Genomic DNA, 57,671 nt, shown 5'->3' on the forward strand with positions numbered 1-57,671 from the left:
GCAGCGAAGTTTCCAAATTCACCGATTTTGCACTATCTGCCGCGCGTCCGAGAGTTGTACGATTCACCGTTTCCGGAGAAACATCTGCGACAAACCCATCATCGAGAATCTCCGTAACGGTCAAACAAACTCCATCCACTGCGACACTATCGCCGAGTTCTAAACCCTGCAAAATCACCGACATTGCAGACCCCGAAATTTTTACCTGTTCGGGATTGAGAACTGCTAAATGACCAACCGTTTGTACAAGTCCTGTAAACACAAAATTAAGTCCTTATTGACAATAAGATCCCGATCGTCCCCAATCTAATTCGCTGATGTAACGGGAGATTCAGAATTTTTTTGAATCCTATCTAGACATTCAAAGTCAGACGAATTACAGTCTAAAATCACAATAGAGAGTTTAGAGTGGTTTAGCGCTACTTTAATCTTTTCCTCAAGAAAATGATGAAATTTGGAAGTCCTCTTTTATTTTGTCAAATTCTGAAAGGGATGAATTAGGATCTGATCTAAGAACGCACCCGAATGCGATTTCTCGAACGCAATCCTGCTCCCGGAGCGCGATCGATTACGTCTCTTGAACGAAGTTCGTTTTAGACACTTCTCTATCCATTTCGTGATCTCTGGAGATCTAGAGGCTACACCATGATTGAAATGAAGGTTGCAGGCATTGCACTAGAAGCATCCACTCGAAGTCCGATCATTTTGTTAAAAGATGCAACCGATCGACGAGCGCTGCCAATCTATATTGGTCAAGACCAAGCAAAAGCAATTATTAGCGTTCTTGAAGGTCAGACCCATCCTCGTCCTCTGACTCACGACTTAATGGTCAATTTCTTAGAAGCCTGGGAAATAGAGGTCGAGAAAGTCATTATTCACTCATTGCAAGATAATACATTCTACGCGATTTTAGTGACGAAGCAGGGCGAAACCCGGCGCGAGATTGATTCTCGCCCCAGTGATGCGATCGCAATCGCTCTGAGAACGAATAGCCCAATTTGGGTGATGGAAGAAGTCGTGGCAGATGCCTCGATTCCAGTCGATCGAGACGCAGACGAAGCAGAACGTCGCGCCTTTAGAGAATTTATCTCGAATCTCAGCCCGGATGAATTGATCCAACGAGGACGGTTTAGTAGTGGAGAAGCGCAGTAGCTCGTGGACGATCGGCGATTCGGTAAAACTGGGCTTGCGTATTCGGTATTTTCGTTAGGAACAATGCGCTGTCTCTCTTCTGCGTCGGTGATGGAAGCAACCGTGCAAAAAGCGATCGAGCTTGGCATTAACCATATTGAAACTGCACGAGGCTATGGGAAAAGTGAAGAGTTTTTGGGAGCCGCATTGCAAGGTGCGCGCTCCCGCGTTTTTTTGACCACAAAGTTACCACCGAGTTTGGATGCTGATCAAACCGATCGCTGGATTGATGAGTCTTTAGAACGGCTGCAAGTTGATTTTGTCGATAGTTTAGCCATTCATGGGCTGAATACTTGGGAGCATTTGGAATGGGTGAAGGCAGACAATGGCTGCATGAAAGCCGTTCGAGATGCGATCGCTGACGGCAGAGTACGGCATGTCGGATTCTCGACGCATGGCAGTTTAGATGTGATTTTGGCAGCGATCGCGACGGATTTCTTTGAGTTTGTGAATTTGCATTACTCGTTCTTTTTTCAACGAAATGCACCTGCGATCGAGCTTGCTGCTCAAAAAGATTTAGGGATTTTTATCATTTCGCCTGCTGACAAAGCGGGCATGTTACACACACCGCCGCAGAAGTTGACTCAGTTGTGTGCGCCGATGTCACCGCTAGAGATGAACTATCGATTTTTGTTGAGCGATCGACGAATTACGACGTTAAGTGTGGGTGCTGCAAATCCGAATGAATTGAATTTAGACTATCGAACTGGAGCATTGAGTGCAGAAGAACAGCAAGTCTTTGAACGATTGCGCGAAATTCGCGCGCCGGAACAGTGCAGCCAGTGTTATGAATGTTTGCCTTGTCCAGAGGGCATCAATATTCCGGAAGTGCTGCGACTGAGAAATTTAGCAACGGCTTATGACATGCAGCAGTTTGGAGAGTACCGCTATCGGATGTTTGAGAATGCGGGGCATTGGTTTCCAGGGAATAAAGGCAATCGCTGTACAGATTGCGGAGACTGTCTGCCCAAATGCCCAGAGAAGTTAGAGATTCCGAGATTGTTGAGAGAGACACACGATCGCTTAAATGGAAAAGCTGGACGGCGATTGTGGCAGGAATAAGTAAATCTGTATAAACTCCATAGGAATTTTCTGTATCAGAAACTACTTTTACAATCTTTCTGATGAAATTATTACGGTAATCTGACAGTAGTTCAGACACCTCGTTCAGAAAACCTTCCTATGAAATCCTTACTTGTAAAGAATATTAGTCAGGCAAGACGACGAGTGCGATCGCAAAATTTCAGGACGATGGGAAGCTCAATCTATCAGCCTGAATTTTCTTACTCTCAAATCTTCTTATCTTGGATGGGGAGCTTCTTAGGAATTGCAACACTCGCTTATTTATCTGTACATACTCAATATCCTTTAATTGCGGCTCCGTTTGGTGCAACCGCTGTGCTTGCATTTGCTGTTCCGGATAGCCCGCTTGCCCAGCCCCGCAACCTGATTGGTGGTAATCTCATCGGCGCGATCGTCTGCATTACTTTGGTGGGTAGTGTTCTAGATATGTGGATATATGGCAGAATGAAAACGATGTGTTAGAGGGCTGAGTCGAGATGGTCCTAGAACCTGTTCAATGTCCCGATTGCCAGAGTGTGGATGTCGTTAAGCATGGTCGCAGTGCTGCTGGAAAACAACGGTATTGTTGCCGTAACTTAGAGTGTTCGAGACGATCATTTATCTTGAACTTTAGCTATCGAGGACGACTGCCTGAAGTCAAAGCGCAAATCAGCGACATGGCAATCAACGGCAGTGGTATTCGTGATACCGCCAGAGTGTTGAAGATTAGCCCAACGACTGTGATTGAAACGCTGAAAAAAAGTCAAGTCAACTTGAACAAGTAAACATAAGTCTGCTCGAACAGCACCAACCGGATAACACTGCAGTCATGGTCGTCAGAGTCGAGGCGGCGGAGATGGACGAGATGTGGAGTTTTGTCGAGTCAAAGCAGCATCAACGATGGTTGTGGCACGCGATTGACCATCAAACTGGAAAAGTCCTTGCCTATGTGCTAGCCACCCATGAAGACTCAGCTCTTAAGCAACTTCAGCAACTGTTAGCTCCTTTTTCGATTCAACGGTTTTACACCGATAGTTGGGGAGCTTACTTGCGATTGCTAGATGAGCAGCACCATACGGTTGGCAAAGCCAACACACAGCGCATTGAGCGGAAACATCTAACTTTGAGAACTCGGATCAAGCGGCTTGCCAGAAAGACGATCTGTTTTTCCAAGACTGAGAAGATGCATGATACTGTGATTGGATTATTCATCAATCGTCATGAGTTCGGGCGAGCAGTATAACGTTATGCCCACACATCTAGAACACTACCACTTTGGTGTATGCCTTCGGCACAGCGCCTTGGGTGATGGCACTTGCCGTTGCAACTGCAATTAAACTGATGCAGTTAACAAAAACGCTGCATCCTCCGGGAGGTGCTGTGGCGCTAGTTGGTGTGATGAGCGAGGCTTCATGGGATTTTTTGTTGACTCCCGTACTGACAGGCTCGATTGTCATTTTGCTCTGTACGATCGCATTCAATAATCTAGTTCCCGGAAGACCCTATCCTAAACACTGGCTTTGACCTTAGCTTTGTTGGGGCTTGAGAACTTTGGCTTTTCAAGTACAGTCGGAGTTCTCACCCCAAGCAATCCTCAACGCTGAAATCCTTTCGCTTTCTTCGCTGCTTTCTCCTTCGATTTTGTTTTACTAACCTCAGCTAGTGCTTCTTGAAATAGATTGTGCAAGTGAATCGGAACACTCGCTATATCAGGCAACGTTGGTTCTAAAGGTTTACGATGCATCTGAAGTAAGGGATCTAAATCTCGCTCCAAGTTAAACGGCAGTCCCGTGTAGTCCTGCAATACTTTCTCTAACTGAGTCGGATACTGTTCAGCAAATCGATGCCACACAAACGCATTGATTTCAGCATCATTGAGATATTTCTGAACCAAGGCTTCCGCCCCTTTCACACTTTTCCAATCTTCTGCTTTTAGTAGCGCCTCAAATTGTGTGTAAGTGGTGAGCAATATCTGCCCCCATCGTGGATGAGCTAGAACTGTTACTTCTTCAGCTTTTTTCAAATCAGGTGGCAGTTCGACGTGCGGGGCTGCCATCTTAGCAGCCGTTTTGTTTTGTAGCATTTTGGCAGCCGATTCTGCATCTAATCCCATTGCTTCTGCCATTTCAGCAAGTTCTTCATCACTCACGCCTGCTTCTTGCGCAAGTTCTGTGATGGACTTGTCTTTATCGAGTCCAACTTCATCGAGTCGTCGCTGTGTGAGAAACTCTTGAAACTCAGAAATTTTCTTGCTCAGATGGTAGCCCGACAAGGTTATCTGTTCACTTCCAAAAAAGTCGAGAAAGTCCTGGTGATAGCGTTCTACTGACTTCCAAGCTTCTTCTAGTAACTCAGGTGCATCGCCGTAAAGATCAGATTTATAGTTTTGGCGAAAATTTCCGATCGCGACTGCTAGCTTTGGCTTTCCGAGCTTTCCTAGCTGAGTAAACGGACTAAAAAACGTCCAGTACTCTTCCACAGGTGCAATGCGTGTTGTGAGCATTTCTCCGAGTTTGAGCCGCGACATTGCATTTTGCGTGTCTTCATCATTCGGCTTCACGATATATAGCTTAGTCGTGAGCCAATTCATTAATTTGAAACCATCCGGTAAGATTTCTTGAATTGCAAACAATCCTGAAAAGTTATGTTTCCAGTTCAAAACGAGTTGTCGATCGCTCGCTGACAATTCTGGCTCGCTTTCAACAAACAATTCCAAGGGTGATTTCGTGCCAATCTGCCCATGACTCAGAAAGATATCGACAACCGTTTCTCGGTGTTTGCTATCTCGTGCTTGAGATTGCTCTAAGCGATCGGCGACGAACTTTTCAAATGCAGTCGCTAACTCTCCTTCTGCGTCGTAAACAAAATCGGTCAGCGCTTGTTTGAGTTCTTTCGATCGCGCCAAAATTGCATCCACCATAAATTACCTCGATCGTCTTTGAACAGATTATCGTCTCGCTTGTAAATCCCGAAGCATCTTGCGATAGATCTTAAGCAAACAAATCGAGCGGCAAATGTCCGAATGTTTCGTTCACTCCGTCATCATAAGCAGACTGGCAAGAAATTAAAACGCCACGATGTTTGCCTACATAGGGTTCAATGTGCGATCGCCGTAAATTTGGATTGAACTTGATATAAACCTCACCTGCAATCTCTTGGATCTCTGGCATGTCGTAGCCGATTGCATTCACATACTGTGAAAGGGCTTGGAGTCCCTCTTGCGTGTTTCCTGCACAGACTCCAAAAATCTGATAGTCCGAAAGTTCTACAACTTGTGAAACCGCTTCTCGTAAGACAGAGTAATCGGTTGTTACAGTCTTCGGATCATTACAAATAAATTGCCGCAAAATAGTCTCAGCTTCCGATCGCGTCATAATTTTTATTTTAGTTCTACTCTCTTAGAATACCGTCTCTACGATTCAGCTAAATGCAGTTCGACTGATTCAGAATCGACTATCCCGCAACCAGAAATCGTACAGTTTTCAGGTTGAATTTTCGTGTCGTGCGATCGCGTTAAACTGAAATCATTCTGACGGGAAGTGCGATCGCAAAATGGATGTTACCTTATTGATCAAATCACTAGAATCGGGGCAGTATGAAGCCTCTGTACTTGAATTGCCTGCTTATCGAGTCGAAGCCGCATCGCGAGAATTAGCGATCGAAGCACTAAAAACGGCATTGCTTGATCACGTTAAGGATGCAGAAGCATTTACCTGGCAGCTTCCGATTTATAATTCTGACGAAAATCCAGCTTGGCTAAACTTTGCAGGCATCTTTAAGGACAATGCCGACTTTGCTGAGATTGTAGAAGAAATTCAGGCGGCGAGAGAGAGTTGGGGGGATGAAGAAATGGATGAATCGGAATATTCACGCTGAGTTATGTTTATTCTCGATACGGATCATGTTTCTTTGTGGTTGCGAGATCATCCCCTGGTGAAGGTAAAGGTTGCAGAATCAGCGCACAACGTTTCCTTGACAATTATTACAGTGCAAGAACTATTCAATGGCTGGGTTGGGCGGCTCAACACCACGACTGATGCAGCACTGATGATCGAGCGATACGAAAATCTTTGGCAAACCGTTGACTTTGTTCGTCAATTCCCAGTTTTGAAGTTTGATGCAGCAGCAGATGCTTGCTACGTTAAAGTCCTACGTGAAAATGCACCCCTACGCAAGAAGCGTCTGCGTCAGGATTTGAGAATTGCTGCGATCGCGCTTTCCCAAGATGCCACAGTCGTCACACGTAATCAGCGAGATTTCGGTCAAGTACCAGGATTAAGGATTGTTGATTGGTCACTTTAATGTGCAACTCTCACCGTATTTGTAAAACAGCGCATACATTCTGGTGCAAAGAAGTTATCCGAAAATATAATCTAAACTTCCGATCGCGTCATAGATTTCGTTTTAGCTCTGCAATCAACCGGAATACCGTTTAAATTAGTAGTACAAACTATCTAACTTCAAGATGACAACCGAACCTGTAGTTTCAACGGTCTTAGAAATGCGCGAGAAGTTACTGCAAGAATTACGCAGTACACTTCGTCCTGGGCAACGAGAGATTGCAGATTGGAGCGAAGGTCGGTTGGCAGTTTCCGCCGTGCCAGGAGCCGGAAAATCGACCGGAATGGCAGTTGCAGCAGCAATGACGATCGCAAAATATCAACTGCATAGTCGGCGGCAGTTAGTCGTTGTCACCTTTACGCGATCCGCCGCTGCAAATATTAAATCTAAAATTCGAGCGCATCTGAAAACGCTCAGTTTGCCCCAAGGCGGTTTCGTCGTACATACCTTACATGGATTAGCGTGGTCGATCGCTCGAAGTGCTCCTGAGCGATCGAACTTGAATCCAGACGCAGTGCTGATTACTCCAACACAAGGCAGTCGCCTGATCCGAACCAGTGTTGAGCAATGGATTGGTATGAATCCAACCTTGTATCAACGCTTGTTAGAGGGGCAGCAATTCGATGGAGAAGAGACAGAACGCTTGAGACGGCAATCTGTCTTGAGAACTGAAGTTCTGCCTGCATTAGCTGAAACCGTAATTCGAGAAGCTAAGAGTTCGGGATTGGCACCTGAGGATTTGAGAAATCAAGTGACCTCGGATGAGTATGACATTTTGGCGATCGCAGCAGGACTGTATGAGCAATATCAACTGCAATTACAGCAAAGAAATTTTATTGATTATGATGAAATGATTCTCGGCGCGTTGAGAGTCTTAGAGCATCCGAGTGTGCGATCGCGTTGGCAATCTCAAGTTTTTGCAGTGTTTGAAGATGAAGCTCAAGATTCTAGCCCGCTTCAGACTCAGTTACTAGAACTATTGGCGACTGATGCAGATTCCGATCAGCAGAATTTGATTCGAGTGGGTGATCCGAATCAAGCCATTAACTCAACCTTTACGCCTGCTGATCCGGTTTTCTTTCGAGAATTCTGTCAGGCTTGTTCTTTAGAAAATCGACTTGCGGAAATGAATCAAGCAGGTCGCAGCAGTCGCATTATTCTTGAAGCGGCTAACTATGTTTTGAAATGGGTAAATCGAACTTATGCCAAAGAAGAAACTGCACCATTTCGATCGCAGATGATTCACCCTGTTGCTGCGAATGACCCACAAGCAGATGCCAATCCCAATCCTGAAGGATTAGGCTTTGAGATTCACACGCCAGAAGATGTGCATCAAACTGTGGAATGGATTGGTAAGAGAGCGATCGCACTATTCAACCAGTTTCCACACCGCACTGCTGCTGTGTTAGTGAGAACGAACGACCAAGGGCGATTTGTGGCGAGAGAACTCACACGCTGGTTTGATGAAAAGCTTGCCATCTTTGAGGTGGGAATGCGCGATCGTCAGTCGCATATTCCGGCTGAAATGCTCTCACTTTTGCAATTTCTCGATCGACCGCATTCACCGGATAATCTCAAAGCAGCCTTATCAGTGTTTGTGCATCGTCGCATCATTCCCGCCCAAGATCTCAATGCGCTGATTGCTTTTCCTGAACAGTTTCTATATCCGGCTCCGCTTGATCCACCGCAATCTCCGCAAGTACAACAAGCTAGTCGGTTCTGTACTAGCTTGCTCCGAGCTAGATTAGAGCTACCGCTGTATCAACTCATTTCGTTTTTAGCTTATACGCTGAACTATGAGCAAACCGAATTAGCAACCGCAGATAAGCTTGCAGAACGCATCATGCAGCAAACGCGGGAGAATTCGCTGACTGCTATTTTAGAAGTACTCGCAGAGATTGTGACTTCGGAGCGATTTGAGCCAGTCGAAGCAGAAGATGACGATCGCTATGTTCGTGCCAGTCAGATTACTATCATCACAATGCACAAAGCAAAGGGGCTAGATTGGGACTATGTCTTTATGCCTTTTTTGCATGAGAATATGATTCCTGGATCGCTCTACATTCCTCCAGCAGCAAGGTTCTTGGGAGAGTATACTTTGCCGGAAGTTGCACGAGCACAAATTAGAGCGATCGTGCATCAAGAACCGATTCCTGATAATGATCAAGCTTGGGAACGTGCCGGATATCTGAAAACGGCTGAAGAGTTTCGACTGTTGTATGTTGCGATGACGCGAGCAAAACGATTGTTGTGGCTTTCCGCAGCAAAACAGGCTCCGTTTAGTTGGAGCAAGCCAGAAAATTTAGACGATCGCGCACTTTGCCCAGTCATTCCAGCTTTAAAACAGCAATTTCCGCTTTCAGTCATTGGAGAAGCGGAAGAGGACGATGTAGAGTTTTAGAGGATGTTTTACAAAGTAATCGTTGAGACACACTCACCCGCCCCGGAATGAATTCGGGGCTAGTTGAACAAAGTCCACTGAAGGGACTAACAGCCAACCAGAATGGGGTCTTCAGTCCCTTTAGTGGACTTCGCACCGTTAGCCCTGGGATTTCATTCCGGGGCGAGCTAGAACGGAGCAAGGAAACAGTTAATACTTTTAAAACACCCTCTTAGACACACAACTGCACTTCTAGCTTCAAAGTTGCTTTTTTGCCCAGTCGCGTAGCACAGTTAAAGCCTGAGCTAGCCCGATCGTATCGCTCTGCTCTAAAAACTCTAAAATTCGCTTTCCAGGTAACGTCGGAAATAATCGACTATTCGCCGTCTCCACATAGCGATCGCCTTGAAGCTGAAAAATCTGCAAATTCCCTTTCAGCACATCATCCCCAACTGTAGTCAGATAAAACCACAGTTCCGGCACACCCATCGAGGCATACATCGAAAAGCGATCGAGTTTGCCGATATTAATCGCAATTTCAACGGCCAAATCAGGAGGAGCCACACGACTCATATCCATTTCTGCTCGCTTCGTCAAGCGCACCTCGCTCAGCGAATAAGCGCCTTCCGGTTGAATCGCGCGACCCACCTCCGGAAGTGTCAGCAACACCGATCCAAGGGACTGAATTTTTAGATAGAGTTCATCTGCAATCACCAAAATCAGTGACTCGATCAAGCGATTACAGCGATCGTGTTCTTCAAGCGGGGTCATCATTTCCAGCTTGCCGCGATCGTAGGTCATCCGGGCGGTGCGCTCTGTCCCCAACTCCCCAAGCAATTCTTCAAATGCTTGCCAACTCACCCCCGATAGCGTCACTCTTTTTTCAGTGGGAGTCGGTTTTCTGCCCATAATCTCTACTCATAAGTTCACATGAAGTATCGTACTGCGTTTATTCGCCTCGCTCAGAGCGCAATATGTGGAGTTTTGTTACTAAGCAGTGCCTTGACGATCGGCTTTTTCACTCCCCGTCGCTGGAACACTGCACAATCTTGCAGCGATCACCCGTATCAAATCTATGTTGAGGGTGATGCGATGCATGTGAATTTAATAATGCCAGTTGACAACGGCGTTTATGATTGGCAAAAATTTCTGAACCTGGAACAAATTGGCAGTGATATACATGAAGATTACCGATATTTGAAAATGGGATGGGGCGATCGCATTTGGTACACAGAAGTCCCAGACTGGCAAAGCATGAACGTTTTCGATATTGCCAGAGTCTTATTTAAACCGGGAAATGCCTCTGTCATGTATGTGCAAGGCTATGCGGAGCGACCGCAAGAACTTCGATGTGTCGGAGTCGATCGAGAACAGTATCTTGCGTTTGTCAATTTCGTGCAGAACTCCTTCGATCGCGATGCTCAAGGTAAGTTAATCCATCTTAAAGATGGAGCCGCCACCACCGATGGCTTTTATGCGGCAACTGGACAGTATTCTGCATTACGAACTTGTAACAGTTGGTCAGCCGAAGCTTTAGACGCGGCAGGAATTAATACGCCGCTCTGGTCAGCCCTTGCGCCTGCGGTGATGCGGCAACTCCCGAACTAATCGACAAAAATCTACGCAATGCACCCCTATTCGCTTTATCCTACTGTTTACGGATCTAGGCTACTGAAATGCGTTTCTCAAAAATTTTAATTGCAAACCGGGGAGAAATTGCCCTACGAATCATTCGCACCTGTGAAGAGATGGGAATCTCGACGGTGGCGGTGCACTCGACCATCGATCGTAATTCTCTTCACGTTCAGTTAGCCGATGAAGCGGTCTGTATTGGCGAACCTGCCAGTAGCAAGAGCTATCTCAACATTCCCAATATTATTGCCGCAGCTCTGACGCGCAACGCCACAGCGATTCACCCTGGCTATGGATTCTTAGCCGAGAATGCTCGCTTCGCAGAAATTTGTGCGGATCACCAAATCGCGTTTATTGGGCCTTCTCCCGATTCGATTCGAGCGATGGGGGACAAATCGACTGCGAAAAAAACGATGCAGCAAGTCGGAGTGCCAACAGTTCCTGGCAGTAAGGGCTTAGTGCATAGCGAAGAAGAAGCGAGAGAGATTGCAAGATCGATCGGCTATCCGGTCATCATTAAGGCGACAGCAGGCGGCGGCGGTCGTGGTATGCGGCTGGTTCCCGACGATGATCAACTTGAAAAGCTCTTTCATGCAGCCCAAGGAGAAGCAGAAGCAGCTTTTGGCAATCCAGGGGTATATGTTGAAAAATTTGTTCAAAATCCGCGACATATTGAGTTTCAGATTTTGGCAGATAGTTATGGAAATGTGGTGCATTTGGGTGAGCGTGAATGCTCGATTCAGCGTCGTCACCAAAAACTGTTAGAAGAAGCTCCCAGTTCTGCAATTACGCCTGAGTTGCGTCAAAAAATGGGAATAGCAGCGGTTGCAGCCGCCAAGTCGATTAATTACGTCGGTGCAGGAACCGTTGAGTTTTTGCTCGATCGTTCGGGTGAGTTCTATTTCATGGAGATGAATACTCGCATTCAGGTTGAGCATCCTGTGACTGAGATGATTACAGGAACCGACTTAATTGCAGAGCAAATTCGGATCGCCCAAGGGGAAGAACTTCGCTTTACTCAAGACGATATTGAACTGCGTGGACATGCGATCGAGTGTCGAATTAATGCAGAAGATCCCGATCACAATTTCCGACCTAGCCCTGGACGCATTAGTGGATATCTTCCACCGAGTGGGCCAGGCGTGCGGATGGATTCTCACGTTTATACCGACTATGAGATTCCGCCGTATTACGATTCTTTGATTGGCAAATTGATTGTTTGGGGACACGATCGTCCGTCTGCCATTCTGCGGATGAAGCGGGCGCTGCGAGAATGTGCAGTCACAGGTTTACCAACGACAATCAACTTCCATCAACGAATTCTGGAAACCCCTGAGTTTCAGAAAGGCGATATTTACACAAATTTCGTCGATAAGGTAATGATGTCGGGAAAATAGGAACTCCTAGACAAATTACTTTGCTTGAGATGGAAGAGTTTTTGAAAGTTAGTGAAATGATTGATTGGCAGCATCCCGACGTCTTGGAATGTGCCAATCAGATCGCATTAAAATGTGAGACTCCGATCGCAATTGCAAAAGCGTGTTTTGAGTGGGTACGAGATGAAATTCGTCACAGTTATGATTACCAACTGAATCCTGTGACTTGTCGGGCATCAGATGTGCTTCAACATAAAACAGGGTATTGCTTTGCGAAAAGCCATTTGCTTGCAGCACTATTACGGGCAAACCAGATTCCAACAGGTTTCTGTTATCAGCGCTTGAGTATTGATGATCAGGGTGCGCCGTACAGCTTACACGGATTCAATGCAATCTATTTGCCTGAAATTGGTTGGTATCGGGTTGATGCAAGAGGGAACAAGGCAGGAGTTAACGCTCAATTTACTCCTCCTCAAGAGCAGTTAGCGTTCACAATTCAATTTCCTGAAGAGGCTGATTTTCCAGCAATTCTTTCAGATCCTCTTCCACTGATTGTAGATTCGTTGCATTCACAGAAAACGTGGGACGATATGCTTTGCAATCTGCCAGATATTTCATTGGAGTCTGCGAAGAGTTACGGACTGGTATAAAGACGGCATTCCATGCCAAGTGTATCGAGTAAGTTGGTGAATTCGAGAAGAGACTAGGAGCGGCTCAACTCGAGCGATCGACAAACTTTCAGCCTGCTTTTAGAATCTGCATCGCAGTTAAATTCAGTTGCGGAAAGCTTGGAGAAAGGACAATATCAGAGTCTTGAAATTGCCCGACTTCTTGATATTGCTTTCCATCTAAGCGCAATACAGTCACTACACTTCGAGCCGGATCAATGATCCAATATTCAGGGATACCACGTTCTGCGTATTCTCTTCGCTTATCGATATACTCTCTGTCATAATTTTCGCTTCCAGGTTCACCGGGCGAGACGACTTCAACGATAAGCACTGGGGCAGGCATATTTGCCGTGATTAGAGATTGATTCTGCTGGCTCAGCATCTGATCTAAGTCTTCTGTCAGAATCATCAAATCAGGGTTCCGAGCCGTTACAGATGAACTCTTAACCGCGATTTGCGTTCCTCTGGCAATTAAATCGATCGAGACAACTTGTAGAAATTGGCTCAACAGCCATAGTGCAATTTTCTCATTCAGTCTCTTTTCCGATCCCATGTTTACCAACACCCCATCCACCAACTCGTAACGGGTGTCAGTTCCATCGTCATACGCCAAATATTCCTCGATCGTGCTAAATCGAAGTTTCGCTTGTGTCATTTCAGGTAGTGCTGAAGTTCTTTCAGCTTAAAACATCATCGTCAAAATGCCTTGCTGACCCAACAGCATTTCACGCAACAGGCTGAAAATTCCGACCCAAATAATTGGCGTGATATCTACTCCGCCCAACGGTTGAATCACTTTGCGAGTCAGCGCTAAAAAAGGTTCAGTTGGAATCGCTGCCAGATTAAACGGGAACTTCTGCAATTCCACCTGCGGATACCAAGTCAAAACAATTCGAACAATAAACAGAAACGTCATCGCACCCAACGCAATGCTGAGAGAAGTAAGAGCGATCGTTGTAGCATCCATAAGTTTTCGTGCCAAATCTTTAAGCTTTGTAACTTGATCTCATTCTATCGAGAATCGACGCAAGCATTGTAGCAGTCAAGCAGTTCCTCATTCTTGAATCGAGAAATCCAGGACTTTGCGACGGTTTGCTATACAAATACATGACAAACTATTAAAATTATGATGACTTGCGTGTTGTCGATAAGGACTTGAAAGACCTATGACCCCTTCTTTAATGAACTTTCTGTTGAGCTTAGTTGCAGGACTCGTAATCGTCGTGGTTCCCGCAACTGCATTTTTGATTTTCGTTAGCCAAAAAGACAAAATTCAACGCAATTAATTAGAAACACTGGTGATTTGAACCGAACCAGTTATATTAGAGTCGAACCTCAGAACCTGGACGCTTGCGAACAGACTGAGGTTTTTGCCTATTCTAAACGTAGATTTTCGTGGAGAATTGCGGGAGAAGCCGCTAACATAGGACTATCCTTGGAGACCGGACATGGTTAATTTTCAGTTCAATTTGGCAAGTATCTCTGGGATCGTCCTGGCGGTCGGCGGGACTTCCCTGTATGCAGTTCGATCGTTTCGACCGCAAATTGCTCGTGATACCGATATTTTCTTTTCGGCAGTTGGGCTACTGTGCGGGTTGATTCTGATTTTTTACGGCTGGCGGTTTGACCCGATCATGCAGTTCGGTCAAGTCCTGCTGACGGGAGCCGCTATCTACTTTGTGTTTGAGAATTTGAGATTACGTCAAATTTCGACCGAGCAAGCAAAACGGGAAACCCCGATCGTCGATGATAGTCGTCCAGTCAGCCGGAATTATCAGGCTGAGTTTGAAGACGACTATACCGTAAGCTTTGCAGAACGCGAGCGTCGTGAGCAGCTTCGCGAAGCTCGGCGTAGAAGACCTGAGCGTGAAGAAGAGTACGAGCGTCCAGTGCGTTCGGAGCGGGCAGGTGAACCTCGTTTAGGTCCGTCAGGTCGTCGCCCGCGTCGGGATGCGTCATTTGATGAGCCTCAAGAAGATTTTACGAGCCGTCCGCCGCGTCGCAATTCTGCTAAATCTAATCGCCCGCGTCGGAGTTCTTCCTCGGTTGAAGATATCAATCAACCTGAAGACGGCGGTTATGTAGACTACCGCCCGATCGATGGAAATCGGCAAGACACTTGGTAACGATTGAATTGAACGAATTGAAAAAGGAGCGCTAGTCTAGCGCTCCTTTTTTTATCTAGATTCTGTATCTAGAGATTAAAAGCCTAACCAGGTAAAAAAGTCTTGACGGGTGACAAATTGTAGAATCAACAATGCCACAAATCCAATCATGGCAAAACGTCCATTCATTAACTCGGCATAAGGTGTCCAACCCAATGCAGGTTGATTCTCGGTTTCTTGTTCCACAGTTTCCTGGGATTCAGGGGCACTTTCAGTCATCAAATCGTTCCGAAAACTCAACGTTTTGATTGTGCCTCAAATGCCTGCACAGATTCAATCAGCGATCGTACAGTCTTCACGCCTTCAGACGGCTCGAATCCCATCGGCAGCTTGCGCTTCGTCAGCATTCTCACGCCCAATGGAGCCAGACTAATCAACCCACCTAAATCGCGAAAATTATTGGCAACCACCTGCAACCCAAATTGACGCTCATCAATCCAACCGCCCTTTTTCACCAAATCGATTAAAGTTCTGCGGTGACGAATTGAGCGCGTCACTTCGGTCGTTTTACGCGCGAGAATTTCTTGCTTAATCTTGCCAATTTGATCCATCGGAGCAACCTCCATTGGACAAACCGCATTGCAGTAATAACAGCGAGTACAGCCCCAAACTCCATCGGTCGATTGGTTGTATTTATCCAAGCGATCGTCGCTGCGATCGTCACGCGAATCTTCCACCATCCGATAAGCTTTCGCGAGCGCATGAGGCCCGACAAAATTCGGATTCACCTCGCGCGCATTACATTCGGAATAGCAGGCTCCGCACATAATACAATTGCCCGTCTGATTGAGCTTGTCACGCTCTTCTGGAGATTGCAAAAATTCGCGTTCTGGAATTTGGCGAGATGCAGTACTGACATAGGGATCAACCGCCTTCAAATTTGCCCAGAAGCTGGACATATCCACAACCAAATCTTTGATCACAGGCATATTTCCCATCGGTGCGATCGTAATTTCTGGAATCTCAGCATCGGGGGCAAATCTCGCTACCTCACTGCCCACATTTTCCTTACAAGCTAATGCCGAGCGTCCATTAATTCGCATCGAACAACTGCCACAAATTGTATTGCGGCAATTTTTACGATAGGCAAGTGTGCCATCTTGCTCCCACTTAATTCGATTCAGGCAGTCGAGAATCGTAGTTCCGGGTTCTACCTCTAATGAATACGATTCCACACGCGAGGCAGCATTTTGATCCTGTCGGACAATCTTAAAAACAACTTGCATACACTCTCAGAGTACGGCTGATCCAGAAGCATAGTTTAACACTGTTGTTTCAAGCTAGGCGATCGATGTAAACTCCTGAAATAAAAGCGATCGTCTTCATTAAATCGAGCTTAAACTTTCGATTCAAATTCATAATTGTGATCACAATTCTTGATTCGAGCACGGATTTTTTCTGACATTCAGAGTCATAGATTCTACTTCATCAAGCAATGTAAAAAGGCATTCTTAGAAATGTATCCGGATGGAATTGCAAGATTTAATCAAAAATATTGATAGTGTGGCAAATTATTCAAAGTGACTGTTCAAAAATAGGCGTTTAGAGATATATTTTATTAAGTCAAACATTCAAACATTGACGCTCAAGAACCATTTCAGAATTCGTTAGGGAAATCCTGTAGCAGATGAGTGAACCTGCAACCACCCCATTAACAGGGAAGGCATTACTTCAAAAAGTAAAAGAACTGTCCCATCTGCCTCGTCGAGAAACGGCTAAGCGATGTGGCTATTACACTGTCACGAAGAACAACCAAACTCGTGTCAATTTGACTGATTTTTATGATGCTTTATTGGTTGCGAAAGGGCTACCTCTCGACCCAGAAGGCACAAAAGATGGACGGGGACGTGAACCGACTTATCGCGTCAGTGTTCATCAAAATGGGCAAATTGTGATCGGCGCAGCTTATACAAAAGCGATGGGTTTAAAGCCGGGAGACGAGTTTGAAATTAAGCTGGGTTACAAGCATATCCATCTGATTCAACTCGATAGCGACAAAGCGAGTAAAAATGGCGCAGTGGACACCGCTGAAGAAGATTAGTTCGCTTTCTAAATAAATATCAGTTGAGTTTGATAATGAATTTTCCTATCTCGATCGCGTTGGATTCGTTTGTTAAGAGTCTCTCACAAGCGCCTCCTCTGATTCAGATAGGATTCTTTTTTTTGGCATGGTTCCTGTTATGGCTACCGCTCGCGATTCCGATCGCAATTGCCATGAAGTGGAGACCATTTGAACCGCTACAATCGTCACAGAAATTACCGCTTGTCGCCTCACTTTACGGAATTGCTCCACTCGTTTTATGGGGAGTTTCACGGGTAAAAGAGCGGGATTTCCCGACATTTGGAGTGAGTTGGGATTTGCATCTTTTCAGTTCCAGTGCGATCGGGTTGGGGATTGGTGCGATCGGAATTTTAATTCTGTTTGGCGTGCAAACTGCGATCGGTTGGTTGCATTGGAACCTGGAGAATTGGAAGCAATGGCTCGCGGCATGTTTGCCGACGTTAGTATTAGGGATTTGGATTGGATTTACGGAAGAATGGGTGTTTCGCGGGTTCTGTTTTGGAGAATTTGCGTCTGATTTTTGGAGCGCCGCGATTGTTTCTAGCGTCATTTTTTCGGCACTGCATTTGATTTGGGAGGGTCGTGCCCAGATTCCACAATTGCCAGGGTTGGCATTAATGGGTGTGGTTTTATGTTTGGCGTTTGTGCAAGATCAAAATAGTATTGGACTCCCTTGGGGACTGCATGCGGGCTGGGTCTGGATGATTGCGAGCCTGGATACTGCAAAGATTTTGAGGTACGAAGCGACTGCACCAGAATGGGGAACGGGCATCGATCGCAAACCCTTAGCAGGATTATTAGGGTTAGTATTTTTGTTGGCAATGGGAATTTTGGTAACGAGATCGTTCACGTAATCTCAAACCGCAGAACATCTCAAGCTGCAAAAAAATCGGAGTTTTTACAAGCTCCGATTTCTTGCTTTCTGTGAAATTTCTCAAAAATTTCTTAAGTATGCAGTTTGACAGAAGGCGGAACCTTGTCATTTTTTGGCATTGGAACCCCTCGTCTTGCTGCTTCTACAAATCGACTTACCCGAATCGGATCAATTGAATTCTCTCGTTTCCCTTGCCGTTTCAGTGAACTCGAGACAATCACCCCATCGGCAACCTGCATCATCTGAGGCACATTTTCCCAATCTGCTCCACTGCCGACAAAAACAGGCGTGCCCTGAGCCGCATCTCGCGCTAACTCTAGATCTTCTAAGTTAGGCGGATCACCCGTTGCCCAACCGGAAAGAATCACGGCATCTGCCAAACCACGCTCGATCGTGTCTTGCACTGCGACCGTGAGATTCGTCGAACTCAAGGGGCGCGCATGTTTCACCAACACATCGGCAAAAATTTTCACATCACTGCCCAATTCGCGCCGATAGCGCATCAACTCATGGGCGCGACCTTCAATCAAACCTTGATCGGTCGCCATGATGCCTGTCCAGACATTCACGCGAATGAACTGAGCCTGTGTACAAGACGCGATCGCTAACGCACTTTGAGCATCATTTCTCAAAACATTAATGCCGATCGGTAACGCGACCATCTGCATCAACCGCTGAATAATCACCGTCATCGCGCTGACAACAGCGGGATCAACGTGATCTTTCGGGAACGGTGCGTCAAAGAAATTTTCAACAATAATGCCGTCTACGCCACCTGCGGCCAAGGCGGTTGCCTCTTGTTCAGCGCGATCGATCACGGTCTTCAAACTACCGCCCCAGCGCGGAGAAGTCGGCAGGGGCAGAAGATGAACGACACCAATAATAGGATTTGGAGTTTTGAATATTTGTTTTAAGTCCACAGCGCCCACAAAACCGACTTTCTAAGCAACATCAATATTGAAAATGATAACGCGATTCGGAATGCGAAATTTAAAATAGGATTTTCAACTCTGAGCGAACTCTTATGTTATTGCACTTATCGACCTGGTTAGAGGTTGAAGCATATTTAGAACAATCGACGGGAATTATTTTACCGATCGGCTCAACTGAACAACATGGACCGACGGGGCTGATTGGCACAGATGCGATTTGTGCAGAAGCGATCGCGCAAGGAGTGGGAGCCGAGATCGAGGCTTTGGTTGCGCCGACGATCCAGGTCGGAATGGCACTGCATCACACGGCTTTTCCGGGCAGTATGAGCTTACGACCAAGCACAATGATTCTCGTGATTCGAGACTATCTCACCAGTTTGGCGAAAGCTGGATTTCGGAAATTTTTCTTTATCAATGGACATGGTGGAAATGTTGCGACCTTAAAAGCCGCGTTTTCAGAGACTTATGATCATCTGTCGAATTTGGGCATTTCCAATGAAGTGCAGTGTGTGGTGAGTAACTGGTATATGTGTAGCTCTGTCTATCAGTTGGCAAAAGAATTATATGGCAATCAAGAAGGTTCTCATGCGACACCGAGCGAAGTTGCTGTGACTCAATATGTCTATCCCGATTTCATTAAGACTGCACCGTTGAGTGAACCAGTCGCGAAAGGACATCGGATCTATGGCGCGATCGACTTTCGACGCAACTACCCAGATGGACGTATGGGATCAAATCCGGCTTTGGCTACTCCAGAGCATGGAGAGCAGTTGTATCAATTAGCAGTGAAAGAAATTAGCCGAGAGTATTTAACTTTTTTGGGGTAGTCGTCTGATCGCATTGATCTCCACTTATGCCGATAGAAGCTGATTGAGATGATCTAATAACTCTTCCATCGTCAGGGGAGGTAAGACGATCGTTGCAATTTCTTCTAACACGGGATCGGGTTGAGCTTGCTGATCGATCACAACAATCGAGACTTTCTCCTTAAATTTCTTCAAGCTTGACAGTTGCGCGATCGCCGATGCATCTAAATCCTCAGCGTGAATCAGCAAGAGATCAATACTCTGAGTGTCGAGCTTTTGCAGCACATCTTGCCACGATCGCGCAATCATTCCTCGGAATCCAGCCGTTTGGAGATATTGCATCACCGCTTGTAGCCAGTCTGAGCGCTTATCGGTCGTTTCGGTCGAGCGCAGCTTAGAAGACTCGATCGCTAATACCAACGGTCGCCACGCAAATCCTGCTGCCACTTGAATCACTTGTAACAGTGCAGAAGGCTCAGACGCATCTGAAATCGGAGCTAAGCAGGGAAAAACGGATAAGTTTTGGATCTGATTTGCCGCTTGAGTTGTAGCCGGATCAAGTGTGACCAAAGGCAACGACGCGAGGAAACTACAGTCTCCTAAGAGTTTGAGATAGCCGATTGGATCAGGAATCGCGGCATCGAGGAGCACAAGATTGGGTTTCCAAACTTGCGCTAAAAGTTCAGCTTGTTCTAAATCGTCGGCTTCGACCACCCGGTAATTATGGCTGTGCAGCAAGGCATTGAGATCGACTTCTGAAACGGTTCCTAATCGGTGAAGTTCGCCATACCGAGTCGGACTAAGACGGAGAATCACCAATGTTTGAGGAGAGGATTCCACAATCGAGATCGGCACTTCATCCGGAGTCAGTTGATTGAGAACTTGCTGAAGCGATTTCTGAAGAATCGGCAATGCCAAAAATCCATCGGCATGATTGCGATAAGCTTGTTCTCGATCGCCCCGAGTTCCCGTGACAATTATCGGAATCTCTCGCGTCTGCGGTTCTGCTTTTAATAATGTCAAGACATCCCAACCCGATAAAGTCGGCAACAAGGGATTGAGAAAAACCGCACAAGGTTGGAGACGGCGAGCTTTTTCAACTGCCTCCGTTCCCGATCTCGCAATCACCACTCGATATCCCAGTGCCGCTAATTGCTCAGACAGCACCTCGATCGACTTCACAACCGCTTCGACAACGAGGACTAAACGATTCTCGATCGCAGTCGGGGTTCTGAGAATCTGACCGCGCTGCACCACAATACTGGTCGTCGGTTGGGGATGCGTTGGCGGCAGTAACAGTGTAAATTGGCTGCCTTGATGCTCGCGCGACACAAAGGAGACATCTCCTCCGTGTAATCGCGCCAAACGCTGGGTCAGCACCAGTCCCAATCCTGCACCTTCAAATCGACGAGTCAGGGGATTCTCAAGCTGCTGAAACTTTTGGAAAATTAGATGCTGCTTCTCAGCCGGAATGCCGATTCCGGTATCCCAAACTGTAAATGCAATCCAGCCTTCCCATCGACTGACCTGTAAGCCAATCCGTCCCGATGGCTCTGTGAATTTCAGTGCATTGGACAGAAGATGCACCAGCATTTGACGCAGACGCAATTCATCAGCGACTAATGTTTCTAATCCGGGTTCAATTTCTAAGCTGAATTGAGCTAGATCAGCCGTCGCGTTCAACTTGGTGCGCGTCTCTGGCTTTTCTTCTTCAAGACAAAGCTGCTGGGCTTGCTCAACGGCGCGCTCACACAAGTTTTTGACATTCACCGAATACAACGTCAATTCAATCTGACCCGTTTCAATTCGAGTCAGGTCGAGAATGTCATTGACGATCGCCATTAAATGCCGACCGCTGCGGTGAATCAATTGCGCATAGCGAATTTGGCGATCGTTCAAGGTGCCCGACAGTTGATCTTTGAGCAGACTTGATAAGCCCAATACCGCAGTCAACGGCGTTCTTAATTCATGGCTGATGCAATTGAGAAACTCATCTTTGAGACGATTCAATTGCACTAAATCCGCATTTTTCGCGGCGAGTTCGCGAGAAAGTTGCTGTTGCTCAGTCACATCTTGCACTAAAACGAGCCACAACTCTTCTGCCGTCGATCGCTCAGTTGCCCGTTCTCCCCCCTCAAATGTGGCTAAATGAAAAGGCTGATGAACCGTTTCACTCAACGCCTCTCGACCCGATAGCAGCGCTCCGAGTGGAATTTTTGCAAACTGTAAAATTCGTTCCTGCCCATTCTTTAAAGGACAGACACATACGCAAGTATTCGGATCAGATCCAAGCTGACATAATTTTGCCAGCAATGGATGATCGGCGGCGCTATCTTCTAGCACCGATGCAACATCACGCTGTACCCAACCTGTATCTACAAAATCTGTCAGTTGCTCGCTCCAATGTTGATTGCGTGCAATCACCCGTCCGGTGCTTGTCTGCAACATCAGCGGCAGGGGCAAATGCTCCAAAAACTGCATCAGTGTGGTCTTCGTTTCGAGTTCAGTTAAGGCCAATTGAGCAGGCGACAAGCCTAACTCTAGCGATTTGGAATAACCCATCTCGGCAATTTGAACTTGAATTTTTTGCTTCAGGCGAGTCGAAGAAGACTCAGGTTCAACAGAAGCCTCGGTTTTTGCTTGTCGCCAGAGCGATTCAGATGAAGGCTTATTCGGCGATCGAGTCGAAATGACTTCGACCCACAAGCGCAAATAAACACTATCGACTAATCCTAAAAATCGCTGTTCTGCATCAAGAACAGCCCAATATCGCATCGGACTGACAAATTCGAGTTGATGGAAAGAGAGAGTGTCTGCGATCGTGGGCAACTCTTCCACACATTGATCTAAGCGGGGGTCATTTTGGCGCGCATGAGACAGTAAGCGATGAGCATGAATCACGCCAATCGGAAATTGCCGCTCATCGATTAATACCAAGCGGTCGGATCGATACTGCCCCATGACCTCGATCGCTTCTGCCAGAGTGGCTGACTGAAAACAAACCGGAGCAGGCTCGATAAATTCACGAATCGAGGGTGGATATATCACTCTCTTCTATCCTGCCGAGCGGCACAACGCATCGCAAACCAGTGCTGGTTCTGATCTTAATCGCTTCTCAACCGCTGTAGACGGTAATTTAGCCGACAAACGCACTGCCTGAAATGGAAATTAATAAGTGCAAATGTAAATGCTTCAAACGAAGCGAAAATTTAAAAAGAAATTCAAATCTATCTCATTCAGCGTAATTGACGCTCGAATGGAAAGCGTTTATGTAATTATAGTTAACAGTTCGCCAAGTCTGTAAATCTATATCAATGCAAATTCGAGAGTTTGATGGCACTTTCCTTTTATTCCAGGTAAGTCCTGGCTCGGAGTGTCACAATAGAACGATCAGATAACAAGCGCTAACCATTCCTTCTAAAATTTGCCCTTGATAGCCCTAGTTTCCTCGATCGTGCGTCCTCAACTTTCGATTGGCGTATATCTCAACTCTCCAGCGTTGCCGCAATCACTGGAGCAGATTCTGGCTAGCCACGAGCGCTATGCAATGACGGTGGTCGAATCGACCCAGGACTTTTTTCAGCTCATTCAGCAGCACAAACAGCAGCTCGATTGCCTAATTTTGCAAGACAGTTCTGAATTGCCTGCAATTATTGAATGGCTTCACAGCCAAGCCACACTGTTGCCTGCGATTTTAGTCGAATCTGAACCCCACACTACTCGTCCACCAGATTTCACATTTTTGTATCACACGGGCGAAGTTTGGGCGACTCTAGCGGACCTCGAACAGGTTGACAATCTGATTGCGAACGCGATCGAAGGATTTCTGAATCTCTCGCCATCTTGTCAAATTCCGCGCGAAACGGCTCCGCCGGATCCGACACGAGATCTGACGACCCAGAATTTTCTCATGCTGCAACAGCGACGGCTGACTGAAAAACTGCATGAGCGACTTGGATATTTGGGGGTCTATTACAAACGCAATCCTCAGGCTTATCTGAGAAATCTTCCGCCTCAAGAGCAGCATGAACTGATCGAGGCGCTGCGGCTCGAATATCGTGCGATTATTTTGAGCTATTTCACAGACGAGACGGCTCTCAATCATCGCATTGACAATTTCGTGAATGCTGCTTTTTTCGCAGATGTCTCAGTCGCCCAAATTGTGGAAATCCACATGGAACTCATGGATGAATTTGCCAAACAGCTAAAATTAGAAGGGCGAAATGAAGAAGTTTTGCTGGATTATCGACTGACGCTGATTGATACGATTGCACATTTGTGTGAGATGTATCGGCGTTCTATTCCGCGAGAATCTTAACTTAGAATGCGGATTTTGACTGTAATGCTAGTCGTAATCTAGAGTGAATAGCGATCGATCAAACTATGAGTCCTTTAAAGAAGACCTACGTCTTAAAACTATACGTCGCTGGAAATACACCGAATTCGGTTCGGGCACTCAAGACGTTAAATAACATTCTCGAAAAGGAGTTTCAAGGAGTCTATGCGCTAAAAGTCATTGATGTTTTGAAAAACCCGCAACTTGCAGAAGAAGACAAAATCCTCGCAACTCCAACTTTGGCAAAAATCCTGCCCCCGCCTGTACGCAAAATTATTGGCGACTTGTCCGATCGAGAAAAAGTTTTGATCGGGTTGGACTTGCTTTATGAAGAACTGCGAGAAGAAGAGCTTGATTCGCAATAACTCTGGAATTGAACGGCTTATTTACAAGTTTTGTGGTAAATAAGTGAAACGGCATAATCTAACCCCTTTGAGATCTTCTGATACTCAGGAGCTTGCTCCATTTTGTCTGACCCTAATCCTATGACTTCGATTAATCAAACCGAACCGCGTAATCCCGCTGATCTTTCTAGCGTGCGAAAAATTCGTACGCTGATCGAAGGCTTCGACGATATTAGTCACGGAGGACTGCCCGTTGGTCGCACAACCCTCGTCAGTGGCACTTCTGGAACAGGCAAAACGCTACTCGCAGTACAGTTTCTCTATAACGGAATCACTCAATTTGACGAAGCAGGTGTGTTTGTCACCTTTGAAGAATCCCCTGCTGACATTATCAAAAACGCCTATAGCTTCGGATGGGATCTACAACGATTTGTAGATGAAGGAAAACTGTTTATTCTCGATGCGTCTCCTGATCCTGAAGGTCAAGATGTCGTCGGAAATTTTGACCTTTCAGCTTTAATTGAACGAATTCAGTATGCGATTCGGAAATACAAAGCGCGGCGGGTGTCGATCGACTCTGTGACGGCAGTGTTTCAGCAATATGATGCAGCGTCGGTCGTGCGGCGAGAAATTTTTCGCCTCGTCGCCCGGTTAAAGCAAGTCGGGGCAACCACGATTATGACCACCGAGCGGATTGAGGAATATGGTCCGGTCGCACGTTTTGGCGTGGAAGAATTTGTCTCAGATAATGTCGTAATTGTGCGCAACGTCCTCGAAGGAGAGCGGCGCAGAAGAACGATCGAGATTCTCAAACTTCGCGGGACAACTCACATGAAAGGGGAATACCCTTTCACGATCACGAATCAAGGGGTCAATATCTTCCCGCTAGGTGCGATGCGCCTGACTCAGCGATCGTCGAATGTGCGCGTCTCGTCGGGGGTCAACACCCTAGACGAAATGTGCGGCGGTGGATTCTTCAAAGATTCGATCATTCTGGCAACGGGCGCAACCGGAACCGGAAAAACGCTGCTGGTTAGCAAATTTTTGCAGGAAGCGTGTCAAAGAGGCGATCGCGCAATCTTGTTTGCCTACGAAGAATCGCGGGCGCAATTGTCACGAAACGCCTACTCGTGGGGCATCGACTTTGAAGAACTCGAACAACAAGGATTGTTAAAAATTATTTGTGCGTATCCTGAGTCAGCAGGCTTAGAAGATCACTTGCAGATTATTAAATCGGAAATTTCGGAATTTAAGCCGTCCAGGATTGCGATCGACTCGCTTTCTGCCTTGGCGCGAGGCGTCAGTAACAATGCGTTCCGACAGTTTGTGATTGGCGTGACCGGATTTGCGAAACAAGAGGAGATCACCGGATTCTTCACGAATACGACCGATCAGTTTATGGGATCGCATTCGATTACCGATTCGCATATTTCCACGATCACCGACACGATTATCATGCTGCAATACGTCGAGATCCGGGGCGAAATGTCGCGTGCCTTGAACGTGTTTAAGATGCGGGGATCTTGGCATGATAAGGGAATTCGCGAATACACCATTAGTGCTCAAGGTCCAGAAATTAAGGACTCGTTCCGCAATTTCGAGCGAATTATTAGCGGTTCACCGACTCGGATTGCAGTCGATGAGAAAGTTGATCTGTCACGAATTACGAAAGGATTACGCTCAGAAGACAAATAATCCAAGGCTCTTAACGCGATCATCAGACTTGATTAAGTTGAATTCCAAAAAAATTAATCGATTTAAGTTGTAATTTTCTATCAAGATGTAGTGTGAAGAACAAAAATAATGGTTCAAAAAGAGGGATGATCAGAGTGGGTTCTTGACGAATTTGAAAATGAACACTGCAATGACCTGAATGAGTTGGAGAATTTATCAGCTCGTGTGCAAATTGCCCTAGGACGCAGTGCTTCCGGCTCAACAGTTCATAGAATCCAGTTTTGCTCTTCGTTTCGGACATTCTCATGACCATTTACGTTGGAAATCTTTCATACCAAGCGACCGTAGACGACCTGAAATCGGTCTTTGCCGAATATGGCACGGTAAAGCGGGTCGTCCTGCCTACCGATCGCGAAACTGGACGGATGCGAGGCTTCGCATTTGTGGAAATGGAACAAGACGCGCAAGAAGATGCCGCAATTACTGACTTAGACGGGGCAGAGTGGATGGGTCGGCAGCTTCGAGTCAATAAAGCGAAACCGAAGGGAGAGTAAATCTAAAACCGAATACATCGCACCTTTGCATCGTTAAGTAAAAGCGCTTTCCGGCGATTCAGTTGGAAAGCGCTTTTATCGATCTTGAAGCCATGCAGTTACGCTGCGCGACGGGTTAAGAGTCCCCACAGGAAAATTGCCACAATTGCGCCTAAGACTGCAATCAAAATTCCACCAATACTGAGGGATGCTGCGGTCAAATTCAGCGCGCCCGTAGTTAGGAAAGTATAGAGACTTCCTCCGACAAAGGCACCAATGATGCCTAGGATGATTGTTCCGAGAATGCCGCCGCCTTGACTACCCGGATAAATTGCTTTCGCGATCGCCCCTGCAATCAGACCTAAAATAATCCACGCAATCAGATTCATAATTCAGTGCCTCTTAAAAGTTTTTAGCCCATGAGTAGAAGGTATCAATTTGCCTCGAATTTACCCATCTGCCATCAGAGTTAATCAGAGAAAACCTTAAGGAGGAGAATGCCTGATAGAATTACGAAATGTAAAGCTGTTGGGATATTGAGCGATCGTATGCAAACTCTGCGCGTGTTTTTTGGACTGTGTCTTGCCGTCCTCGTGATGATTGGAATGCCTGGAATGGCTCATGCTGCGAGTTCTAATGCAACTCGCGCGATCGATGATGTTGCAGCAACAACAAAGGACTATTCGGGACAAAATTTAATTCGGGCTGAGTTTGCTGCGGTGCGATTGCCGAATAGTAATTTTAGCAACGCTGATCTCAGGGGTGCGGTATTTAGCGGTTCAGATTTGAGAAATTCAAACTGGAGTGGAGCAGATTTTAGCGATGGCATTGCTTACATTACAGACCTGTCTGGTGTAGATCTCACAGATACTGTTCTGACTTCTGCCATGATGATTGGTTCGGTATTGAAGGGTGCGAAGATCACGGGCGCAGATTTTAGCTTTGCAGTGCTCGATCGTCCGCAAGTGGTCGAACTTTGTAAGACTGCCAGTGGTGTGAATTCAAAAACGGGAATCAGTACTCGCGAATCGCTAGAGTGTCCTTAATTTTCCTGATTAAATCGTTCTAAGATACGGGTGACGATCGCAACGCTAATCGAGCAAAAAACTCGTTAGTGTGCGATCGTGATAAATGTCGCCTTTATCTGTCCGATGCTTTTCATATCCGAGTTTCTGACCTGTTTAAGTTCCGCATCCCCTAGATCTTGTCTCGTCATTGCGCTAGGTGGCTTGTATCCGTTAGCCTTTGCTTCAACAGCACAGCGATCTTTTGCACAGGTTATTCCCGATCGTACCTTGCCGCAAAATTCGCTCGTCACAGATACCTTAGTCACAGGCGGAACGAAATCAGGCACAAACCTTTTTCACAGCTTTCAAGATTTTTCTGTCAAGGGATCAATTCTCTTCGTTCCAGATCCAGACATTCGCAACATCATTACTCGCGTCACAGGCAATCAGCGATCGCTGATTGATGGCATCCTCGCAGTTAACGGGAGAGCCAACTTTTTCTTAATCAATCCGAATGGCATTACTTTCGGTCAAAATGCTCAACTTGGCATCAATGGTTCATTCTTTGCCAGTACTGCACAGAGCGTGAAATTTTCAGATGGCAGTGAATTTAGTGCAAAATCGCCTCAAGCTCCACTCCTCACGATTAGTGCTCCCATTGGCTTACAGTTTGGGACTCGTCCAGCTAGCATTGAGCAAACGGGTTCGCAATTGCTCGTGCCACCAGGGCAAACTTTAGCTTTACTGGGTGGAGATGTGCTGGTGAATGGGGGGAGTCTCATCGCAAATTCTGGAAAAATTTCGCTAAAGACTGTAGACCGTCCCGAATACGTGAGTTTGTCTGAACCGAGTAACTTACGACTGGGAAATCTTGAAATTTCGCATCAAGCACAACTTGATGCCAGTGGGCTGGGTGGGGGACGCATTGAAATTGATGCAGGCAACGTCGTCCTGAGTAATGCTCGAATTGTCTCTCTTACGGTTGGCGATCAAAATGGGCAAGGAATTTCGATCCGATCCAATCAGTTCCGACTCCAAGATGGCGCACAAATCGCAGCTATCACAACTGGATCGGGAAAAGGTGGCAATATTGATATTTCTGCAACTGAGTCTTTTAGACTACGAGGAATTGATTCTGCACTTTATCAAAGAGACGTAGCGAGTCTCATTCAGACTGGAGTGCTAGATCTGAATAGTCCAACAATCGCCATTACAAACAGTACTTTTGGTCAAGGTCAAGCAGGAAATATTTCAATTGCTGCAAATCAAATTCAGTTTGAGAATGGCATTGGAATTGGTGGAACCACGCTACAAGCCGGACAAGTTGGAGCAGTCAATTTACAGGCAAAAGATGTCAGTATTGCAAGTGGATCAGTCGTAACCTCAGCATTTCGAGGCAGTACAGGAGCAGCAGGCAATATTAATATTCAAGCCGATCTCTTAACCGTTCGAGAAGGTGCAGCGATTACGACGAGTACATTTGGTCGAGGTAATTCTGGCAAGATTGATCTGAATGTGAAAGATACAATTACCCTAGCAGACACTCCAAAAGGCAGCGTGATTCAGACTGCGATCGGATCAAATGCTTTTGGAGATAATCAAGCACAAGCAGGCAATATCAGCATTAAGACGGGCAGGCTCTTAGTTTCTGACGGAGCAGGAATTAGCGCTGGTTCCGGTGGAGCATCGGGTACAGTTTTAATCTCACCAACCGGTGGAAAAGCTGGAGATTTGGAGATTTCAGCAACCGAATTAATTGATGTATCTGGGATTTCTGAAGTCTTAGCAAATGGCACTCAAACTTCTAGCTACCTTTCAACTGATACTGGCACAAGTAGTCAGAGCGGCAACCTTTTTATTCAAACTCCTATTTTGCGAGTCCGAGATGGAGCGAACATTTCGGTAGGGTCACTGGGATTTGGTCAAGCAGGTACTTTGACCATTAATGCCACCCGGATCGAAGTGTCAGGACGCAAAGGAGATTTACCCAGTCGAATTCAAGCGTCTACTGGCAAACTTTCTTTTTCTTCAATCATCAATCCCAAAGCAACTTCCGATGCTGGGGATTTAAATCTCAACGTGCGAGAACTATCGATTCGAGATGGTGCAACTGTCACCGTAGAAAATATTGGTTCTGGCAAAGCTGGCAATCTGAATATTAATGCCGATCGGATCTTCGTCAATAATGGCTCAAGTATCGATGCCAGAACTGGGACTGCGGGAGGAGGAAACGTGAATCTGCGATCGCAACTCATTCTCTTACGTCGCGGAAGTAACATTCAAACCGATGCAAATCTCTCTAATGGCGGCAATATCACCATTAATACTGGACTTTTACTCGCAGTGCCAACCGAAGATAGTAACATTACTGCAACTGCGCAAGGCGGTCGTGGTGGGAATATCAACATTGCGGCTCAAGGCATCTTTGGCTTGCAGCAGAGTCGATCTCTGACCTTTAACAGCGATATTACTGCTAGCTCAAGAATTGGGTTGGATGGAACCGTAACACTGACGACATTTGGCACAGAACCCAACGTAAGCACTGATCTTCCAGGGACTCAGATTATCTCTTCAGATCAGATCTCCCAGACCTGCACTCGCTTAGCTAAAACAGGTCAGTTTGTGATTACAGCCAGAGGAGGATTAGAACCGCCTGTGAGTGAAGTTGTGCAATCAACTCCGATTTGGATGGATGAAAGAGCGAGCACTCACTCACTTAGCTTACAAAAATCTATGCCAGAAATGATAGAAGCAACCGGATGGGTGAAGCGAGCCGATGGAGAGATCATGTTAGTTTCTGAATCTACTCATCGTCAGATTCTAGCATCCTGTCTCTTGCCATCTCGTGCTGCTCATGGCTCATGAAAAAGATACTCGGCTTTCCAGTCTCATTCTGTTCATTTCTACCCTTACTTTCAGGCTCTCAAACATTACTCGCTCAGATTGTTCCTGATGCAACACTGTCTCAACCTTCGATCGTGAACAACAATACGATTCAAGGTGGAACACGCTCTGGAACAGCCCTCTTTCACAGCTTTAAAGAGTTCTCAATTCCAACAGATAGCCAAGCTCAGTTTCTCCCCGATGCTCAAGTTCAAAACATTATTTTGCGCGTCACAGGCAATCAGCGATCGCTCATTGATGGCACGCTCTCAGTCAATGGCACCGCTAATCTCTTCTTTCTCAATCCCAATGGCATCACCTTCGGGCAGAATGCTCGCTTGGCAATCAATGGCTCTCTGATTGCCAGTACCGCCGATAGCTGGACTTTCTCCAATGGCAGCGAATACAGTGCCAGAAACCCTCAGGCTCCCCCACTTCTCACGATTAGCACGCCTATCGGCTTACAGTTTGGCGCTCGTCCAGGAAACATTGTCCATCAAGCTAACCTCTCGCTTCCTCCTGGAAAAATACTCGGATTCGCAGGCGGAGAGATTCGGCTCGACAATGCGAGCTTAAACAGTCCGAGTGGCACGATTTTCTTAGTCAGTGCGATGCAATCAGGCACGCTGCAACTGCTGACAACGGGGCTTGGAGAAACGAACATCGAACAGTTTGGCAATATTGAGCTATCAGGAGCGAGTGCGATCGATGCCAGCGGTTTAGGGGGTGGAGCGGTTCAGATTCGAGGTAATCAAGTAACATTGCGCGACCAAGCTACGATTTTCTCGGATACGATCGGTGCGATCGACGGTCGAGACATTGAGATTCAGTCCAATCAATTTAGCCTGCAAGATCGTGCTTTCGTTCGAGCCTTTACGGTTGGCTCTGGAAGTGGGGGGAATTTATCGATTCGAGCCAAAGATGCGATCGCACTTACTGGCATGGGCTATCCAGCTTTTGAGCAGAACCTTTTAGGAAATTACCTGTTTGGCAATCTCGATCCGCGTACTGTAGAGAGTGCAATTTTGACAGGAACCGCCGGATCTGCGCGAGGGGGCAATCTGACGATCTCAACTCCACAACTCAGCCTGAAAGAAGGATCTGCAATCGTCGATCTCACACAAGCATCAGGCGCAGGAGGAAATTTATCAGTTCGAGGAGCAGATACGATCGAGGTCATCAGTTCTTCACTTGGAACGCTCGCCAGTGGAGATGGAAAATCTGGAGATGTCCAGATTCAAACCAGACGCTTGAACGTAAGTAACACGGGAATTATTACGTCCGGGACGATCGGGTCAGGAAATAGCGGAAATCTAACGATTACTGCCGATACAGTCAAGGTCAGTGGCGCATTTCCTCAAGGGGTCGTCGCATCCAATATTGTCACGTCTACTCTGGCAGGAACAGGGAACGCAGGCAACTTAACGATCAATGCTCGGCAAATCCACATTGAGAATGGAGCCTCGATCGTCAGCGAAAGTGGCGTGAATCTCGGAGGCAGCGTTTTGGTCAGTTCTGGAAAAGGGGGGAACGTCATTCTCAATGCATCGGATGAAATTCGCTTATCAGGAGTCGGTCTACCTCAAAGTCCGAATAGTTCAATCTCGACGCTGACATTTGGGACAGCCCAAGCAGGAGACATTTATATCAACACTCGTCGGCTCCTGATTTTCGATCAAAGCTTGATCGAGGCTTCGAGTTTGACTTTCGGCAAAGGCGGAAACATTACGATTAATGCCTCTGAATCCATCCAAATTGTGGGAAATCTCAATCGTGTGATTGGAATTAATACGAATGCTGAAGGAGGTGAGCCGTTCACGAACACCAATTCGGCTGGAAATATTAGACTTCGCACGTCCAAACTCTCACTGAGCAATCTTGGACAAATTAGTGTCTCAAGTTTTGGAAAAGGGGCAACTGGATCAATTGATGTGCAGGCAGATACGATCGAACTCAACAACAGTCGAATCAGCGCCACAACTCGCGCAGGCAGCAAAGGCAATATCGGAATTCAGGCACAAAATATTGTGCTGAGAAACGGCAGCAAGATTCAAACCGATGCAGGAGATTCGGATGGTGGCAACATTGATCTTCAAACCAAAATTCTGTTGGCAATTCCATTAGAAAATAGTGACATTACAGCAGACGCACAGGCAGGTCGGGGCGGCAATATCAATATCAAGACTCAAGGCATTTTTGGTTTTCAGCTAGGAAGTGCCTCTGATTTCAGTGATGTCAATGCGAGTTCTGGACTTGGGCTAGATGGCACAGTCAAGCTCACAACTTTTGCACAGGAACCTACGATTAGAAGTAATTTGCCGAATGGCATGGTCGATCGTTCGACTCAAATTGCTCCAACTTGTGCAAAGGTCGCAACCACCAGTCAGTTTGTCGTCACACAGCGAAGTGGCTTAGAACCCAATGTGAATGAAGCGGTGCAATCAACTCCAGTATGGATAGACGTCCGAGGTGAGCGATCGCACAAAATACTTCAAGAATCTGCCCCTGAAATTACAGAAGCATCCGGATGGGTGAAGCGAGCCGATGGAGAGATTATGTTAGTCTCAGAATCGGCAAATCGCCCAATTCTGAATCCCTGTTTGATTCCTGCTCGTGCTGATTCGGCTCCATGAAAAAGATACCGTGTTCTCTCGTCTTATGTGGCGTATTGACTTACGGGCTTGCAACGGCTCAAAAGTTACAGGCTCAAATTATTCCAGATGCGACACTGCCCCAGTCTTCGATCGTCAATCAAGAGACCATCACAGGCGGGACTGCTTCAGGAGCAACGCTTTTTCACAGTTTTCAAACGTTTTCAATTCCGACAGGGGGAGTCGCTCAATTTTTACCCAATGCCGGAATTCAGAACATTGTGACTCGCGTGACGGGAACTGAACGATCGCAAATTAACGGCTTACTTTCAATTCAAGGTCAGGCGAATCTTTTCTTTCTCAATCCGAATGGCATCACCTTCGGGCAAGATGCTCGACTCGATATCAATGGGTCATTCATTGCCAGTACGGCTGACAGTTGGACATTCTCCAATGGCGGCGAATTTAGTGCGAGAACTCCGCAAGCTCCACCTTTACTCAGGATGAGTACGCCCATCGGCTTACAGTTTGGCACTCGTCCAGGGAGCATTATCAATCAAGCCAGGCTAGCTCTTCCACCCTTGCGAATGCTTGGATTCGCAGGCGGAGACATTCGGTTCGATCAGGGGAGCTACACCAGCCTTGGCGGCAATATTTTTCTGATGAGCGCGATCGCTCCTGGGACGGTTTGCATCGCACCCGATTTGAGCCTGGGAGAAAGTAGTCTCATGTCACTTGGCAAGATTGAACTGTCAGGAACATCCGCAGTGAATGTAGGTGGATTGCGAGGAGGAGCCGTTCAGATTCGGGGCGGGGATGTAATCGTACGCGATCAAGCGAGAATTTTCTCGGATACGGTTGGCGCGATCGACGGTCGAGACATTGAGATTCAAGCCCATCAATTTAGACTTCAAGATCGGGCTGTAGTTCGAGCCTTTACGGTCGGCACTGGTACTGGAGGAGATATTACAGTGCAGGCGAAAGATACTATCACACTCACCGGAGCAGGCTATGAAGCTTTTGATCGGAACTATCTCAAGGTTCCTTTCGATCGCACTGTGCAACCGAACAACTTAGAAAGTGCGATCTTAGCGGGAACCTTTGGTCAGGGAAACGCAGGCAATCTCACTCTGGAAGCGCGACAGGTCAGATTAGAAAATGGGGCAGTGCTTGGCAATCCGACTCAGGGAGCAGGCGCAGGCGGAGATTTAACAATGCGGGTGGCTGAGAGCATTGATGTGACTAGCTCTGGAATTGGCACAACGGCAATCGATCGCGGCAAAGCCGGAGATCTCTCAATTCAGACAGGCAGTTTGCGCTTAAATCGTACCGGGGTTATTACCGCAATTACGCTGGGTGACGGAGATAGTGGAAGGATTACGATTCATGCAACGGATGACGTAATCGTTAATGGGGGAGTCAGAGATGGTTTTTTGCCATCGTACATTGCCACCACGACAATTTCTGACAAGGGCAATGCCGGAAATTTAGAGATCAATGCTCGACGCATTCAGATTGAAAACGGTGGCACGATTTCAACTTCAAGTGGATCAGCCGTGGTCGATCGCATTTTTGTCAGTTCTGGAACGAGCGGAAATCTTACCCTCAATGCTTCCGAAGAGATTCGGCTAGACGGCATTGGATTAAACCGAGACTCTGCCAGTCTAATCGCGACTAATACATTTGGCAGTGCGAACGCAGGCAATATTCATCTCAATACTCGGCGCTTCGTGAGCCTGGGTCAGAGTTTCGTCGTGGCTTCTACATTTGCATCGGGACAAGGCGGCACAATTACGGTCAATGCTTTAGATTCCATCAATATTGTTGGGCAACCGAGTGATTCCTTTGGAATTGGGACGTACTCCGGCAAGTCATCTTTTCTCACTATCTCCCAATTGCCGACGGCAACGGGCGCAGCAGGAGATGTGAGACTCTCCACTTCACAACTATCGATTCAGAATAACGGACGAATTAATGTTGACAGTATTGGCAGTGGCAATGCCGGAACGATTCAGGTGAATGCGAATGTCATTCGATTAGAGAATGCCGGAATTACTGCGACCACGAATTCTGGAGGAAAAGGCAATATTGATCTGCGATCTCAGTTGATTCTGCTGAGAAATGGTAGCCAAATTACAACTAGGGCAGACAATTCGGATGGCGGCAACATCGATATCAAGACAGGTGTTTTGGCAGCGATTCCCAAAGAAAATAGCGACATCACTGCAAATGCTAAACGGCAAGGCGGAGCAATCAACATTACAGCTCAAGGAATCTTTGGCTTCCAGCAAAGTCGATCGCTGACCTCAAAAAGTGAGATTACGGCAAGTTCTGAGATCAAGGGTCTTGATGGAACAGTCACCTTAACGACTTTTGGAACTGAGCCAAACGTGACGGCTGAACTCCCTGTTACCGTGATGGAGAATTCTGCCCGGATTGCTCAAACTTGTGCAAGATTTGCCAAAACCAGTCAGTTTGTAATGACAGAACGAGGAGGATTAGAGCCTTCGATCAGTGAAGTTGTGCAATCGACTCCCATCTGGCGAGATGAACGAGATGGCAAGGCTATTGAACATGGGAGCGAACAATCTGCGATCGTCGAAGCAACTCAATGGATTCGACAATCCGATGGCACGATCGCACTGGTTGCTGCTGCTCCTTATCCTCAAACAACGATAGACTGCTCGGCAGGAGAATCGAAGTGAAAAAACAGTATGTTTTAATTCTGTGCCTGAGTTGTTTTCTAGCACTGATGTTGCAATATCCAGGATTCGCACAACTCGCGACAGCTCAATCTTTGAATGAAACAGGACGACAACAATTTGAGCAGGGACAACCTGAACTCGCCTTGGAAAGCTGGCAAAAAGCGGAACAAGCTTATCGCGATCGCAAAGATCAGACCGGAATTCTCGGTTCTCAACTCAATCAGGCTAAAGCACTTGAAGCTTTAGGATTCTACCGTCGTGCTCAACAGCTTTTAGAACGCTTAATGTCCACTCAGCAACCTGATTCCACCCTAAAAGCCAATCAATTTCTAACATTTGGCAAGAATCTACGACTGATCGGAGACTTTGCAGGCTCTCAACAAGCTTTAAAGAAAAGTTTAGAGATTGCTCAGAAGGTTCAGGCAAATTCTGACATTCAAGCAGCGCTTTTACAATTGGGCAATACTGCGATCGCACAACAACAATTTGAACCTGCACTGAACTTACTGCAGCAAGCTACTACTTACGAAGGTGACTTACAACATGCAGCACAACTTCAACAAGTTAGAGTTCTCCAAAAGCTCGATCGCGCAACTGAAGCCGCAACTATCATCAAAACATTGCAAACTCAACTTACAGCTCTCCCTGCCACTCAGCAAACCCTCTATGAAAAGATTGAGCTTGCCTCGATCGCATCAGAAACACTGAATTCAGCACAGCTACTAGCTGCGACCATTCAAGATGCCAGACAGCTTAAAAACAAACGAGTTGAATCTTATGCGCTCGGAACTTTAGCACACTTATATGAACAATCGAAACAATGGTCAGAAGCCGCTCAACTGACTGAGCAAGCTTTAAGATTAGCAAAACAGTTAAACATTCCAGAAATTGCGTACCAATGGCAGTGGCAACTCGGCAGAATTCTCAAAGCACAGGGCAAAGTCCAACCTGCTGAGATTGCTTATGCAGATGCAATCGATTCGCTCAAAACTCTACGTCGAGACATTGCCGCCATTGATCAATCGATTCAATTCTCATTTCGCGAACAAATCGAACCCGTCTACCGCGAATTCGTCGATCTGCTTCTCGTCGAGCAAACGCCTCCCGAGAACCTGAGAAAAGCTCGTCAAGCCATTGAATCCTTACAATTAGCAGAACTTAACAATTTCTTCCGAGAGGCTTGCTTAAATGCCTCAACACAGCCGATCGAATCGATTGATTCAACGGCTGCCGTCATCTATCCAATCATTCTTCCGAATCGACTAGAAGTTATTATTTCGCTCCCGAATCAACCTCTGAAGCACTTTGCCACCATGCGATCGCAATCCGAAATCGAAGATATTATCTTCAAAATGCGGCAATCTCTGCGTCCGACATCTTTTGATCAAGAGCGGCTTCCACTGGCTCAAACCTTATATTCGTGGCTCATTCAACCTACGCAGGCGGACTTAGAGAAGGCTCAAATTAAAACGATCGCGTTTGTACTTGATGGCTCGCTCCGCAATATTCCGATGGCAGCCCTGCATAACGGACAACGCTATCTCATCGAAGACTATCGAATTGCAGTGACCCCAAGTTTGCAGCTTTTTGCAAGTCCAGAACCGAAAAATACGCAAGCTTTAATCGCAGGATTAAGCAAACCTGTGCAAGATGAAGATCCACTGCCAGGCGTTCAGCAAGAAGTTGAGCAAATTCGCTCAATGCTACCCTCAAAGGTTCTACTCAATGAAACCTTTACTACTCGATCGTTTAAGACAACCACAGAAGACTCTCCTTTCTCGATCGTACATCTTGCCACTCATGGGCAATTTAGCTCCAATCCAGACGATACTTTTCTCTTAACTTGGGATGGTCGCATTAACTTAGAAGAACTGAGAACTATCTTGAACAATCGCGAGCTAGAACAATCCACATCTATTGATTTACTCATTTTAAGTGCCTGCCAAACGGCTCAAGGTGATCGTCGTTCTGCGATCGGTCTTGCGGGTGTCGCAGTTCGTTCTGGCGCTAGCAGCACCCTTGCAAGCTTATGGACAGTAAACGATACATCAACGACATCGTTTATGATTGAATTCTATAAATCTTTCCTCAGCACTGAGAAGCCCTCTAAAGCAGAAGCTGTTCGTCAAGCCCAACTGAAACTCCTACAGAGAGCGGAGTTTCGTCATCCTTACTACTGGGCATCTTTTGTTTTAGTAGGAAGATGGATATAAAGATTCGGTAATGAATGTCTAGTACCTTCTCGACCAAGTAAAAAACTGTAGTAAAAAAGATTGTCTGCTATAAGCTCCCGGCATTGAATGCAATGAACAAGTCTACTTTTTTTCTGGCTATAAATCTGTCGATTCCACTAGCAAGTCTGTTGATTTCACTAGCAGCTCCACTCCGCGCCCAAATCGAGCCACCCGAAGGTTCGCCTGCCCCTACTGCAACCACAAGCGGTGGAACTCGTCCAACCCAAACCTGCCTCAAATCCATCCCGAAAGTCTCTCAAAGGCTGATGGTCCTGAATCCTAGTAAAACAATCGGATTGACTCGTTCAGATCAGCCAACGCTTTTCGTTTATATTCCTCGCAACGAAGCGCACGCGCTTGAGTTTAGCCTCTTCGATGAAAAAAAGCGCGGACTTTATCAAACGACGCTCTCGATTCACAATCAATCCGGTTTAATTCGTGTAGCATTCCCGAGCGATGCGCCTAAGCTTGTTCAAGGAAAAAACTACTATTGGACAGTCGCGGTGATTTGTAATATCGACGATCGCACTGAAGATCAAATCATCGGGGGCTGGATTCAACATCGCACTCTGTCTGAGGATATTTCCCGGCTTCTGCCCATTGAGCGCATCGAACTGTATGCAAGAAAGGGCTTCTGGTACGACGCTTTCTCAGAATGGGCAATGCTCCACCAACAACAGCCTCATCATCCGATGGTGAAGCAGGCTTGGACGAATTTGATTGAAGCGATCGGCTTACCGACCTCATTACTGCCTTAACCCTTCTTTCCCCGTTATCCTCTTCGGCATTTGGGCATGTTGAAGATCAACAGTTGCGGGAAAAGTTCATGCTGTCAAGAGTTTGGAGTGCATCACTGATTGGCATTGATGCAGTCAAGGTTGGAGTCGAAGTTGATGTAGCTGGAGGATTGCCTGCAATTGTAGTCGTCGGTCTTCCGGACGCGGCGGTGCAAGAATCAAAAGAACGCGTGAGAACCGCTCTCAAAAACGCCGGATTTACCTTCCCCATGCGTCGCATCGTCATCAACTTATCGCCCGCCGACCTCAGGAAAGAAGGTCCTAGTTTTGATCTTCCCATCAGCATTGGAATCTTAGCCGCGACTCAACAGATTAAGCTTGACTTGCTCGAAGATTCATTGTTCTTAGGAGAAGTACTTTTAGATGGAAGTCTGAGACCCGTCGCAGGAGTTTTGGCGATCGCAGCTGCGGCTCAACAGCTTGGAATTAAGAACTTGATTATTCCGGCGGATAACGTTCGCGAAGCTGCGGTCGTTCAAAATTTGAATGTATATGGTTTCAAGCATCTCTCTGAAGTTGGCGCATTCCTCAATGATCCAAACGGCTATATTCCAGCTTGCATCGACGGCGAATTGGAACTGACACAGGGGCAGATCTCGGCTCCAGATCTCGGCGATGTCAAAGGGCAAGCTCATGCTCGTCGTGCCTTAGAAATTGCTGCTGCGGGCGGACATAACTTAATTTTTGTCGGACCGCCTGGCAGTGGCAAAACCATGCTGGCTCGTAGACTTCCTGGAATTATGCCGCCTTTGCAATTTCAAGAAGCTTTAGAAGTCACACAAATTCACTCTGTTGCAGGCTTGCTGAAAGATAAAGGAGCCTTAATCGGAGTTCGACCGTTTCGGAGTCCGCATCATTCAGCTTCAGGGACAGCTTTAGTCGGTGGGGGGAGCTTTCCTCGTCCGGGCGAAATTTCATTAGCTCATAGAGGCATTCTCTTCTTGGACGAATTGACAGAATTTCGACGAGACGTTTTAGAGTTTCTACGACAGCCACTTGAAGATGGCAATGTCACGATTTCTCGGACTCGTCAATCTGTGTCATTTCCGGCTCAGTTTACATTAGTTGCGAGCACGAATCCTTGTCCTTGTGGATTTTATGCAGATACGGTGCAAGCTTGTACTTGTTCGCCCAGAGCGAGAGAGCAATATTGGGCAAGGTTATCCGGCCCATTGATGGACAGAATTGATTTACAAGTCGGGGTCAACCGTCTCAAGCCAGAAGAAATTACCCAACAACCGACTGGAGAAGATTCCGCAACAGTTCGCGCTAGAGTTCAGCAGGCTCGCGATCGCGCTTCTGTTCGTTTCAAAGGCACTTCTCTACGCTGCAATGCTGAAATGCAAAGCGCGCATCTTCGTCAGTGGTGCAGTTTAGATGAGACAACGCGATCGCTGCTTGAAAATGCAATTCGACGCTTAGGCCTATCTGTTCGCGCCAGCGATCGCATTCTCAAAGTGGCAAGAACGATCGCAGATTTAGCAGGCGATGAGCAGCTACAAACCCAGCATGTTGCAGAAGCGATACAATATCGAACCATCGATCGAATGCAATAACATGCAAACCTGCAAATCTCTGATTATTCTGATTATGATGAGAACACTCAACGTGATGTGCAACTCCAAGTTCGAGGGGTGAAAACCTACGCTTGGCACAGAAAAGTTGTCTATCACCTAGCTCATCCGTTTCCGAGAGTTGCAATGCAGACCTATTACAATCCTGAACACTTACCAAATTTTGGCAAAATTGGCGAAGGCAATCCAGAACTCGCAGAAAAGTTTTTTGCCTACTACAATTCAGTTTTTGAAGAAGGTGCATTGTCGAAGCGGGAAAAAGCGTTAATCGCGATCGCAGTTGCTCACACGGTTCAATGTCCCTACTGCATTGATGCCTACACCAAAGAATGCTTACAGCAAGGCGCAGACCTAGAACAAATGACCGAAGCAGTTCATGTTGCGACTGCAATTCGAGGCGGAGCTTCATTAATCCACGGTTTGCAAATGTTGGATCAAGTGAACAAACTCGCAATGTAAGCCGGGAGGTGAAATGAATTGGAAGATCGTCGCTCTCGTTTGCGTCTCGCCCTGAACTAGAAGTTTGGGCTAACCGTGCGAAGTGGGTTGAAACCCACTGAAGAAGCCGTTTTCATTGGCTGTTAGTCCCAGAGCGGACTTCGCACCGTTAGCCCCGAATTCATTCCGGGGCGGGTGAGCAACGAAGCGAAAGAATGTGCCGAACTAATGTTGAATTACGCCCATCTACTTGAGTTATGTCTTCGTTACTGAACCGTCAATCGCCGCTTACCTCCACCAAGTATCAGCAAACGCTTTTAAACAGCCTGCCTCTGAACAATGCGAACTTTGCAGAACGATTAGGAGCATCGCTCCACCCAAGCGAGCTAGAAATCTTTCAAATCAATGTTGGCAAGCTCTGTAATATGACTTGTCGCCATTGCCATGTCGATGCCAGTCCCGATCGCAAAGAGATCATGACTCGCGAAACGATCGATCTTTGCTTACAGGCGTTAGATCAAACCTCTGCTCACACTGTTGATCTCACAGGTGGCGCACCTGAACTGAATCCAAACTTTCGCTATCTCGTTGATCAATGTGTCGCCCGTGGAAAACATGTGATCGATCGCTGTAATCTCACTGTTCTCCTGCTCCCAACGCTGCAAGACTTACCCGAATGGTTCGCAGAACGAGGAGTCGAAATCGTCTGTTCTCTGCCGCACTATCGGCAACGCAATACCGATGCACAACGCGGTGATGGCACATTTGAAAAATCGATCGAGGCACTGAAACGATTAAATGCAGTCGGATATGGAACAGGTGATCCAAATCGCCAACTGACTTTAATGAGCAATCCGGTTGGAGCTTTTCTCGCCAGTGGACAAACAAAACTGGAACAAGAATGGAAAGCTGGATTGAAGAAATATCAGGGTGTCAGCTTCGATCGCTTAATTACACTCAACAACATGCCGATTTCTCGATTTCTGGAATGGTTAGAATCATCTGGTAATCTTCAAGGCTACATGGAGTTATTGGTCAATTCATTTAATCCAGCTACCGTCGATGGGTTAATGTGTCGCAACACGCTCTCAATCTCCTGGGACGGGTATCTCTATGATTGCGATTTTAATCAGATGCTCGATCTCAAGTGCGAGACGAATCATATTCGATCGTTTGATCTAGCCCGGTTAAGAAACCGGACTGTAATCACAGATCGGCATTGTTTTGGTTGCACTGCCGGCTCGGGAAGTTCTTGTGGGGGTGCATTAATTTAGCTTGCTTCTATAATTCAAGCAGAGTTTACACAAAGTTCTCTGTAAATTCACCTAAATTGCTTGGAAAATCGAGAGAATTAAGTCAACCCTCCAATAGAGTCAGCACCGTATCGTTGACCGATCGCCTCAGCATTTAAGACTTAATTCTTTGACAATCCAGCAATATGGACAGTAATCTACCCACCGTTTCGATCGGGCTGCCTGTTTTTAATGGTGAAGACTATTTAGAAGCAGCTTTAGAGTCTCTCTTAGCACAAACTTATACTAATTTTGAGATCGTTCTCTGCGATAACGCTTCGAGCGATCGCACCGCAGAAATTTGCCAAACCTACGCGGCAAAAGATGCTCGAATTCGCTACTACCGTAACGATCACAACATTGGAGCCGCAGAAAACTTCGATCGCGTCTTTCAACTCTCTCGCGGCAAATACTTCAAATGGGCAGCACATGATGACCTCTGTAAACCCACCTTTTTAGAACGCTGCATCGAAGTTCTAGACCGTGACCTCTCAGTCGTTCTCTGCACTTCTGAAGCAGGACGCATCGATTGGGCAGGCAACGAGCAACCTCCGAAAGCGGATAGTCCTCGCCCGATCGATGCATGGGAAGTGGCTGAACGGTTTGAGGCGATCGTATTAAAAACATTCTGGTCTTATGAAATCTTTGGTCTGATCCGTTCGAGCGCGCTGAAAAAACTGAATTTACGGCGCAGTAATTATGGCAGCGATCGCGTCATCTTGGCAGAACTGAGCCTACAAGGTCGGCTCGTTCACGTTCCCGAAATGCTGTTCTTTCGGCGGTTTCATCTCAAGCAATCGACGTGTATGCAATCAGCAAAAGAGCGGCAACAATGGCACAGCGGCAATCGGAAACGTTCGATCTGGGAACGTGGTTCAGTCGGATTTATGCAAGCGGTTTTTCAGGCAGACCTGACTCCGGCAGAACGAGTTCAATGCATGGGAGTTGTCCTACGCTATTTAACCAAAGCAGGCAACTGGCGTTACTTCTTGCCCAAACACTTCCGGCAAACCAAAAAGCTAACGCTGACACAGATGCCTGCTCAATCCATCGCTTCTAAAGGTTAGCCGCCTAGCAAATACTGCAATTGCACCTGCGCCGTATTGTTTGTGCCTGCGACAAAAACAGCAACTTCACTAAACTTCGGCGCACCTGTGCGAATCGTTGGATTGCGTGAGAAGCCAAATCCTTCTTTGGGAATGCCGAGAAAATTGCGATCGAGCTTTCCGTTACTATTGCGATCGTGAAACACTGCGACCCCATAATTTCCTAACGGCAAATTCTGGAAGGTCACAGCAGTCTGTCCTTTTCCAACCCCAACACATTGCGCTCGCACAGCTCGATCTCCTCGATCCGGAAATCCCTGACTATTGGCAAATAGGCTGACACAGACTCTACCCTGCTGATTTTGCACGCCACCCACGACGACCGTGAAGTTACTGGTTGGATTGGCTTGAGCGACCGTTGCGATCATCGCACTTGATCCGAGAGCCAGTAGCGCTAACTGAGAGACATTCCATTGCACAAGCTTTTCTCCTCACTTTACCTTTTGTAACAAGTTGACAGCTTATTTTTACACTAACGATCGAATCTGAAAAGAGATAGAGATTCATCTGTGCCAAACCGCATACTCTTGGGGCAAATGTAAAAATACTCGGTGAATTTGTAGACAAGAGGCGATTTTACGAAAAGCTAAGGATGAACTCCTTAATAGCTGCTCTATTCCGTGAATTATCCTCGTCTCGTTGAACCTGATTTAAACCCGACCGATTGGCATGGCATCCTGCAATTGGGATTTGAATATCGCCAGGGGAAAACTCAACTGATTCGGAACCAGGGGCAAGCTCCCCTAAAAGTGCAGCGCCCTTTTTATCCAGAAGGCGACGAGGTTTGTCATAGCGTGATTATGCACACAGCAGGCGGCATCGTCGGGGGAGATCGTTTAACCTTTGACTTCCACCTTGCATCAGGTAGTCAAGCACTGATCACAACTCCGGCAGCCAGTAAGATTTACCGCACCAATGGGCGCGAGGCTCATCAGGTCATTCGGGTTGATGTTGCCGAAGGCGCGTGCTTAGAATGGTTGCCGCTTGACTCGATCGTATTTAACCAAGCGATCTATCGGCAAACGATGCAGATCAATTTAGCTCAGGGAGCAAACTGGCTCGGCTGGGAGATTACCCGATTTGGGCGCAGTGCTCGGGGTGAGAAATTTGTTGAAGGCAATTGGCGATCGCGAACTGAAGTTTGGCAAGCGGGCAAGCCGATTTGGATCGATCGTCAATGGATGCCTGGCAGCGAAGAAAATTTTGCGAGTCCGCATGGCTTAGCGGGTTGTCCTGTGGTGGGAAGTTTTGCTTGGGTCGGGCAAGTGGTCACACCAGAATTAGTCGAGAAAGCGAGAGAACTCTGGGCGGGATCATCCGGTGAGATCGGGGTGACGCGATTATCGATCGGGCTACTGTGCCGATATCGAGGACATTCCAGCAGCGAAGCCCGCCGATGGTTTCTGGCGGTTTGGCAGTTGATTCGGGTGTCTTATTTTCAGCGTCCAGCCTGTATTCCCAGAGTTTGGCAGCTGGAAATGCGCTGAACTTCCTTTAGACAAGATTACAGAATTTGGTCAAAGCAATTCGATTGATAAACTGTCTTTGTTTGGCTTAATTGACAGAAAGAAACGATGCAACTCACACCGCAAGAAAAAGATAAGCTTTTGATTTTCACGGCTGCTTTGGTTGCCGAGCGTCGTAAGGCGAGAGGCTTGAAATTGAACTATCCTGAAGCAGTGGCGTTGATTTCTGCGGCAATTTTGGAAGGCGCAAGAGATGGACAAACGGTTGCCGAATTGATGAACTATGGCACAACGCTTCTCACCCAAGATGAGGTGATGGAAGGTGTGGCAGAGATGATTCATGAAGTGCAAGTCGAAGCAACTTTTCCAGATGGTACAAAATTAGTTACAGTTCATCATCCGATTCGATAGGAGCAAGCGATGATTCCCGGTGAAATGTTGATTGAAGAAGGCGAGATCGAACTGAATGCAGGACGCGAAACGGTCACAATACAGGTTGCAAATCAAGGTGATCGACCGATTCAAGTTGGCTCTCATTTTCACTTTTTTGAAGTGAATGCAGCTTTGGAATTTGATCGCGATCGCGCCCGTGGAATGCGGTTAGATATTCCGGCAGGGACAGCCGTACGATTTGAACCGGGAGACGATCGCGAAGTGACGCTCGTGCCTTTAGTTGGCTCGCGGCAGGTGTATGGATTCAATGCCAAAATCGAAGGGGCATTGGATGAGAAAGCGAAAAAAGGTAAAAAGAAAGCTAAATAATCGAGGACGTTTGAGAAGCCATCGATTATGGTGGGCATGACCTTTGATCAGGAGCGTTATGCATTTCAAAGAATTACGCCGTTTAAACTTAAATTACTTAAATACCTTAAAGTCGGTTGTGAATGTGTTGCGCGATCCAACACAGACAGACTCGATTTATGACATTGAGGATTCGCTCTTGCGATCGCATCCTCAAACGATGGCAGCCTCTTTAAATTACATGCTGAGTCGCCCTGAAATTGCAGCTTTTGCTAAAGAGCGTTACTCGCCATCTGAGCCAGAGTTAGTCAAGCTGATGACGTATCCGCCAAACTCTTTAGGCTATGCGTTTGCACAGTACATTTCATCCTCGGGATTTGATCCAGGATTCTACCGCAAAATGGACGTTGTGGATGATGCGTCTTGCTTATTGTTTCGACTGCGGCAGACCCATGACATCTGGCATGTGGTCACCGGGATGAGTGTGGATGTAGCTGGCGAAATTGGGTTAAAAGCGTTTGAATTGGCACAAACTCGTCGTCCACTCGCTGGAATTTTAATCGCGGCAGCTTTTGTGAGTACATTGCTCAATCAACCAGAACAGTTGGATCGATTGCTCGATCGAGTCGCATCAGGCTATCGCATGGGTGCAAAGGCGAAACCACTATTGGCACAGAAATGGGAAGATCATTGGGAGAAACCTGTTGCAGAATGGCGAGCCGAGTTAGGGATTGAGCCGATGCCCGTTTATGTGCCTTGATTGATTCGTCGATCGAGCATGTAACATCACTGTAGTAATCCTGATTGAGTTGTAAATGCTAAAAAAAGAGTAGGGAGTAGAGAGCTAGTAAGTTCCCCCACTCCCCACTCCTCAACTAATTTAGGACGGCTATATGAGTTTTTATGAACAACGAATTCTGCCTTATCTCATCGATTTATCTTGCTCTGCATCTGCGATAGAAAAGCATCGCCGAGCAATTTTGGCAGGTGTGACAGGAGACATCTTAGAAATTGGATTTGGAACGGGTTTGAACTTGCCTCACTATCCCGAGAGTGTTCGTAAAATCGTAACAGTTGACTCAAATTCTGGCGTGCATACGATCGCTCAAAAACGGATTGCAGCTTCTCCCATTACCGTAGAACACCATGTTCTCAGTGGTGAAAACTTGCCAATGGCGGATTGTTCTTTTGATAGTGTCGTGAGTACTTTTACGCTCTGTAGCATTCCTAATGTAGCTCAAGCGCTTGCAGAGATATATCGAGTCCTGAAGCCAGGAGGAAAATTCTTTTTTGTTGAACATGGCTTGAGTTGTGAACCGAATGTGCAAGTTTGGCAAAATCGACTCACACCGATTCAGAAGAAAATTGCAGGAGGATGTCACTTCAATCGGAATATTCGAGAGTTAGTTGAACATCAGTTTGAGCAAGTTAGAGTACAAGAATTGTATTTAGAAAATGCCCCGAAAGTTGCCGCATATTTGTACAAGGGCACTGCAACCAAGGTCAGTTAGTTCAATCACAATTCAAGAAGTTATAGCATTCTCAATCAATTAGCTCCCCACTCCCCACTCTTCAACCAAGTTCGCGATGGCTCTCTTGCTGCTGTGTTTTTTGTGTATTTACAGCTTATCGCCGGAGAGCTTTTTTATCCCCTCGATTGTCTTTTAAAGCATCCTCTGACTCTACGATGCAGCCAGATCAAGTTTGATGCCAGCGAGTCAGTCCGCCAGGTTGATCGATTATAGTAATTCCCATTGATTGCAATTCATCCCGAATACGATCGCTCTCTGCATACTGTCTAGCCTGACGCGCTTGTTGCCGCTGCTGAAGGCGTGCTTCAATCCAATCTGCATCAATCGCGAATTTAGCTGGAGATTGTTGAATTTCCAGACCTAATACTTGAGCCAGTTGAATTAAGGCTTGAGATCGCTGAACCAATTGAATGTCGGATAGTTTATGCGATTCACAGTAGTAACGCAAGTAGAACTCTCGCTTCAGTAACTTTGCCAACTCAAACAGCATCGCTAGGGCTGTTGCTGTGTTGAGATCATCGTCCAATGCTGTTTGAAATTGCTCTACTGATGCTGAATCAGGCTGACTGAGAATCTGAGGGGATAGATTAAGCAACTGAAGATCGAGAGATAATGCTTCTTTGAGTGTTTGCCAACCCTTCTCGGCAGCCTCGATCGCGTTTGGCGTAAAATCGAGCGGCTTACGATAATGCGCTTGTAGCACAAACAATCGAATCGCCATCGGATCAATTGGACGCGGATACTCCAACCATTTGCCGTCTAGTAAATCTCGAATCGTGGTGAAATTGCCAAGCGACTTCGACATTTTCTCGCCGTTTACTGTCACCATGCCGTTATGCAGCCAGTACCGAGCTAATGGCTGGTCAGTTAGAGCTTCCGATTGAGCAATTTCATTCTCGTGGTGCGGAAAAATTAAATCGCCACCACCACCATGAATATCGATCGTGCCTCCTAACCGCGCCCGAATCATCGCAGAGCATTCAATATGCCATCCAGGTCGTCCTTTTCCCCAAGGAGAATCCCAAGCAGATTCATCAGATTTTGCTGCTTTCCACAGAGCGAAGTCCGCCGGATAACGCTTTTTTCGCTCCGGATCGTTAGGGTCAACTCGTCTACTTGCGCCTGCTTGCATTTGGTTGAGCGATCGTCCAGACAGTTTGCCGTAGTCTGCAAACTGCCGCACGTCATAATAGACATCACCCTCGATCGCGTAAACATATCCTTTGGCTTCTAATGCTTGAATCAGTTGATGAATCTCTGGAATATGGTCGGTAACACGAGGATACTCATCTGCATCGAGAATGTTTAACGGTCGAATGTCTCGAAAATAGGCAGCAATATAGCGATCTGCTACGTCTTTCATTGCAAGCTTCTCCGCTTTCGCGCGGTTCAGAATCTTATCGTCGATATCCGTAAAGTTCTGAACATAGCGCACAGAATAGCCTCGCCACTGTAAATATCGCCGCACCACATCCCAGCCAATGTAAGAACGAGCATGACCTAAGTGGCAGTCATCGTATACCGTCACTCCGCAGCAGTACATTGTCACCTGATCCCGATTGAGTGGCGTGAAGGGTTCTTTGCGGCGCGTCAGGGTGTTGTAGAGGGTAAGACTCATGGCAGATAAAGTTCGATCGTGAACAGCAGCAACTTTCAGGTACACTTCATAATGATAATCGTTCTCATATTAACATGGACATTCATTCGATTCCCGCTCCACCCACACCTTGGGCACAAACTCTAATTGAGCCAACCCTTGATCCGAGTGTCTATATCCATCCATTAACAAACGTGATTGGAGACGTGAGAATTGGCACACAGGTTCATATCGCGCCTGGAGTCTCGATTCGGGCAGATGAAGGGATGCCGTTTTACATTGGCTCAAATGTGAATATTCAAGATGGCGCGGTGATTCACGGTTTGGAACAGGGGCGGATCACGGGAGAAGATGGTGAATCTTACTCAGTGTGGATTGGTGAGAATGCTTCGATTACTCACATGGCGTTGATTCATGGGCCTGCTTATGTGGGAAAAGATTGCTTTATTGGCTTCCGCTCTACAGTGTTTAATGCTCGTGTGGGCAATGGCTGCATTGTAATGTCTCATGCGCTGATCGAGAATGTTCAAATTCCAGCCGGGAGATACATTGCTTCTGGTTCTATCATCACGCATCAGCAACAAGCGGATCGCCTACCAACTGTTCAGGATACAGATTCAACATTTGCACGTCATGTGGTGAGTATCAATCAAAAGCTGCGTCAAGGTTATCTCTGTGCTGAAGATAATGCTTGCATTGCTGCAATTCAGAATGAAGTGGATGGACAGTCTGAACCAGAAAATGGTGCTCAAAAGCTACGATCGACAACTTTAAATTCTGCAACTTTGAATTCTGCAACATTGGCTTGGGTTCAAGATCAATTAGCTCAAGGATTAGAGATTGGAATTGAGCAGGCGGATAATAGACGCTTTCGAGCAAATTCCTGGTCAAATTGTGGTTTGATTAGGACTCGTCATGAAGGCGATGCGATCGCGACTTTAGAGCAGCTTCTACATCAATATCCACGCCAGTATTTGCGCCTATTTAGCGTTGCCCCAAAGACTAGGCAGCGGGGTAAAAGTTTAGTGATTCAACAGCCTTAAACGCGAAGTCGAACAGGGTTAAAAAAGCAGCTTTTTACCCCTGTGTGACAGGCAACATTTCCCACTTGCTCAACTTGGAGCAGAAGAGCATCCGCATCGCAATCGTAGTACAATGCTTTGACTTTCTGAATATGTCCTGAAGTTGCACCCTTATGCCACAGTTCAGCGCGAGAACGGCTCCAGTAGTGTGCTTCTCCTGTCTCTAGCGTTCGCTGGATCGATTCACGGCTCATCCACGCCATCATGAGTACAGAGCTATCTTGATAGTCTTGAGCAATGGCTGGAACTAACCCTGCTTCGTTAAATTTGAGGCGTTCTATCCACAGGTAATTTTGATCGATCGTTGTCATCGGGTGAGGCAATTATTCAGGGTTTGCGTCAGAAATAAAGCATCGAGTTTACGCCCGATTAGAACCATTTCATTTCTAGGCTTGCCATCCCAATCGCTGTCTTCAAGGTGAAATCGCTTTCCACTCAGTTGAAAAATATGACGGGCTGGACTCTCGGAAAACCAGAGAATGCCTTTGGCGCGAAATACATTTTCAGGAAGTTGATAATCGAGAAATTCCTGGAACTTTTTGACTGAAAAGGGTCGATCGCTCTCGAAAGCAACCGCCGTGAATCCTTCAATCGATCGCAATTGCCTTGATTGTTCTAAATTCTCTGGAGCCGATTGGATTCCTTGATAAAAGCTGTTTTGGGATAGATTCACATCTAAAATGAGTGACAGCGGCAGATACCCTTGTTGAGTTCTTAGAACTCGCGCTTTCTCTTTGACATCTCGGATAAAGTCTTCTAGCTCGTTTGCTTGATCTTCTGAAACGAGATCCATTTTGTTGAGAATGATGATATCTCCATAACAGATTTGCTGTAGCGCGATTGCACTCTCATAGTGGTCAGGTGTAAAGGTTGCAGCATCAACCAGCGTTAAGATCGAATCGAGGCGGGTAAAATCGCGAAGTTCTGTGCTTAAAAAAGTTAGTGCGATCGGTAACGGATCAGCGAGTCCTGTTGTCTCGACAATGAGATAGTCAATGCGATCGCGTCGTTCTAAAATCGAGTAAACTGCATCTACTAAATTGCCATTCATCGTACAGCAGATACAGCCATTTGAAAGCTCGATCATATCTTCGTCGATCGAGATAAGTAGCTGACTATCAATATTGATACTGCCAAACTCATTGACTAAAACTGCAACTTTGACATCCTGATAGTTCTTCAGAATTTGATTGAGCAGTGTTGTCTTTCCGCTTCCTAAAAAACCTGTAATGATGGTTACAGGTAGGCGAGTTTCTGGAATGGACAATTCTTCTGGCATTGCAGGCACACTCAAATGATTAGGAAAGAGCAATCCAATCGGCTTAAGGATATGGATTGCTCGACAAAGCATTTAGTTAAACTTTGGACTATGGCGGATCAAATCCATAAATTCCTGCCGCGTCTTCGCATCATCCGCAAACACACCTTTCATTGCGCTGGTAACCGTCCATGATCCAGGCTTTTGTACCCCTCTCATGACCATACACATGTGCGATGCTTCGACGACAACTGCAACGCCTTGTGGCTTGAGCAAGCCCTGAAGTGCATCTGCAATTTGGCTGGTTAATCGCTCTTGAACCTGTAAACGTCGAGCATACATTTCACAAATTCGAGCGATTTTTGACAGTCCGATCACTTTACCATTGGGAATGTACGCAACATGAGCGCGTCCCAGAATCGGTAAGATGTGATGTTCGCAAGAGCTAAACAGATCGATGTCACGAACTAACACCATCTCATTGGCATTCTCGTGAAAGACCGCACCATTGAGCAATTCATCTAGCGATTGATTGTAGCCTTGGGTCAAGAACTTCAAGGCTTTTACAACTCGTTTCGGCGTATCGCGTAAGCCTTCTCGATCAGGATCTTCTCCCAATCCCAGCAGCAAAGTCCTGACGGCTTGCATCATTTCAGCATCGGAAACAGGTGGCTTTGATTGAGTCTTAAGCGCAGCAAACGTTTCAGACGAATCGGGCAGGACAAGATCAGAGGAGGATTGTGGGTTCATGTTGCTATTTCTAGAAGGGTAGACAATCGGACATTACGCCAGTTCTGCACTGACGGTTTTCACCTCTAACATGGAGTGTGAAAGCTGAAATTACTGAGCAACTAGCTTAGAAGGAATCGGCTCTAAGCATTGATCAAGCTGTTGTCGCAGCTGCTCAGTGTCTAAATTTCGACCAATCAGCACAAGCTGATTCGAGGGAGATTTTTGCCATTCTTCGGTTTGAATGTCGTACCGTTTTCCACTCAACTGAAAGATATGTTTCAGATAGCTTTCTTTGAACCAGAGCAATCCTTTTGCACGGAAAATCTCGATCGGTAATTCATCCAGAAAGCTTTGAAATTTGTGAACCGAAAAAGGTCGATCGCTCTGGTAAGACATTGAAACAAAACCATCATTGGCTAAGTGATTGGAATGGTGGTGATGGTGGTCATGATCGTGGTGGTGATGTTCGTGATGTTCGTGATGATGGTGATGTTCGTCCTCATAGGCTTCGGGTTGGAAGTAGCCGACATCCAAAATTAGAGGTAGTGGAACCTCGCCATACTGAGTCTGTAGAACTCTTGCACCTGTTTTAGTACTACGAATCCAATGATCGAGTTCAGCAACTTTCTCTTGTCCTGCCAAATCTGTTTTGTTGAGCAGAATGATATCGCCATATGTAATCTGGCTGATTGCAGCTTGACTCTCAAAATGCTCCGGGGTGAATGTCTCTGCATCAACAACCGTCAAAATTGAATCGAGATGCGTTAAGTCTCTGAGTTCAGAGCTAACAAAGGTAAGCACGATCGGTAACGGATCAGCTACCCCTGTCGTCTCAATTACCATGTAATCAATTCGATCTTCTCGCTCCAAGATCCGATAGACCGCATTGATCAAGTCATCATTGATTGTGCAGCAGATACAGCCGTTGCTCAGTTCCATCATGTCTTCATCTAGCGAAACGAGAAGCTGTGAGTCAATGTTGATGTCTCCAAATTCATTGACTAGCACTGCAACTTTGAGATCATCGCGATTTTTCAGGATTTGATTCAGCAGGGTTGTTTTGCCACTGCCTAAGAATCCGGTGATGATCGTAACGGGCATCCCCCGCTTCGGGATCTCGAGGTGGGATTGAGTTGCTGCGTTCATAGTATGAGGAGGTTTTGAGAACGGTTATCATTCTACATTAATTTGAGAGAAATCTACGTCACAGGTGGAATTCTTGCTAAGATGCCTCTTTTCAGAAGGTCTGGACGATCGCTTCTCGGTACAATGCCGTCAGCACTACGGAAATACTGCTGGCAAAGTTCTCGAATGGCAGGAGCACTTTCAAACGGTGATAAGTCTCCAAACATCAACGTCGTTTTACCTGGAGCCGAAAGCGCAACGACACAAGGACGATTACAGGCGCTCAAACATTCCACTTCTCGAATTACAAAGGGTGCATTCATCTCCCAAGTTTTAAATTGCTGCTTGAGGTGTTCGAGCAGATGAAATCCGCCACGATGTTTGAGATGTTCTCGCTGGTGCTTGGAAACAGCACACGATCGACAAATAAACAGGACATGATCCGTCATCTAAAGCCTCGTGAAATACAAAACAGTTCGATAGTTTCAGGGATTGAACGAAGAAAGGTTGTCATTGCCTGATGCCTTTTGATGCAATGGTTACAGAGTTGCGTGATTGAAGACGGCTTGCTGGAGTCGATCGCAGAGTTCCGAGAGCGTCAAGGCTCCTAATTCTCCTTTGGGTCGAGTCCGAATGCTCAGGGTTTGAGACTCAACTTCTTTTTTGCCAACAACCGCGACAACTGGAATTTTTTCAAGTTCAGCCGTGCGAATTTGCTTACCTAATCGTTCGTTGGTGCGATCGACTTCAGCACGGAATCCAGTTTGCTTAAGTTGCAGCGCGATCGCTTCGGCATAGTCCCGTTGGTCTTGACTGATTGGAAGTAATCGAACTTGAATCGGTGCAAGCCACAGCGGAAAGTCTCCCGCATAGTTCTCAATGAGAATGCCAAAGAAGCGCTCTAACGATCCGAAGATTGCTCGGTGAATCATGATCGGACGCTGGCGAGTCCCATCTGCCGCCACATATTCCATCTCAAACCGTTCTGGTAAATTGAAATCAACTTGAATCGTGGAACATTGCCAACGACGTGCGATCGCATCTTCAATTTTCAAATCGATTTTAGGTCCGTAGAATGCGCCGCCGCCTTCATCGATCACATAGTTCCAACCTTTTCGATCTAAGGCTTGTTGGAGCGCGATCGTGGCTTTCTCCCAAATCTGATCACTCCCAACCGATTGAGGTGGACGAGTGGAAAGATTGACCTCATAGTTCGAGAAACCAAAGTCTGACAAAATCTGCTCTGTGAGATTGAGAACGCCGAGAATTTCATCTTCAATCTGTTCCGGCAGACAAAAGATATGCGCATCATCTTGAGTAAAGCCGCGTACTCGCATCAAACCATGTAACGCCCCTGAACGCTCATATCGATACACAGTTCCAAGCTCTGCCCATCGGATCGGGAACTCTCGGTAGGAATGGAGTTCATGCTTGTAGGTCAACACATGAAACGGGCAGTTCATGGGCTTAATTTGATACTGCTGTTCTTCGATGTCCATCTGATCAAACATACTGTCACGATAGAAATCGAAATGACCCGATGTTTTCCAGAGGTCTAGGTTCGCAATGTGCGGAGTGTAGAGCAATTCATAGCCTGCATCAATGTGTGACTGTCTCCAGTAATCTTCAATGATTCGACGCATTCTTGCGCCGCGTGGATGCCAGAAGACTAATCCACCGCCTGCATCTTCCTCCAAACTAAACAGCTTCAAGTCTTGTCCGAGCTTACGATGGTCGCGACGTTTTGCTTCTTCTCGTTGCTGTAAGTAGGCTTGTAGCTGTTCTGGAGTTTCCCAGGCTGTGCCATAAATGCGTTGGAGTTGTGCTTTGGTTTCATCCCCGCGCCAGTACGCGCCCGCAATGCTTTCTAACGAGATCGCATCGGGATGAATTTCACCTGTAAAGTCTAAATGCGGTCCTGCACAGAGATCCCACCAATATTCATCAGGCGGCAGTGCGATCGCATCAATCAGCGAAGGTTCGATCTGAGTTGCACGTCCACTATCAGGATTACCAATAAAGTAGCGAGTAATCGGTTCTCCAGCAGGAATACGATCGAGGATTTCCAACTTATACGGCTCATTCAACTGCTCAATCTCGGCTCGAATCGAGTCATACCCCACCACCTCTCGAATGATGGGAAGATTGGCTCGAATGATTCGCCGCATTTCTGCTTCAATCTGCACCAAATCTTCTGAAGTAAAGGAAATAGCTCGATCAAAGTCGTAATAGAATCCGGTGTCTGTCCAAGGTCCAATCGTCGCTTTCGCCTCAGGAAACAGCGTTTGAACTGCCATTGCCAAAATGTGAGCACAAGTATGGCGAATTTTCAGCAATTGTTGCGGATCGCTCTGCTGCCAGGTATTACCGGAGAAGGAGCGAGAAAGTTGGCTGACCATAGAAGCAAAATAATGATAATCATTCTCATTTTAGCGTAAACTGAGAAATCGGATCAGACATGCAGCAAAGTCATTCATTCTGGGTCTACAGTCTTGAGGAGAAAGCTAATGTGATCGCGCAAATCTTCGACCAGTCGTCATATTGCACTACCTTTTGATCTGAAATCCTTTTCCTGAATCATACCGAACGGTGCAAAACTTGAGTGCGTTGGTATTCGGATTGTAGATCGTGTAAATCGCCTGTCCCGCAGCTCGCCCAACGTTTCCAACTCCAATAATTTTACGCGGATGAAGGCTCGTTGGCTCTGGCTCTGATCGTCGATCGAGCGTTGTCACTGAAGTCAGCACTCCTCCAGATTCGATCTCGTATTCAAAAGCCAGTCCAGAGCGACCGCAGAAGAGATAGTTTGCATCCATTCGCATGGCGCGATCGAGCATTTGAATCGGATCAGTCTCAGGGGTTAGCTCATCGCTGACGCTGACTGTACTGCCATGAATCAGTAAGCAATCTAGCTCAAAGATGCCAAATTCTAGTGATTGTACCCACCGTACTAAATTACGAGGCACAGAATCCCAGAGTTTCTTAGTCATCTGAATGCCATATCGCCCAATTAGCTCGGTTGGTTCTCCCACACGCCCTAAACCATGCAAAACGAGTAATTGTTCTTCCCACCAACCCTGACAGACTTGTGGGACAAGTTCACCTCGACGTGGAGAAGTCAATCGATTAATCAATTTCTCATTATCGGCTCTGGGACTAATCACATCGCCCAACACAAACAAAGCATCAACCCTTTGCCGCTGAATATCTTTTAGAACTGCTTCGTAGGCGGCAAGATTACCTTCAATACCGCTCAAAATTGCCCAAGATGACATCATTTAATTATCGCTCACAGATATGAGTCGGATCGTCGGCGCGTTCTGCAAATTCCATCCCTTTTGAAAGTCTCCAGGCAAAGATGGCAGGCAGTCCTTTTTCGACAATTGCAGCACAGGTTTTTTGGTAGTCATATTCAACTTCTCGCAGCGCAATTTGATCAGTACTATCGTCGTAAATCACATACGTTGCATTGGGTCTGCCATGTCGAGGCTCACCGACTGAGCCAGCATTAACAATGCGCTTTAAGGGCGCAGTAAAGCGAATGGATTGATCTTGTTTCGACTGTTGTACTTTGATTTGGAGTTCTCCAGAGTCCAGCGATCGCACATAGGGCACATGCGTATGACCGCAAAATAGAATATCGGCTCCGGTTGATAGCACGCGTTCCATCGCCACAAATGCATCAATCTCAGGCAGCAAGTATTCATGATTACTATGCGGGCTTCCATGGACAAAGCAGAGATTTCCATCCCGTAAAGTATGAGGGAGTTGTGCTAAAAATGCTCTCACTTCTGGATGAATTTCTTGGTTTGTCCATTCATGCGCCTGTCGTCCTCGTTTTTCAGCGAGTAGAGATGGATAGCTACATTCACAAGCGTTCAAGCCTTCAACGACATCTTCATCCCAACAGCCTTGAACGGTCGGAATATCTAGAGAGCGAATCATTTCCACAACTGCATTGGGATACGGACCATATCCAACCAAATCACCGAGACAGAACATTCGATCGACGTTTTGATCATCGATATCTGATAGCACGGCATTCAGCGCCTCAAAGTTTCCATGAATGCAGGATAAAACTGCTGTTCTCATTGTGTTTTCCTCTAAGCAGGGATTTCTAACGACTGCCGAATTTGATGTTGATAATATGCCAATGCATCGTCTGCCAAACAACAGTCCTGAAGCGTTTGCTTAATAGCAGTTTGATCAAAGGCTTCACCAACGACCTCAATGCCACTAAAGCGATCGGGTCTGCCTTTGAACGATCGCGCAACATTCAATTCGGTGTAGTTCGTTTCATGACCCTGAACATAGTTAAAGTGAAAGGCTCTACCATCAACGACTTCAAAGATTCCCTTTGCACGTTGAATGGTTCCATACGCGCCTTCGATCAGTTCATCCCACAAGGTATCGAGGCTTGCGGGATCAAGAACCTGACCGGACAAGTTCGATCGCCAAATTTGTGAACCCTTTGCAGCTTGAATTCCTACGACAATTCGATCTGCCCATCGATGCCATTCTGTGTCGTTCGTATTGGGAGCCACGATCGCAAGCTTTTGGAAATGCCCTAGCGGAATTGTCAGCGAGTCTAAATCTAACTGAGCGCTAACTTCCAGATAGACTGGAACCCTCAAAGATAGGAGTTCCGTCAGATCGGAGAACACATTAATGCTGCTCATTTCAGTCGTCAGATACGTTGCATCGATCGCAATGCCATCGCTACCAAGCGAACAATACGCGATCGATGAATTCAAACCTTGCTGCTGAATCCAGGTTGTCTTACCTGTTCCAGACGCACCAGCCACGAGAATTACCGGGAAGTCCATAATTAGAATGAAAATCATTCTCGTAAATTATACAGGCTTCTAGCGATTTTGTTCACTCAATCTAAAAAGCTTAAGAATTGTTTTGACAAAGCCAGCAGATTCCAAACAGTTCTAGCGTGTGATAGTACAGTTGGAAGGTTTGAGACTGTCGCCACTGTTGTTCTAATGTTTCAAAGGGGCAAGTTTCTAATGGGGTTGAAGTGCCACAGCGTAGACAAGTCATAAAGTGCCGATGATCGTCAGCTACAACCGTATAAAGGGCTTCGCCTTGCGGAGTCACTCGACTCTGGACTAACCCCTCACGCT

59 protein-coding genes (2 of these 59 only partly in view) are annotated in these 57,671 nt (G+C 46.5%); 36 read left to right on the forward strand and 23 right to left on the reverse strand.

Annotation, left to right across the window (positions count from 1 at the left end; genetic code table 11):
• Positions 1-262: the 5' portion of a riboflavin synthase gene (ribE, locus tag LEPBO_RS0122580; protein ID WP_017289859.1), read on the reverse strand. Its footprint begins 401 nt before the window's first position; only the first 262 of its 663 coding nucleotides appear in the window; the start codon lies at positions 260-262; its stop codon lies off the left edge, out of view.
• 383 nt (positions 263-645) lie between these two features.
• Between ribE and LEPBO_RS0122585 the strand changes: the two genes are divergently transcribed.
• The 5 genes from LEPBO_RS0122585 (at position 646) to LEPBO_RS37970 (ending at position 3,777) form a co-directional block, all read left to right on the forward strand.
• Complete coding sequence (locus LEPBO_RS0122585) at positions 646-1,152, forward strand: bifunctional nuclease family protein (RefSeq protein WP_017289860.1); 507 nt, start codon at positions 646-648, stop codon at positions 1,150-1,152.
• A 3-nt stretch (positions 1,153-1,155) separates the two neighbouring features.
• Entirely contained in the window at positions 1,156-2,253 is a 1,098-nt protein-coding gene (locus LEPBO_RS0122590; RefSeq protein WP_026148843.1) for an aldo/keto reductase, read from the forward strand.
• A gap of 120 nt (positions 2,254-2,373) precedes the next feature.
• A complete protein-coding gene (locus LEPBO_RS37965) occupies positions 2,374-2,736 on the forward strand; it encodes an HPP family protein (RefSeq protein ID WP_081614763.1) in 363 nt (120 codons plus the stop codon).
• A 14-nt stretch (positions 2,737-2,750) separates the two neighbouring features.
• Positions 2,751-3,496 (forward strand): IS1 family transposase gene (locus LEPBO_RS45630; RefSeq protein ID WP_455565126.1). Its coding sequence is split into 2 segments (ribosomal slippage): positions 2,751-3,006 and positions 3,006-3,496, totalling 747 coding nucleotides; the frame shifts between segments, so codons are not numbered across the junction.
• A 35-nt stretch (positions 3,497-3,531) separates the two neighbouring features.
• A complete protein-coding gene (locus tag LEPBO_RS37970; RefSeq protein WP_017289863.1) occupies positions 3,532-3,777 on the forward strand; it encodes an HPP family protein in 246 nt (81 codons plus the stop codon).
• Between the two features lie 70 nt (positions 3,778-3,847).
• Here the strand turns inward: LEPBO_RS37970 and LEPBO_RS0122615 are convergent, their stop codons facing one another.
• Together LEPBO_RS0122615 and LEPBO_RS0122620 are read right to left on the reverse strand one after the other, a co-directional pair.
• Entirely contained in the window at positions 3,848-5,173 is a 1,326-nt protein-coding gene (locus tag LEPBO_RS0122615; protein WP_017289864.1) for a hypothetical protein, read from the reverse strand.
• A 70-nt stretch (positions 5,174-5,243) separates the two neighbouring features.
• A complete protein-coding gene (locus tag LEPBO_RS0122620; protein WP_017289865.1) occupies positions 5,244-5,627 on the reverse strand; it encodes a DUF1824 family protein in 384 nt (127 codons plus the stop codon).
• Positions 5,628-5,805: 178 nt separating this feature from the next.
• On the opposite strand from LEPBO_RS0122620, the gene LEPBO_RS0122625 reads away from it, so the two are divergent.
• The 3 genes from LEPBO_RS0122625 to LEPBO_RS0122635 all read left to right on the forward strand — a co-directional run bounded on the left by LEPBO_RS0122625 (position 5,806) and on the right by LEPBO_RS0122635 (position 8,995).
• On the forward strand, positions 5,806-6,129 hold the full coding sequence (locus tag LEPBO_RS0122625) for a hypothetical protein (protein ID WP_017289866.1): 324 nt from the start codon (positions 5,806-5,808) through the stop codon (positions 6,127-6,129).
• 3 nt (positions 6,130-6,132) lie between these two features.
• Entirely contained in the window at positions 6,133-6,555 is a 423-nt protein-coding gene (locus LEPBO_RS0122630; RefSeq protein WP_017289867.1) for a type II toxin-antitoxin system VapC family toxin, read from the forward strand.
• A gap of 163 nt (positions 6,556-6,718) precedes the next feature.
• Positions 6,719-8,995: an ATP-dependent helicase gene (locus LEPBO_RS0122635; protein ID WP_017289868.1), complete on the forward strand. Its 2,277-nt coding sequence runs from the start codon at positions 6,719-6,721 to the stop codon at positions 8,993-8,995.
• 237 nt (positions 8,996-9,232) lie between these two features.
• Here LEPBO_RS0122635 and LEPBO_RS0122640 read toward each other — a convergent pair whose 3' ends face one another.
• Positions 9,233-9,883 carry a Uma2 family endonuclease gene (locus tag LEPBO_RS0122640; protein ID WP_017289869.1) on the reverse strand — a complete coding sequence of 217 codons (651 nt, stop codon included), beginning with the start codon at positions 9,881-9,883 and terminating at the stop codon, positions 9,233-9,235.
• A gap of 21 nt (positions 9,884-9,904) precedes the next feature.
• Between LEPBO_RS0122640 and LEPBO_RS0122645 the strand changes: the two genes are divergently transcribed.
• The 3 genes from LEPBO_RS0122645 (at position 9,905) to LEPBO_RS0122655 (ending at position 12,632) form a co-directional block, all read left to right on the forward strand.
• On the forward strand, positions 9,905-10,582 hold the full coding sequence (locus LEPBO_RS0122645) for a TIGR02117 family protein (protein WP_017289870.1): 678 nt from the start codon (positions 9,905-9,907) through the stop codon (positions 10,580-10,582).
• Positions 10,583-10,650: 68 nt separating this feature from the next.
• Entirely contained in the window at positions 10,651-12,003 is a 1,353-nt protein-coding gene (gene accC / locus LEPBO_RS0122650; RefSeq protein WP_017289871.1) for an acetyl-CoA carboxylase biotin carboxylase subunit, read from the forward strand.
• Positions 12,004-12,032: 29 nt separating this feature from the next.
• Positions 12,033-12,632 carry a transglutaminase-like domain-containing protein gene (locus LEPBO_RS0122655; RefSeq protein WP_017289872.1) on the forward strand — a complete coding sequence of 200 codons (600 nt, stop codon included), beginning with the start codon at positions 12,033-12,035 and terminating at the stop codon, positions 12,630-12,632.
• 88 nt (positions 12,633-12,720) lie between these two features.
• Here LEPBO_RS0122655 and LEPBO_RS0122660 read toward each other — a convergent pair whose 3' ends face one another.
• Positions 12,721-13,308, reverse strand: a complete 588-nt coding sequence (locus LEPBO_RS0122660; RefSeq protein ID WP_017289873.1) for a Uma2 family endonuclease — start codon at positions 13,306-13,308, stop codon at positions 12,721-12,723.
• 27 nt (positions 13,309-13,335) lie between these two features.
• Positions 13,336-13,635 carry a YggT family protein gene (locus tag LEPBO_RS0122665; RefSeq protein ID WP_316428279.1) on the reverse strand — a complete coding sequence of 100 codons (300 nt, stop codon included), beginning with the start codon at positions 13,633-13,635 and terminating at the stop codon, positions 13,336-13,338.
• 184 nt (positions 13,636-13,819) lie between these two features.
• Between LEPBO_RS0122665 and psbX the strand changes: the two genes are divergently transcribed.
• Positions 13,820-13,939, forward strand: coding sequence for a photosystem II reaction center X protein (gene psbX, locus LEPBO_RS0122670; protein ID WP_017289875.1), 120 nt, complete (start codon positions 13,820-13,822; stop codon positions 13,937-13,939).
• A gap of 162 nt (positions 13,940-14,101) precedes the next feature.
• Positions 14,102-14,779 carry a Ycf66 family protein gene (locus LEPBO_RS37975; protein ID WP_017289876.1) on the forward strand — a complete coding sequence of 226 codons (678 nt, stop codon included), beginning with the start codon at positions 14,102-14,104 and terminating at the stop codon, positions 14,777-14,779.
• 75 nt (positions 14,780-14,854) lie between these two features.
• Here the strand turns inward: LEPBO_RS37975 and LEPBO_RS0122680 are convergent, their stop codons facing one another.
• Entirely contained in the window at positions 14,855-15,037 is a 183-nt protein-coding gene (locus LEPBO_RS0122680) for a chlorophyll a/b-binding protein (protein WP_017289877.1), read from the reverse strand.
• A gap of 17 nt (positions 15,038-15,054) precedes the next feature.
• A complete protein-coding gene (locus LEPBO_RS0122685; RefSeq protein ID WP_017289878.1) occupies positions 15,055-16,044 on the reverse strand; it encodes a succinate dehydrogenase/fumarate reductase iron-sulfur subunit in 990 nt (329 codons plus the stop codon).
• A 401-nt stretch (positions 16,045-16,445) separates the two neighbouring features.
• On the opposite strand from LEPBO_RS0122685, the gene LEPBO_RS0122695 reads away from it, so the two are divergent.
• A complete protein-coding gene (locus LEPBO_RS0122695; protein ID WP_017289880.1) occupies positions 16,446-16,859 on the forward strand; it encodes an AbrB family transcriptional regulator in 414 nt (137 codons plus the stop codon).
• A gap of 35 nt (positions 16,860-16,894) precedes the next feature.
• Entirely contained in the window at positions 16,895-17,734 is an 840-nt protein-coding gene (locus tag LEPBO_RS0122700) for a CPBP family intramembrane glutamic endopeptidase (RefSeq protein ID WP_017289881.1), read from the forward strand.
• 91 nt (positions 17,735-17,825) lie between these two features.
• Here LEPBO_RS0122700 and btpA read toward each other — a convergent pair whose 3' ends face one another.
• On the reverse strand, positions 17,826-18,674 hold the full coding sequence (gene btpA / locus LEPBO_RS0122705; protein WP_026148847.1) for a photosystem I biogenesis protein BtpA: 849 nt from the start codon (positions 18,672-18,674) through the stop codon (positions 17,826-17,828).
• A gap of 104 nt (positions 18,675-18,778) precedes the next feature.
• Here btpA and LEPBO_RS0122710 point away from each other — a divergent pair, with 104 nt between their 5' ends.
• Positions 18,779-19,513, forward strand: coding sequence for a creatininase family protein (locus LEPBO_RS0122710; RefSeq protein WP_017289883.1), 735 nt, complete (start codon positions 18,779-18,781; stop codon positions 19,511-19,513).
• A gap of 24 nt (positions 19,514-19,537) precedes the next feature.
• On the opposite strand, the gene LEPBO_RS0122715 is transcribed toward LEPBO_RS0122710, so the two are convergent.
• The gene (locus LEPBO_RS0122715; RefSeq protein WP_017289884.1) at positions 19,538-22,540 is read right to left on the reverse strand and encodes an ATP-binding protein; all 3,003 of its coding nucleotides are present in this window, start codon (positions 22,538-22,540) and stop codon (positions 19,538-19,540) included.
• A 382-nt stretch (positions 22,541-22,922) separates the two neighbouring features.
• Here LEPBO_RS0122715 and LEPBO_RS0122720 point away from each other — a divergent pair, with 382 nt between their 5' ends.
• The 4 genes from LEPBO_RS0122720 (at position 22,923) to LEPBO_RS0122740 (ending at position 26,400) form a co-directional block, all read left to right on the forward strand.
• The gene (locus tag LEPBO_RS0122720; protein WP_199323814.1) at positions 22,923-23,810 is read left to right on the forward strand and encodes a circadian clock protein KaiA; all 888 of its coding nucleotides are present in this window, start codon (positions 22,923-22,925) and stop codon (positions 23,808-23,810) included.
• 65 nt (positions 23,811-23,875) lie between these two features.
• Positions 23,876-24,193, forward strand: coding sequence for a circadian clock protein KaiB (gene kaiB / locus LEPBO_RS0122725; protein ID WP_017289886.1), 318 nt, complete (start codon positions 23,876-23,878; stop codon positions 24,191-24,193).
• 120 nt (positions 24,194-24,313) lie between these two features.
• A complete protein-coding gene (gene kaiC, locus LEPBO_RS0122730; protein WP_017289887.1) occupies positions 24,314-25,867 on the forward strand; it encodes a circadian clock protein KaiC in 1,554 nt (517 codons plus the stop codon).
• A gap of 284 nt (positions 25,868-26,151) precedes the next feature.
• A complete protein-coding gene (locus tag LEPBO_RS0122740; RefSeq protein ID WP_017289889.1) occupies positions 26,152-26,400 on the forward strand; it encodes an RNA recognition motif domain-containing protein in 249 nt (82 codons plus the stop codon).
• Between the two features lie 98 nt (positions 26,401-26,498).
• Here the strand turns inward: LEPBO_RS0122740 and LEPBO_RS0122745 are convergent, their stop codons facing one another.
• Entirely contained in the window at positions 26,499-26,768 is a 270-nt protein-coding gene (locus tag LEPBO_RS0122745; protein ID WP_017289890.1) for a GlsB/YeaQ/YmgE family stress response membrane protein, read from the reverse strand.
• A gap of 108 nt (positions 26,769-26,876) precedes the next feature.
• Here LEPBO_RS0122745 and LEPBO_RS0122750 point away from each other — a divergent pair, with 108 nt between their 5' ends.
• The 10 genes from LEPBO_RS0122750 (at position 26,877) to LEPBO_RS37985 (ending at position 42,967) form a co-directional block, all read left to right on the forward strand.
• Positions 26,877-27,425, forward strand: coding sequence for a pentapeptide repeat-containing protein (locus LEPBO_RS0122750; RefSeq protein WP_225885682.1), 549 nt, complete (start codon positions 26,877-26,879; stop codon positions 27,423-27,425).
• A 105-nt stretch (positions 27,426-27,530) separates the two neighbouring features.
• On the forward strand, positions 27,531-30,251 hold the full coding sequence (locus LEPBO_RS37980; protein ID WP_051077814.1) for a two-partner secretion domain-containing protein: 2,721 nt from the start codon (positions 27,531-27,533) through the stop codon (positions 30,249-30,251).
• Positions 30,248-32,902 carry a two-partner secretion domain-containing protein gene (locus LEPBO_RS0122760; RefSeq protein WP_017289894.1) on the forward strand — a complete coding sequence of 885 codons (2,655 nt, stop codon included), beginning with the start codon at positions 30,248-30,250 and terminating at the stop codon, positions 32,900-32,902. Before LEPBO_RS37980 ends, LEPBO_RS0122760 begins: the two co-directional genes overlap by 4 nt.
• A complete protein-coding gene (locus tag LEPBO_RS0122765) occupies positions 32,899-35,565 on the forward strand; it encodes a two-partner secretion domain-containing protein (protein ID WP_017289895.1) in 2,667 nt (888 codons plus the stop codon). Before LEPBO_RS0122760 ends, LEPBO_RS0122765 begins: the two co-directional genes overlap by 4 nt.
• The gene (locus tag LEPBO_RS0122770) at positions 35,562-37,778 is read left to right on the forward strand and encodes a CHAT domain-containing protein (RefSeq protein ID WP_017289896.1); all 2,217 of its coding nucleotides are present in this window, start codon (positions 35,562-35,564) and stop codon (positions 37,776-37,778) included. The genes LEPBO_RS0122765 and LEPBO_RS0122770 overlap by 4 nt, the downstream gene beginning before the upstream one ends.
• Positions 37,779-37,870: 92 nt before the next feature.
• Positions 37,871-38,557, forward strand: a complete 687-nt coding sequence (locus LEPBO_RS0122775) for a DUF928 domain-containing protein (RefSeq protein ID WP_017289897.1) — start codon at positions 37,871-37,873, stop codon at positions 38,555-38,557.
• Positions 38,558-38,625: 68 nt separating this feature from the next.
• Entirely contained in the window at positions 38,626-40,152 is a 1,527-nt protein-coding gene (locus LEPBO_RS0122780; protein WP_017289898.1) for a YifB family Mg chelatase-like AAA ATPase, read from the forward strand.
• Between the two features lie 57 nt (positions 40,153-40,209).
• Complete coding sequence (locus LEPBO_RS0122785; protein WP_017289899.1) at positions 40,210-40,629, forward strand: arsenosugar biosynthesis-associated peroxidase-like protein; 420 nt, start codon at positions 40,210-40,212, stop codon at positions 40,627-40,629.
• 236 nt (positions 40,630-40,865) lie between these two features.
• Entirely contained in the window at positions 40,866-41,882 is a 1,017-nt protein-coding gene (gene arsS, locus LEPBO_RS0122790) for an arsenosugar biosynthesis radical SAM (seleno)protein ArsS (protein WP_017289900.1), read from the forward strand.
• Between the two features lie 164 nt (positions 41,883-42,046).
• On the forward strand, positions 42,047-42,967 hold the full coding sequence (locus tag LEPBO_RS37985) for a glycosyltransferase family 2 protein (protein ID WP_017289901.1): 921 nt from the start codon (positions 42,047-42,049) through the stop codon (positions 42,965-42,967).
• Here LEPBO_RS37985 and LEPBO_RS0122800 read toward each other — a convergent pair.
• Positions 42,964-43,425 (reverse strand): DUF2141 domain-containing protein, encoded by a 462-nt coding sequence (locus LEPBO_RS0122800; protein ID WP_017289902.1) that lies wholly within the window; start codon positions 43,423-43,425, stop codon positions 42,964-42,966. The two genes, LEPBO_RS37985 and LEPBO_RS0122800, sit on opposite strands and share 4 nt — an antisense overlap.
• A gap of 201 nt (positions 43,426-43,626) precedes the next feature.
• Between LEPBO_RS0122800 and LEPBO_RS0122805 the strand changes: the two genes are divergently transcribed.
• From LEPBO_RS0122805 to LEPBO_RS0122825, 5 genes are all read left to right on the forward strand, one after another.
• Complete coding sequence (locus tag LEPBO_RS0122805; protein ID WP_017289903.1) at positions 43,627-44,493, forward strand: urease accessory protein UreD; 867 nt, start codon at positions 43,627-43,629, stop codon at positions 44,491-44,493.
• Between the two features lie 87 nt (positions 44,494-44,580).
• On the forward strand, positions 44,581-44,883 hold the full coding sequence (gene ureA / locus LEPBO_RS0122810; protein ID WP_017289904.1) for an urease subunit gamma: 303 nt from the start codon (positions 44,581-44,583) through the stop codon (positions 44,881-44,883).
• 9 nt (positions 44,884-44,892) lie between these two features.
• Positions 44,893-45,234: an urease subunit beta gene (locus LEPBO_RS0122815; RefSeq protein ID WP_017289905.1), complete on the forward strand. Its 342-nt coding sequence runs from the start codon at positions 44,893-44,895 to the stop codon at positions 45,232-45,234.
• Positions 45,235-45,292: 58 nt separating this feature from the next.
• Entirely contained in the window at positions 45,293-45,973 is a 681-nt protein-coding gene (locus tag LEPBO_RS0122820; protein ID WP_017289906.1) for a Coq4 family protein, read from the forward strand.
• Positions 45,974-46,106: 133 nt separating this feature from the next.
• Positions 46,107-46,724: a class I SAM-dependent methyltransferase gene (locus LEPBO_RS0122825; protein ID WP_017289907.1), complete on the forward strand. Its 618-nt coding sequence runs from the start codon at positions 46,107-46,109 to the stop codon at positions 46,722-46,724.
• A 187-nt stretch (positions 46,725-46,911) separates the two neighbouring features.
• Here LEPBO_RS0122825 and cysS read toward each other — a convergent pair whose 3' ends face one another.
• The gene (cysS, locus tag LEPBO_RS0122830) at positions 46,912-48,363 is read right to left on the reverse strand and encodes a cysteine--tRNA ligase (protein WP_026148851.1); all 1,452 of its coding nucleotides are present in this window, start codon (positions 48,361-48,363) and stop codon (positions 46,912-46,914) included.
• 74 nt (positions 48,364-48,437) lie between these two features.
• Here cysS and LEPBO_RS0122835 point away from each other — a divergent pair, with 74 nt between their 5' ends.
• The gene (locus LEPBO_RS0122835) at positions 48,438-49,385 is read left to right on the forward strand and encodes a ribulose bisphosphate carboxylase small subunit (protein ID WP_017289909.1); all 948 of its coding nucleotides are present in this window, start codon (positions 48,438-48,440) and stop codon (positions 49,383-49,385) included.
• Here the strand turns inward: LEPBO_RS0122835 and hisI are convergent.
• The 10 genes from hisI to LEPBO_RS0122885 all read right to left on the reverse strand — a co-directional run.
• Positions 49,382-49,735, reverse strand: a complete 354-nt coding sequence (hisI, locus tag LEPBO_RS0122840; RefSeq protein WP_017289910.1) for a phosphoribosyl-AMP cyclohydrolase — start codon at positions 49,733-49,735, stop codon at positions 49,382-49,384. The genes LEPBO_RS0122835 and hisI overlap by 4 nt on opposite strands.
• Positions 49,732-50,703, reverse strand: coding sequence for a CobW family GTP-binding protein (locus tag LEPBO_RS0122845; RefSeq protein WP_036046440.1), 972 nt, complete (start codon positions 50,701-50,703; stop codon positions 49,732-49,734). The genes hisI and LEPBO_RS0122845 overlap by 4 nt, the downstream gene beginning before the upstream one ends.
• A gap of 72 nt (positions 50,704-50,775) precedes the next feature.
• The gene (gene folE, locus LEPBO_RS0122850; RefSeq protein WP_017289912.1) at positions 50,776-51,432 is read right to left on the reverse strand and encodes a GTP cyclohydrolase I FolE; all 657 of its coding nucleotides are present in this window, start codon (positions 51,430-51,432) and stop codon (positions 50,776-50,778) included.
• Between the two features lie 90 nt (positions 51,433-51,522).
• Positions 51,523-52,560: a CobW family GTP-binding protein gene (locus tag LEPBO_RS0122855; RefSeq protein WP_017289913.1), complete on the reverse strand. Its 1,038-nt coding sequence runs from the start codon at positions 52,558-52,560 to the stop codon at positions 51,523-51,525.
• 53 nt (positions 52,561-52,613) lie between these two features.
• Positions 52,614-52,988, reverse strand: coding sequence for a DUF1636 family protein (locus LEPBO_RS0122860; protein WP_017289914.1), 375 nt, complete (start codon positions 52,986-52,988; stop codon positions 52,614-52,616).
• A 90-nt stretch (positions 52,989-53,078) separates the two neighbouring features.
• On the reverse strand, positions 53,079-54,938 hold the full coding sequence (gene thrS / locus LEPBO_RS0122865; protein ID WP_017289915.1) for a threonine--tRNA ligase: 1,860 nt from the start codon (positions 54,936-54,938) through the stop codon (positions 53,079-53,081).
• 147 nt (positions 54,939-55,085) lie between these two features.
• The gene (locus LEPBO_RS0122870) at positions 55,086-55,817 is read right to left on the reverse strand and encodes a metallophosphoesterase family protein (RefSeq protein WP_239741212.1); all 732 of its coding nucleotides are present in this window, start codon (positions 55,815-55,817) and stop codon (positions 55,086-55,088) included.
• A gap of 4 nt (positions 55,818-55,821) precedes the next feature.
• Positions 55,822-56,631, reverse strand: a complete 810-nt coding sequence (locus tag LEPBO_RS0122875; protein WP_017289917.1) for a metallophosphoesterase family protein — start codon at positions 56,629-56,631, stop codon at positions 55,822-55,824.
• Positions 56,632-56,642: 11 nt separating this feature from the next.
• Positions 56,643-57,383 carry a GTP-binding protein gene (locus LEPBO_RS0122880; RefSeq protein WP_017289918.1) on the reverse strand — a complete coding sequence of 247 codons (741 nt, stop codon included), beginning with the start codon at positions 57,381-57,383 and terminating at the stop codon, positions 56,643-56,645.
• 52 nt (positions 57,384-57,435) lie between these two features.
• A protein-coding gene (locus tag LEPBO_RS0122885; protein WP_036046442.1) for a Fur family transcriptional regulator crosses the window boundary here: on the reverse strand, positions 57,436-57,671 show its 3' portion. 160 nt of this gene lie beyond the right edge of the window; 236 of the gene's 396 nt are visible here — the last part of the coding sequence; the start codon falls outside the window, past its right edge; it ends in the stop codon at positions 57,436-57,438.

Source organism: Leptolyngbya boryana PCC 6306, assembly GCF_000353285.1.
GTDB classification, from domain to species: Bacteria; Cyanobacteriota; Cyanobacteriia; order Leptolyngbyales; family Leptolyngbyaceae; genus Leptolyngbya; species Leptolyngbya boryana.

Excerpts from the sequence above, each read along its gene's own strand:
- LEPBO_RS0122585 (WP_017289860.1), top strand. The coding sequence starts at position 646 with ATGATTGAAATGAAGGTTGCAGGCATTGCACTAGAAGCATCCACTCGA.
- LEPBO_RS37965 (WP_081614763.1), top strand. The coding sequence starts at position 2,374 with ATGAAATCCTTACTTGTAAAGAATATTAGTCAGGCAAGACGACGAGTG.
- LEPBO_RS0122615 (WP_017289864.1), bottom strand. The coding sequence starts at position 5,173 with ATGGTGGATGCAATTTTGGCGCGATCGAAAGAACTCAAACAAGCGCTG.
- LEPBO_RS0122620 (WP_017289865.1), bottom strand. The coding sequence starts at position 5,627 with ATGACGCGATCGGAAGCTGAGACTATTTTGCGGCAATTTATTTGTAAT.
- LEPBO_RS0122625 (WP_017289866.1), top strand. The coding sequence starts at position 5,806 with ATGGATGTTACCTTATTGATCAAATCACTAGAATCGGGGCAGTATGAA.
- LEPBO_RS0122630 (WP_017289867.1), top strand. The coding sequence starts at position 6,133 with ATGTTTATTCTCGATACGGATCATGTTTCTTTGTGGTTGCGAGATCAT.
- LEPBO_RS0122635 (WP_017289868.1), top strand. The coding sequence starts at position 6,719 with ATGACAACCGAACCTGTAGTTTCAACGGTCTTAGAAATGCGCGAGAAG.
- LEPBO_RS0122640 (WP_017289869.1), bottom strand. The coding sequence starts at position 9,883 with ATGGGCAGAAAACCGACTCCCACTGAAAAAAGAGTGACGCTATCGGGG.
- LEPBO_RS0122645 (WP_017289870.1), top strand. The coding sequence starts at position 9,905 with ATGAAGTATCGTACTGCGTTTATTCGCCTCGCTCAGAGCGCAATATGT.
- accC (WP_017289871.1), top strand. The coding sequence starts at position 10,651 with ATGCGTTTCTCAAAAATTTTAATTGCAAACCGGGGAGAAATTGCCCTA.
- LEPBO_RS0122655 (WP_017289872.1), top strand. The coding sequence starts at position 12,033 with ATGGAAGAGTTTTTGAAAGTTAGTGAAATGATTGATTGGCAGCATCCC.
- LEPBO_RS0122660 (WP_017289873.1), bottom strand. The coding sequence starts at position 13,308 with ATGACACAAGCGAAACTTCGATTTAGCACGATCGAGGAATATTTGGCG.
- psbX (WP_017289875.1), top strand. The coding sequence starts at position 13,820 with ATGACCCCTTCTTTAATGAACTTTCTGTTGAGCTTAGTTGCAGGACTC.
- LEPBO_RS37975 (WP_017289876.1), top strand. The coding sequence starts at position 14,102 with ATGGTTAATTTTCAGTTCAATTTGGCAAGTATCTCTGGGATCGTCCTG.
- LEPBO_RS0122680 (WP_017289877.1), bottom strand. The coding sequence starts at position 15,037 with ATGACTGAAAGTGCCCCTGAATCCCAGGAAACTGTGGAACAAGAAACC.
- LEPBO_RS0122685 (WP_017289878.1), bottom strand. The coding sequence starts at position 16,044 with ATGCAAGTTGTTTTTAAGATTGTCCGACAGGATCAAAATGCTGCCTCG.
- LEPBO_RS0122695 (WP_017289880.1), top strand. The coding sequence starts at position 16,446 with ATGAGTGAACCTGCAACCACCCCATTAACAGGGAAGGCATTACTTCAA.
- LEPBO_RS0122700 (WP_017289881.1), top strand. The coding sequence starts at position 16,895 with ATGAATTTTCCTATCTCGATCGCGTTGGATTCGTTTGTTAAGAGTCTC.
- LEPBO_RS0122710 (WP_017289883.1), top strand. The coding sequence starts at position 18,779 with ATGTTATTGCACTTATCGACCTGGTTAGAGGTTGAAGCATATTTAGAA.
- kaiB (WP_017289886.1), top strand. The coding sequence starts at position 23,876 with ATGAGTCCTTTAAAGAAGACCTACGTCTTAAAACTATACGTCGCTGGA.
- kaiC (WP_017289887.1), top strand. The coding sequence starts at position 24,314 with ATGACTTCGATTAATCAAACCGAACCGCGTAATCCCGCTGATCTTTCT.
- LEPBO_RS0122740 (WP_017289889.1), top strand. The coding sequence starts at position 26,152 with ATGACCATTTACGTTGGAAATCTTTCATACCAAGCGACCGTAGACGAC.
- LEPBO_RS0122745 (WP_017289890.1), bottom strand. The coding sequence starts at position 26,768 with ATGAATCTGATTGCGTGGATTATTTTAGGTCTGATTGCAGGGGCGATC.
- LEPBO_RS0122750 (WP_225885682.1), top strand. The coding sequence starts at position 26,877 with ATGCCTGATAGAATTACGAAATGTAAAGCTGTTGGGATATTGAGCGAT.
- LEPBO_RS37980 (WP_051077814.1), top strand. The coding sequence starts at position 27,531 with ATGCTTTTCATATCCGAGTTTCTGACCTGTTTAAGTTCCGCATCCCCT.
- LEPBO_RS0122760 (WP_017289894.1), top strand. The coding sequence starts at position 30,248 with ATGAAAAAGATACTCGGCTTTCCAGTCTCATTCTGTTCATTTCTACCC.
- LEPBO_RS0122765 (WP_017289895.1), top strand. The coding sequence starts at position 32,899 with ATGAAAAAGATACCGTGTTCTCTCGTCTTATGTGGCGTATTGACTTAC.
- LEPBO_RS0122775 (WP_017289897.1), top strand. The coding sequence starts at position 37,871 with ATGAACAAGTCTACTTTTTTTCTGGCTATAAATCTGTCGATTCCACTA.
- LEPBO_RS0122780 (WP_017289898.1), top strand. The coding sequence starts at position 38,626 with ATGCTGTCAAGAGTTTGGAGTGCATCACTGATTGGCATTGATGCAGTC.
- arsS (WP_017289900.1), top strand. The coding sequence starts at position 40,866 with ATGTCTTCGTTACTGAACCGTCAATCGCCGCTTACCTCCACCAAGTAT.
- LEPBO_RS37985 (WP_017289901.1), top strand. The coding sequence starts at position 42,047 with ATGGACAGTAATCTACCCACCGTTTCGATCGGGCTGCCTGTTTTTAAT.
- ureA (WP_017289904.1), top strand. The coding sequence starts at position 44,581 with ATGCAACTCACACCGCAAGAAAAAGATAAGCTTTTGATTTTCACGGCT.
- LEPBO_RS0122815 (WP_017289905.1), top strand. The coding sequence starts at position 44,893 with ATGATTCCCGGTGAAATGTTGATTGAAGAAGGCGAGATCGAACTGAAT.
- LEPBO_RS0122820 (WP_017289906.1), top strand. The coding sequence starts at position 45,293 with ATGCATTTCAAAGAATTACGCCGTTTAAACTTAAATTACTTAAATACC.
- LEPBO_RS0122825 (WP_017289907.1), top strand. The coding sequence starts at position 46,107 with ATGAGTTTTTATGAACAACGAATTCTGCCTTATCTCATCGATTTATCT.
- cysS (WP_026148851.1), bottom strand. The coding sequence starts at position 48,363 with ATGAGTCTTACCCTCTACAACACCCTGACGCGCCGCAAAGAACCCTTC.
- LEPBO_RS0122835 (WP_017289909.1), top strand. The coding sequence starts at position 48,438 with ATGGACATTCATTCGATTCCCGCTCCACCCACACCTTGGGCACAAACT.
- hisI (WP_017289910.1), bottom strand. The coding sequence starts at position 49,735 with ATGACAACGATCGATCAAAATTACCTGTGGATAGAACGCCTCAAATTT.
- LEPBO_RS0122845 (WP_036046440.1), bottom strand. The coding sequence starts at position 50,703 with ATGCCAGAAGAATTGTCCATTCCAGAAACTCGCCTACCTGTAACCATC.
- folE (WP_017289912.1), bottom strand. The coding sequence starts at position 51,432 with ATGAACCCACAATCCTCCTCTGATCTTGTCCTGCCCGATTCGTCTGAA.
- LEPBO_RS0122855 (WP_017289913.1), bottom strand. The coding sequence starts at position 52,560 with ATGAACGCAGCAACTCAATCCCACCTCGAGATCCCGAAGCGGGGGATG.
- LEPBO_RS0122860 (WP_017289914.1), bottom strand. The coding sequence starts at position 52,988 with ATGACGGATCATGTCCTGTTTATTTGTCGATCGTGTGCTGTTTCCAAG.
- thrS (WP_017289915.1), bottom strand. The coding sequence starts at position 54,938 with ATGGTCAGCCAACTTTCTCGCTCCTTCTCCGGTAATACCTGGCAGCAG.
- LEPBO_RS0122870 (WP_239741212.1), bottom strand. The coding sequence starts at position 55,817 with ATGATGTCATCTTGGGCAATTTTGAGCGGTATTGAAGGTAATCTTGCC.
- LEPBO_RS0122875 (WP_017289917.1), bottom strand. The coding sequence starts at position 56,631 with ATGAGAACAGCAGTTTTATCCTGCATTCATGGAAACTTTGAGGCGCTG.
- LEPBO_RS0122880 (WP_017289918.1), bottom strand. The coding sequence starts at position 57,383 with ATGATTTTCATTCTAATTATGGACTTCCCGGTAATTCTCGTGGCTGGT.